The sequence below is a fragment of the Burkholderia sp. 22313 genome (genome assembly GCF_052045245.1).
In the GTDB taxonomy this organism is placed as follows: domain Bacteria; phylum Pseudomonadota; class Gammaproteobacteria; order Burkholderiales; family Burkholderiaceae; genus Burkholderia.
Genome location: NZ_JBQEON010000011.1, coordinates 1 through 56,961, shown reverse-complemented (window position 1 = coordinate 56,961; position 56,961 = coordinate 1). Strand labels below are relative to the sequence as shown.

General features: G+C 68.7%; 46 protein-coding genes and 3 pseudogenes (1 of these 49 only partly in view). 26 read left to right on the top strand and 23 right to left on the bottom strand.

Annotated features, from left to right (window positions below; genetic code table 11):
* The 8 genes and pseudogenes from glgB to ACTJKF_RS11455 form a co-directional block, all read right to left on the bottom strand.
* Nucleotides 1-772, bottom strand: the 5' portion of a protein-coding gene (gene glgB, locus ACTJKF_RS11490) for a 1,4-alpha-glucan branching protein GlgB (protein ID WP_440623659.1). It extends 1,430 nt beyond the left edge of the window; 772 of the gene's 2,202 nt are visible here — the first part of the coding sequence; it begins with the start codon at nucleotides 770-772; its stop codon lies off the left edge, out of view.
* Nucleotides 769-4,175: pseudogene (treS, locus tag ACTJKF_RS11485) on the bottom strand (maltose alpha-D-glucosyltransferase). The gene glgB and the pseudogene treS overlap by 4 nt, the downstream one beginning before the upstream one ends.
* Nucleotides 4,175-7,570, bottom strand: a complete 3,396-nt coding sequence (locus tag ACTJKF_RS11480; RefSeq protein WP_440623658.1) for a maltotransferase domain-containing protein — start codon at nucleotides 7,568-7,570, stop codon at nucleotides 4,175-4,177. Before ACTJKF_RS11480 ends, treS begins: the two are co-directional and overlap by 1 nt.
* Nucleotides 7,571-7,762: 192 nt before the next feature.
* A complete protein-coding gene (locus tag ACTJKF_RS11475; protein WP_440623657.1) occupies nucleotides 7,763-8,251 on the bottom strand; it encodes a phage protein NinX family protein in 489 nt (162 codons plus the stop codon).
* 41 nt (nucleotides 8,252-8,292) lie between these two features.
* Entirely contained in the window at nucleotides 8,293-9,093 is an 801-nt protein-coding gene (locus ACTJKF_RS11470) for an endonuclease/exonuclease/phosphatase family protein (RefSeq protein WP_440623656.1), read from the bottom strand.
* Entirely contained in the window at nucleotides 9,084-11,303 is a 2,220-nt protein-coding gene (locus tag ACTJKF_RS11465; RefSeq protein ID WP_440623655.1) for a VTT domain-containing protein, read from the bottom strand. The genes ACTJKF_RS11470 and ACTJKF_RS11465 overlap by 10 nt, the downstream gene beginning before the upstream one ends.
* Nucleotides 11,300-11,638 carry a hypothetical protein gene (locus ACTJKF_RS11460; RefSeq protein ID WP_440623654.1) on the bottom strand — a complete coding sequence of 113 codons (339 nt, stop codon included), beginning with the start codon at nucleotides 11,636-11,638 and terminating at the stop codon, nucleotides 11,300-11,302. Before ACTJKF_RS11460 ends, ACTJKF_RS11465 begins: the two co-directional genes overlap by 4 nt.
* Entirely contained in the window at nucleotides 11,635-12,330 is a 696-nt protein-coding gene (locus ACTJKF_RS11455) for an MgtC/SapB family protein (RefSeq protein ID WP_440623653.1), read from the bottom strand. The genes ACTJKF_RS11460 and ACTJKF_RS11455 overlap by 4 nt, the downstream gene beginning before the upstream one ends.
* A gap of 178 nt (nucleotides 12,331-12,508) precedes the next feature.
* On the opposite strand from ACTJKF_RS11455, the gene ACTJKF_RS11450 reads away from it, so the two are divergent.
* Nucleotides 12,509-12,751 (top strand): DUF6566 family protein, encoded by a 243-nt coding sequence (locus ACTJKF_RS11450; protein WP_440623652.1) that lies wholly within the window; start codon nucleotides 12,509-12,511, stop codon nucleotides 12,749-12,751.
* An 88-nt stretch (nucleotides 12,752-12,839) separates the two neighbouring features.
* On the opposite strand, the gene ACTJKF_RS11445 is transcribed toward ACTJKF_RS11450, so the two are convergent.
* Nucleotides 12,840-13,514, bottom strand: coding sequence for an HAD family hydrolase (locus ACTJKF_RS11445; protein ID WP_440623651.1), 675 nt, complete (start codon nucleotides 13,512-13,514; stop codon nucleotides 12,840-12,842).
* Between the two features lie 192 nt (nucleotides 13,515-13,706).
* On the opposite strand from ACTJKF_RS11445, the gene ACTJKF_RS11440 reads away from it, so the two are divergent.
* Complete coding sequence (locus tag ACTJKF_RS11440; RefSeq protein WP_440623650.1) at nucleotides 13,707-14,891, top strand: sugar transporter; 1,185 nt, start codon at nucleotides 13,707-13,709, stop codon at nucleotides 14,889-14,891.
* Between the two features lie 65 nt (nucleotides 14,892-14,956).
* Here the strand turns inward: ACTJKF_RS11440 and ACTJKF_RS11435 are convergent, their stop codons facing one another.
* Nucleotides 14,957-16,093 (bottom strand): AraC family transcriptional regulator, encoded by a 1,137-nt coding sequence (locus ACTJKF_RS11435; protein WP_440623649.1) that lies wholly within the window; start codon nucleotides 16,091-16,093, stop codon nucleotides 14,957-14,959.
* A 246-nt stretch (nucleotides 16,094-16,339) separates the two neighbouring features.
* On the opposite strand from ACTJKF_RS11435, the gene ACTJKF_RS11430 reads away from it, so the two are divergent.
* Nucleotides 16,340-17,062 (top strand): OmpW/AlkL family protein, encoded by a 723-nt coding sequence (locus ACTJKF_RS11430; protein ID WP_440623648.1) that lies wholly within the window; start codon nucleotides 16,340-16,342, stop codon nucleotides 17,060-17,062.
* 106 nt (nucleotides 17,063-17,168) lie between these two features.
* Here the strand turns inward: ACTJKF_RS11430 and ACTJKF_RS11425 are convergent, their stop codons facing one another.
* The 3 genes from ACTJKF_RS11425 to ACTJKF_RS11415 form a co-directional block, all read right to left on the bottom strand.
* Nucleotides 17,169-18,344, bottom strand: coding sequence for a helix-turn-helix domain-containing protein (locus ACTJKF_RS11425; RefSeq protein ID WP_440623647.1), 1,176 nt, complete (start codon nucleotides 18,342-18,344; stop codon nucleotides 17,169-17,171).
* 156 nt (nucleotides 18,345-18,500) lie between these two features.
* Nucleotides 18,501-19,628: an NAD(P)-dependent alcohol dehydrogenase gene (locus tag ACTJKF_RS11420; protein WP_440623646.1), complete on the bottom strand. Its 1,128-nt coding sequence runs from the start codon at nucleotides 19,626-19,628 to the stop codon at nucleotides 18,501-18,503.
* Nucleotides 19,629-19,642: 14 nt separating this feature from the next.
* Nucleotides 19,643-21,115, bottom strand: coding sequence for a benzaldehyde dehydrogenase (locus ACTJKF_RS11415; protein WP_440623645.1), 1,473 nt, complete (start codon nucleotides 21,113-21,115; stop codon nucleotides 19,643-19,645).
* 399 nt (nucleotides 21,116-21,514) lie between these two features.
* Between ACTJKF_RS11415 and ACTJKF_RS11410 the strand changes: the two genes are divergently transcribed.
* The 3 genes and pseudogenes from ACTJKF_RS11410 to ACTJKF_RS11400 form a co-directional block, all read left to right on the top strand.
* Nucleotides 21,515-22,495: a chromate resistance protein ChrB domain-containing protein gene (locus tag ACTJKF_RS11410; RefSeq protein WP_440623644.1), complete on the top strand. Its 981-nt coding sequence runs from the start codon at nucleotides 21,515-21,517 to the stop codon at nucleotides 22,493-22,495.
* The gene (locus ACTJKF_RS11405) at nucleotides 22,492-23,676 is read left to right on the top strand and encodes a chromate transporter (protein ID WP_440623643.1); all 1,185 of its coding nucleotides are present in this window, start codon (nucleotides 22,492-22,494) and stop codon (nucleotides 23,674-23,676) included. Before ACTJKF_RS11410 ends, ACTJKF_RS11405 begins: the two co-directional genes overlap by 4 nt.
* Nucleotides 23,677-23,696: 20 nt before the next feature.
* A pseudogene (locus ACTJKF_RS11400) lies at nucleotides 23,697-24,002 on the top strand (YncE family protein); the annotation flags it as partial.
* Between the two features lie 48 nt (nucleotides 24,003-24,050).
* On the opposite strand, the gene ACTJKF_RS11395 reads toward ACTJKF_RS11400, so the two are convergent.
* Nucleotides 24,051-24,629, bottom strand: coding sequence for a DUF4337 domain-containing protein (locus ACTJKF_RS11395; protein WP_440623642.1), 579 nt, complete (start codon nucleotides 24,627-24,629; stop codon nucleotides 24,051-24,053).
* A gap of 621 nt (nucleotides 24,630-25,250) precedes the next feature.
* Here ACTJKF_RS11395 and ACTJKF_RS11390 point away from each other — a divergent pair.
* The 9 genes from ACTJKF_RS11390 (at nucleotide 25,251) to ACTJKF_RS11350 (ending at nucleotide 33,318) form a co-directional block, all read left to right on the top strand.
* Nucleotides 25,251-26,387 (top strand): muconate/chloromuconate family cycloisomerase, encoded by a 1,137-nt coding sequence (locus tag ACTJKF_RS11390; protein WP_440623641.1) that lies wholly within the window; start codon nucleotides 25,251-25,253, stop codon nucleotides 26,385-26,387.
* Nucleotides 26,388-26,411: 24 nt separating this feature from the next.
* Entirely contained in the window at nucleotides 26,412-26,702 is a 291-nt protein-coding gene (catC, locus tag ACTJKF_RS11385; protein WP_440623640.1) for a muconolactone Delta-isomerase, read from the top strand.
* A gap of 74 nt (nucleotides 26,703-26,776) precedes the next feature.
* Nucleotides 26,777-27,712 (top strand): catechol 1,2-dioxygenase, encoded by a 936-nt coding sequence (gene catA, locus ACTJKF_RS11380; RefSeq protein WP_440623638.1) that lies wholly within the window; start codon nucleotides 26,777-26,779, stop codon nucleotides 27,710-27,712.
* A gap of 117 nt (nucleotides 27,713-27,829) precedes the next feature.
* Entirely contained in the window at nucleotides 27,830-29,188 is a 1,359-nt protein-coding gene (locus ACTJKF_RS11375) for a Rieske 2Fe-2S domain-containing protein (RefSeq protein ID WP_440623637.1), read from the top strand.
* A complete protein-coding gene (benB, locus tag ACTJKF_RS11370) occupies nucleotides 29,185-29,673 on the top strand; it encodes a benzoate 1,2-dioxygenase small subunit (RefSeq protein WP_440623636.1) in 489 nt (162 codons plus the stop codon). The genes ACTJKF_RS11375 and benB overlap by 4 nt, the downstream gene beginning before the upstream one ends.
* Before the next feature lie 39 nt (nucleotides 29,674-29,712).
* Nucleotides 29,713-30,735: a benzoate 1,2-dioxygenase electron transfer component BenC gene (gene benC, locus ACTJKF_RS11365; RefSeq protein ID WP_440623635.1), complete on the top strand. Its 1,023-nt coding sequence runs from the start codon at nucleotides 29,713-29,715 to the stop codon at nucleotides 30,733-30,735.
* The gene (gene benD, locus ACTJKF_RS11360) at nucleotides 30,732-31,508 is read left to right on the top strand and encodes a benzoate diol dehydrogenase BenD (RefSeq protein WP_440623634.1); all 777 of its coding nucleotides are present in this window, start codon (nucleotides 30,732-30,734) and stop codon (nucleotides 31,506-31,508) included. Before benC ends, benD begins: the two co-directional genes overlap by 4 nt.
* Before the next feature lie 122 nt (nucleotides 31,509-31,630).
* Nucleotides 31,631-32,029 (top strand): RidA family protein, encoded by a 399-nt coding sequence (locus ACTJKF_RS11355; RefSeq protein ID WP_440623633.1) that lies wholly within the window; start codon nucleotides 31,631-31,633, stop codon nucleotides 32,027-32,029.
* A 152-nt stretch (nucleotides 32,030-32,181) separates the two neighbouring features.
* On the top strand, nucleotides 32,182-33,318 hold the full coding sequence (locus tag ACTJKF_RS11350; protein WP_440623632.1) for a porin: 1,137 nt from the start codon (nucleotides 32,182-32,184) through the stop codon (nucleotides 33,316-33,318).
* A gap of 149 nt (nucleotides 33,319-33,467) precedes the next feature.
* On the opposite strand, the gene ACTJKF_RS11345 is transcribed toward ACTJKF_RS11350, so the two are convergent.
* From ACTJKF_RS11345 to ACTJKF_RS11335, 3 genes are all read right to left on the bottom strand, one after another.
* Complete coding sequence (locus ACTJKF_RS11345; protein ID WP_440623631.1) at nucleotides 33,468-34,031, bottom strand: Hsp20/alpha crystallin family protein; 564 nt, start codon at nucleotides 34,029-34,031, stop codon at nucleotides 33,468-33,470.
* Between the two features lie 253 nt (nucleotides 34,032-34,284).
* Nucleotides 34,285-34,692: an Hsp20/alpha crystallin family protein gene (locus ACTJKF_RS11340; protein WP_440623630.1), complete on the bottom strand. Its 408-nt coding sequence runs from the start codon at nucleotides 34,690-34,692 to the stop codon at nucleotides 34,285-34,287.
* Nucleotides 34,693-34,707: 15 nt separating this feature from the next.
* Complete coding sequence (locus ACTJKF_RS11335; RefSeq protein ID WP_440623629.1) at nucleotides 34,708-35,148, bottom strand: Hsp20/alpha crystallin family protein; 441 nt, start codon at nucleotides 35,146-35,148, stop codon at nucleotides 34,708-34,710.
* Nucleotides 35,149-35,399: 251 nt separating this feature from the next.
* Between ACTJKF_RS11335 and ACTJKF_RS11330 the strand changes: the two genes are divergently transcribed.
* From ACTJKF_RS11330 to ACTJKF_RS11320, 3 genes are all read left to right on the top strand, one after another.
* Entirely contained in the window at nucleotides 35,400-35,783 is a 384-nt protein-coding gene (locus tag ACTJKF_RS11330; RefSeq protein WP_440623628.1) for a hypothetical protein, read from the top strand.
* A gap of 645 nt (nucleotides 35,784-36,428) precedes the next feature.
* Complete coding sequence (locus ACTJKF_RS11325; RefSeq protein WP_440623767.1) at nucleotides 36,429-36,725, top strand: type II toxin-antitoxin system RelE/ParE family toxin; 297 nt, start codon at nucleotides 36,429-36,431, stop codon at nucleotides 36,723-36,725.
* A 2-nt stretch (nucleotides 36,726-36,727) separates the two neighbouring features.
* On the top strand, nucleotides 36,728-37,090 hold the full coding sequence (locus ACTJKF_RS11320; protein ID WP_440623627.1) for an addiction module antidote protein: 363 nt from the start codon (nucleotides 36,728-36,730) through the stop codon (nucleotides 37,088-37,090).
* 223 nt (nucleotides 37,091-37,313) lie between these two features.
* Here ACTJKF_RS11320 and ACTJKF_RS11315 read toward each other — a convergent pair whose 3' ends face one another.
* From ACTJKF_RS11315 to coxB, 4 genes are read right to left on the bottom strand one after another with little or no spacing between them, the layout of a single operon-like run.
* Entirely contained in the window at nucleotides 37,314-38,918 is a 1,605-nt protein-coding gene (locus ACTJKF_RS11315) for a c-type cytochrome (RefSeq protein WP_440623626.1), read from the bottom strand.
* Complete coding sequence (locus ACTJKF_RS11310) at nucleotides 38,909-39,310, bottom strand: cytochrome C oxidase subunit I (protein WP_440623625.1); 402 nt, start codon at nucleotides 39,308-39,310, stop codon at nucleotides 38,909-38,911. Before ACTJKF_RS11310 ends, ACTJKF_RS11315 begins: the two co-directional genes overlap by 10 nt.
* Complete coding sequence (gene ctaD, locus ACTJKF_RS11305) at nucleotides 39,310-41,946, bottom strand: cytochrome c oxidase subunit I (RefSeq protein ID WP_440623624.1); 2,637 nt, start codon at nucleotides 41,944-41,946, stop codon at nucleotides 39,310-39,312. The genes ACTJKF_RS11310 and ctaD overlap by 1 nt, the downstream gene beginning before the upstream one ends.
* Before the next feature lie 13 nt (nucleotides 41,947-41,959).
* Nucleotides 41,960-43,015: a cytochrome c oxidase subunit II gene (gene coxB / locus ACTJKF_RS11300; RefSeq protein WP_440623623.1), complete on the bottom strand. Its 1,056-nt coding sequence runs from the start codon at nucleotides 43,013-43,015 to the stop codon at nucleotides 41,960-41,962.
* Between the two features lie 317 nt (nucleotides 43,016-43,332).
* On the opposite strand from coxB, the gene ACTJKF_RS11295 reads away from it, so the two are divergent.
* Both ACTJKF_RS11295 and ACTJKF_RS11290 read left to right on the top strand, forming a co-directional pair.
* Complete coding sequence (locus tag ACTJKF_RS11295) at nucleotides 43,333-44,316, top strand: SDR family oxidoreductase (protein ID WP_440623622.1); 984 nt, start codon at nucleotides 43,333-43,335, stop codon at nucleotides 44,314-44,316.
* 5 nt (nucleotides 44,317-44,321) lie between these two features.
* Nucleotides 44,322-46,100 carry a glycoside hydrolase family 15 protein gene (locus ACTJKF_RS11290; RefSeq protein ID WP_440623621.1) on the top strand — a complete coding sequence of 593 codons (1,779 nt, stop codon included), beginning with the start codon at nucleotides 44,322-44,324 and terminating at the stop codon, nucleotides 46,098-46,100.
* Between the two features lie 84 nt (nucleotides 46,101-46,184).
* Here ACTJKF_RS11290 and ACTJKF_RS11285 read toward each other — a convergent pair whose 3' ends face one another.
* Nucleotides 46,185-48,011: a thiamine pyrophosphate-requiring protein gene (locus ACTJKF_RS11285; protein WP_440623620.1), complete on the bottom strand. Its 1,827-nt coding sequence runs from the start codon at nucleotides 48,009-48,011 to the stop codon at nucleotides 46,185-46,187.
* Between the two features lie 177 nt (nucleotides 48,012-48,188).
* Between ACTJKF_RS11285 and ACTJKF_RS11280 the strand changes: the two genes are divergently transcribed.
* The 6 genes and pseudogenes from ACTJKF_RS11280 to ACTJKF_RS11255 all read left to right on the top strand — a co-directional run bounded on the left by ACTJKF_RS11280 (nucleotide 48,189) and on the right by ACTJKF_RS11255 (nucleotide 55,586).
* Nucleotides 48,189-49,289 carry an enolase C-terminal domain-like protein gene (locus ACTJKF_RS11280; protein WP_440623619.1) on the top strand — a complete coding sequence of 367 codons (1,101 nt, stop codon included), beginning with the start codon at nucleotides 48,189-48,191 and terminating at the stop codon, nucleotides 49,287-49,289.
* A 62-nt stretch (nucleotides 49,290-49,351) separates the two neighbouring features.
* The gene (locus tag ACTJKF_RS11275) at nucleotides 49,352-50,203 is read left to right on the top strand and encodes a hypothetical protein (protein WP_440623618.1); all 852 of its coding nucleotides are present in this window, start codon (nucleotides 49,352-49,354) and stop codon (nucleotides 50,201-50,203) included.
* A complete protein-coding gene (locus ACTJKF_RS11270) occupies nucleotides 50,200-50,868 on the top strand; it encodes a gluconate 2-dehydrogenase subunit 3 family protein (protein WP_440623617.1) in 669 nt (222 codons plus the stop codon). Before ACTJKF_RS11275 ends, ACTJKF_RS11270 begins: the two co-directional genes overlap by 4 nt.
* Complete coding sequence (locus ACTJKF_RS11265; protein ID WP_440623616.1) at nucleotides 50,858-52,537, top strand: GMC family oxidoreductase; 1,680 nt, start codon at nucleotides 50,858-50,860, stop codon at nucleotides 52,535-52,537. The genes ACTJKF_RS11270 and ACTJKF_RS11265 overlap by 11 nt, the downstream gene beginning before the upstream one ends.
* Before the next feature lie 86 nt (nucleotides 52,538-52,623).
* A pseudogene (locus ACTJKF_RS11260) lies at nucleotides 52,624-52,756 on the top strand (FRG domain-containing protein); the annotation flags it as partial.
* Between the two features lie 421 nt (nucleotides 52,757-53,177).
* On the top strand, nucleotides 53,178-55,586 hold the full coding sequence (locus ACTJKF_RS11255; protein WP_440623615.1) for a type VI secretion system Vgr family protein: 2,409 nt from the start codon (nucleotides 53,178-53,180) through the stop codon (nucleotides 55,584-55,586).
* A gap of 38 nt (nucleotides 55,587-55,624) precedes the next feature.
* Here ACTJKF_RS11255 and ACTJKF_RS11250 read toward each other — a convergent pair.
* Nucleotides 55,625-56,904 (bottom strand): IS3 family transposase gene (locus ACTJKF_RS11250; RefSeq protein ID WP_440623614.1). Its coding sequence is split into 2 segments (ribosomal slippage): nucleotides 55,625-56,646 and nucleotides 56,646-56,904, totalling 1,281 coding nucleotides; the frame shifts between segments, so codons are not numbered across the junction.
* Between the last annotated feature and the right edge of the window lie 57 nt (nucleotides 56,905-56,961).

The window sequence follows — 56,961 nt, the reverse complement described above, 5'->3', positions numbered from 1 at the left end:
ACTCCGGATGCACTTCGTAGATCGACCACGGAATGCGGTAGCGGCGATCGGCATGGGGCCGCGCGTGGAGCCAGCCGGTGTCGTGCCACGCGAACGCGTCGAGCGCGGCGGTATCGGCGACGATCGACGCCGTGCGCGGCGGCGCCTCGGTCGCACGTGCGCACGGGTCGGCCTTGTGCGGCAGCACGCGCCCGTCGGCCGCGCGCAGCTCGTACTTGTAGGATTCGCCGGCGCCGATGCCGGGCACGAACAGCTCCCACACGCCCCACGGCCGGCGCAGCCGCATCGGGTGGCGGCGGCCGTCCCAGGTGTTGAAGTCGCCGACCACCGACACGCGCTGCGCGTTCGGCGCCCACACCGCGAAGCGCACGCCGTCGGTGCCGTCGATGCGGGCCGGGGCCGCGCCGAGGCAGTCGAGCACGGCGGCCGGGTCGCCGGCCGCGAACCGCGCGAGCGCCGCGTCGTCGAGCAGCGTGCCGAACGCATACGCGTCGTCGGTCACCTGGCGCGCATCGGGCCAGTCGATCGCGAGCTGGTAATGGCCGTCGTGCGCGAGGGTGCCGGCGAAGCAGCCGGCGTCATCGACGCACGCGAGCGTGCCGAGTTCGTCGCCATCGGGCGTGACCGCGCGCACGCGCCGCGCACCGGGCAGCAGCGCGCGCACGACGATCCGGCCGGCCTCGCCGTGAGGGCCGAGGCATGCGAACGGGTCGGGATGGCGGCCGGCGAGCAGCGCATCGATGTCGCCGCGGTCGAACAGCGTGTCGTTCATCGGGGCGCTCCGTGGTCGTCGATGCCTTGCGCTTGCGCATCGAGCAGGCGTTCGACGAGTGCCGCGAGGCCGCCCACCGGCACGCCGAGCCAGTCCGGGCGGTTCGACGCTTCGTAGCACAGCTCGTACGACGCCTTGTCGATCAGGAACAGCGCGAGCAGGCGGTCCGCGTAGTGCGGGTCGACGAACCGTTCGGGCGCCTGGTCGGCGGCCGCGCGATAGCATTCGACGAAGCGATCGGCGGCGGCCTGCCCGAAGCGGTCGAATAGCGCGCGCTTGCGGCGCTCCGCCTGCGGCGGCGCCTTCTCGATCCCGAATTGCGCGGTCGCGCTCACGTATGACAGCGAGCGCAGGAAGCCGGCCACGTCGCGCAGCGGATGCGACTTCGCGCGGCGCCGCTCGAGCGGCCTCGCCGGCTCGCCCTCGAAGTCGATCAGCAGCGCGTCGCCCTGCACGTCGAGCACCTGGCCGAGATGGAAGTCGCCGTGAATCCGGATGCATTGCGCATCGAGCGTGCGCGGCACCAGTTCGCGGAGCGCCTGCACCGCGGCGTCGCGCNGGCGGCGCGCGCGGCCGGGTCGAGCGCTTCGAGCGCATCGAGCCGCGTGCCGAGCACGTCGAGCGCGTGCTCGAACGACGCGATCGCATCGCCGCACCAGCCGTCGACGTATTCCGGGGTCGCGGGTTCCGGCGCGAACGCCGGATCGTCCGACGGCTGCGCGAGCGCGACGTGCAGCTGGCCGAGCCGCGTGCCGACGATCCCCGCGAACGCCGCGTAGCCGAGCAGCGCGTCCGGTTCGTCGTGCGTGTCCGCGGTTTCGCCGTCGTCGGAACCGGGCAGCGCCAGCTCGTCGACCGCGCGTTTCAGGAAGTCGGACGAACGCGTCCACGCGTCGCCCTGGTTGTCGACATAGCGCTGCAGGATCGCGACCGTATGCGGCGTGCCGTCCGGATCGACGTGCACGACCTCGCCCGCGAGCGTCGCGGTGTTCGCATAGCCGATGCGCGTCAGGTACCGGCTCATCTCGGCTTCCGGATGGATGCCGTGCGCGACCTTGCGCACCAGCTTCAGCACGATCGCGTCGCCGATCACGAGCGAGCTGTTGCTCTGCTCGGCCGCGAGCCAGCGCACGTCGGCGTCGTCGCCGGGATCGAGCCCGGCGAGCGCGTGCTCGGGCAGGAACGCGAGGCGGCCGCCGTCGGAAGTCGGCACCGTCGCGCCGTCGCGCAGCTTGCGCAGCATCCCGCGCGCGAACGCAGGCAGCGCGAACGCATCGGTCAGGTAGCCGACCGTATGGCCGCGCCGCACCCGCGCGAGCGCGAGCTGCGCGAACAGCGGCTGGGACGTCTCGCCGCCCCACGCGGCGGCCAGCGGCACCACGTAGCGTTCGACGCCGCCGCCGCTTGCGGACACCCACGCTTCCGCATACTGGAACGGCTCGTCCGGTATCGGCGTGACGACGTTCAGCCACGCGTCGCCGATCTTGCGGTCCTTCGACGCGAACCAGCGCCGCCGCGCGAGCCACGACGCGAGCGCATCGTGCGCGAGCGTGTGCAGTTGCCCGACGTCCGGCCGCGCCTCGCCGCGCCGCATCACGATCGTCACGTATTCGGGCAGCGGCTCCGCATGCGGCTGCCGCCACGACGGCTCGCGCCCGTGCTCCGACAGCACGAACCACAGGAACCCGTACGGCGGAAACGTGAGCAGGTACGTGAGCTGCCCGATCGGTGGAAACGCCGAGTCGGACGTCATCTCGATCGGCACGCGGCCCGCGAATTCGGACAGGTCGAGCTCGACCGCCTGCGACGCGCGCGACAGGTTCGCGACGCACAGCACCGTCTCGTGGCCTTCGAGCTCGCGCAGGTACGCGAGCACCTTGCGGTTCTCCGGCCGCAGGAAGCGGATCGTGCCGCGCCCGAACGACTGCGTCGCGCGGCGCGTCGCCAGGATGCGCCGGGTCCAGTTCAGCAGCGAGTGCGGGTCGCGCGTCTGCGCCTCGACGTTGATCGCGTCATAGCCGTACAGCGAGCCCATCACGGGCGGCAGCACCAGCAGTTCCGGGTCCGCGCGCGAGAAGCCGCCGTTGCGGTCGGACGACCATTGCATCGGCGTGCGCACGCCGTCGCGGTCGCCGAGGTGGATGTTGTCGCCCATCCCGAGCTCGTCGCCGTAGTAGATCACCGGCGTGCCGGGCATCGACAGCAGCAGCGAGTTGATCAGCTCGATGCGGCGCCGGTCGCGCTCCATCAGCGGCGCGAGGCGGCGCCGGATCCCGAGGTTGATCCGCGCCCGGCGGTCGCTCGCATAGGTCTGCCACAGCAGGTCGCGCTCCGAGTCGGTCACCATCTCGAGCGTCAGCTCGTCGTGATTGCGCAGGAACACCGCCCACTGGTTGCTCGGCGCGAGCGCCGGCGTCTGCCGCATGATGTCGACGATCGGGAAGCGGTCCTCGCTCGCGATCGACATGTAGATGCGCGGCATCAGCGGGAAGTGGAACGCCATGTGGCATTCGTCCTCGTCGCCGAAGTATTCCTGCACGTCTTCCGGCCACTGGTTCGCTTCGGCGAGCAGCATCCGGTTCGGATACTCGGCATCGATGGTCGCGCGGATCCGCTTCAGGATCGCGTGCGTCTCCGGCAGGTTCTCGTTGCTCGTGCCTTCGCGGGCGACGAGATACGGCACCGCGTCGAGCCGCAGCCCGTCGATGCCGAGGTCGAGCCAGAAGCGCATGACCTGCATCACCTCGCGCACCACGGCCGGGTTGTCGAAGTTCAGGTCCGGCTGGTGCGAGTAGAAGCGGTGCCAGTAGTACTGGCCGGCGACCGGGTCGTGCGCCCAGTTCGACGTTTCGGTATCGAGGAAGATGATCCGCGTGCCCGCGTATTTCGTGTCGGTGTCGGACCACACGTAATAGTCGCGATGCATCGAGCCGGGTTTCGCGCGCCGTGCGCGCTGGAACCACGGATGCTGGTCGGACGTGTGGTTGATCACCAGCTCGGTGATCACGCGAATGCCGCGCGCGTGCGCTTCGCGGATGAAGCGCCGCACGTCGGCAAGCGTGCCGTAGTCGGGATGCACGTCGCGGTAGTCGGCGATGTCGTAGCCGTCGTCGCGGCGCGGCGACGGGTAGAACGGCAGCAGCCAGATCGTGTCGACGCCGAGTTCGGCGATGTAGTCGAGCTTCATGATGAGGCCCGGGAAGTCGCCGATCCCGTCGTTGTTCGAGTCGTAGAACGACTTGACGTGCACCTGGTAGATGATCGCGTCCTTGTACCACAGCGGATCGTCCGCGCAGAGCGCGGGCGCGCGGCGCCGCGAACGGCGCCGGCGCGGCGTGCCGGCCGGGGCGAGCGACGGGAATTGCGCGCGGCGCACGTCGTCGAGGGAGTCTTCGCGTTTCATCATCCGTGTTGCCCTCCGGAAGCACCCCGGACCTCGCCCGGGTCGGACGCCGCCGCTCGCGCGGCGCCGGGAGACGGCGCGAGCCGCCAGATCGCATAGGGCCGCACGTGCGGGTCGAGCGATACGTACTGGCGATGCCCGCGCCAGGTTTCGGCATGCGCGGCGTCCTGTTCGAGCGCGTCGAGCGGCTCGCCGTCGACGAGCCCGAAGCCGCGCCACAGCGACGCGTCGAGCGTGAAATTCGCGGCCTGCGGATGCCACGGGTCGAGGCTGATCGCGACGGCGACGACGCTGTCGTGCGCGGGCGTCGCCTTCACGAACACGAGCACCTGGTCGTTGTCGGCGTCGACGAACATGAGGCCGAGATGGGTCTGCAGCGCCGGATGGTCGCGTCGCGCGCGGTTCAGCCGCGCGATTTCGGCGCCGATGTGCGCGGCCTTGCGCCAGTCGCGCGCCCGCAGCTCGTATTTCTCCGCGTCCGCGTATTCCTCGCTGTCGGGCAGCGGCGCCGATTCGCCGATCTCGAAGCCCGAATACATCCCCCACGAGCCGGCGAGCGTCGCCGCGAGTGCCGCGCGGATCACGAACTGCGAGCGCGGCGCGTTCTGCAGGTGGCGCGGATTGATGTCGGGCGTGTTGACGAAGAAGTTCGGCCGGAAGAACTCGCGCGGCGGGCCGGCCGTCAGCTCGGTCAGATAGTCGATGAAGTCGCGCTTCGACTCGCGCCACGTGAAGTACGTGTACGACTGCGAGAAGCCGACCTTCGCGAGCCGATACATCATCCCCGGCCGCGTGAAGGCCTCCGACAGGAACACCACGTCCGGATGCTTGCCGCGCACGTCCGCGATCATCCACGCCCAGAACGGCAGCGGCTTCGTGTGCGGATTGTCGACGCGGAAGATCCGCACGCCCGCGTCGACCCAGAACAGCACCGCGTCGCGCAGCGCGACCCACAGGCCGGGCAGCGCGTCGGGCGCGTAGAAGTCGGGGTTCACGATGTCCTGGTAGCGCTTCGGCGGGTTCTCCGCATAGCGCAGCGAACCGTCGGGCCGCCACGCGAACCAGCCCGGATGCGCGGCCAGCCACGGATGGTCGGGCGAGCACTGGATCGCGAAATCCAGCGCGATTTCGAGCCCCTGCGCATGCGCGGCATCGACCAGCGTGCGGAACGACGCGAGCGTGCCGAGCTGCGGATGCACGGCCGTATGGCCGCCCTCCGGCGAGCCGATCGCGTACGGGCTGCCGACGTCGTCGGGGCCGGCCGTCAGCGTGTTGTTGCGGCCCTTGCGCGCGGCCGTGCCGATCGGGTGGATCGGCGGGAAATACAGCACGTCGAAGCCCATGTCGCGGATGCGCGGCAGTTGCGCGATCACGTCGTCGAAGGTGCCGTGCCGGTGCGCATCGTTGCTCGCCGAGCGCGGGAACATCTCGTACCAGCTCGAGAAGCGCGCCGCGCGGCGTTCGACCTCGACCGGATAGACGGTGTCGTCGTGCGTGACGAACGGCCGGTAGCGCAGCGCCGCGTAGGTTTGCGCGATGACGGGCGAGCCGAGCAGGGCGAGGCGCTCGTCCGGCGGCGCGTCCTTGAAGTCGGCCGCCAGCCGTTCCATCTGCCCGATCGCGCGCGGATCGGCCGGCTTCGCGAGCTTCAGCGCGGTCGCGAGCAGCAGTTGCGCTTCGCGCACTTCCAGCGTCACGTCCTGGCCGGCCGTGCGCTTCTTCGCGATGTCGGTGACGAGCGATGCCCAGTCGTCGCGCCACGCGATCACGCGGAACGCGTGACGACCGAGCCGGTCGAGCGCGATGCGTGCGTGCCAGCGGTCGTTCGGCTCCTCGACGAACGGCACTTCGCGCCAGTCGTCTTCATCGTCCGCGCGCCATTGCAGCGCGGCCGCGAGATGCGCATGGCCGTCCGTGAAGATCGATGCGTGGACAACCAGTGTTTCGCCGATCGCGCGCTTGATCGCGAAGCGGCCGCCGTCCACGGCCGGCTCGACCCGTTCGATCGCGATCCGGTCGGCCGTGAGCGCGGCGGACAGCGCGGTGCGCTCGCTGGCGGCATCCGCGCGCGCGAGCGCGGGCGGTGCGCGCCACGCTTCGAGCAGCGCATGGCCGCCGGCCTCGAGCGTGAAGGTGCCCAGCGCGACGGGCGCGTGCTTGTGCGTGCCGTCCGGGGTCGCGACGTGCGTGAAGCCGCCCGGCACGCCGGGCAGGATCGTCGCGGGATCGACGCGCGCCGGCGTGTCGAGATCGGCATTCAGCGCGATCAGCAGCGCCGTGTCGTCGTATTCGAGCGACGGGCCCTGGCCGCGCAGCAACGCGGTCGCGGTCGCGCCCGGTGCGCTCAGTTGCGCGATTTCGCCACGTTCGGCCGCGAGCGGCGTCGCGCGGCGCCACGCGTTCGCGTCGGCGATCGCGCCGGACAGGTCGAAGCGGGCGCCGTCGAACGCGGCGCGGTAGCGGGCGGCGTCCGCGTCGCGCGCCATCAGCGGCAGCCCGACGCCGCGCTCGAAGCCCATCGGCACGAGCCAGCCGGTGCCGACCGCCGCGGCCGTCCACAACGCGCGGTGGTACGCGCGGGCGAGCGTGTCGTCCGGCGCGTCGTGCCAGTCGTCGGCGAGACGCGGGCCGTCGAAGGCGTCCGGAAACGCGATCGGCGAACCGATGCGGCGCAGCAGCCGGTGTTCGTCCGCGAACCACGGCGAGCGCAGGTCCCACCAGCGCGCCGACGAGAACACCGCATCGAAGCCGGCCGCCTCGAGCTGCGCGAGCGCGTCGCGCGCATGGCCCGGCACGCCGGCCAGCACCGCGACGTCAGGGCGCGCGCGCCGCAGCGCCGCGCGCCAGCCGGGCCACCATGCCGCCGGCAGATGGTGCGGCGCGTCGATCAGGAAGCCGGCCGCGCCGGCATCCGCGAAGGCGGCGAGGTGCGTGCACCACCACGCTGCCAGCGCGTCGTGGGTCGCGTCGTCGCCGACCTGTGCATGCGCGACATCCACTTCATGCGCGGCGGAGCGCGGATCGATCAGCGCGTCGTCGTGCGCGCGCTCGACGTACCAGTCCGGATGCGCCGCGCGCAGCGGATTGTCGCGGGCGATGCGGTCCGGCACGACTTCGAGCAGCACGCGCAGCCCGTGGCCGTGCGCGAGCTGCGCGAGCCGCGAGAAGGTTTCGAGCGCGCCGGCGCGCGTCGCGAACGTCGCGGCCGGCCGGTGGAAATCGGTGACGTGGCGCGGAAAGCCCGCGACGCTGGCGGCCCAGAAACCGCCGATCAGCACGTGGTCGAAACCCATGGCCGCGACGTGCGCGAACGTGTCGGGCCAAGCGTCGAGCGGGCCGACGAGGCGGGCGTCGCAGAAGTAGAGGTGCGGGGCGAAGGGCGGTGTGGCGTTCATGAGTTGACGTGCGGGCGGGCGACGGGCGATGACGGCGGTTCGTCGCAACCCGTGTGCCTGCTGCGTCGTGCCCGGCGTACCAATGCGCAGGTGGAATCCAGGATGCGCGACGCTGTCGTTTTTACATCGACGCGGTACGGTTCCTGCATCGCGTGCGTCGCGTGCATCTCGGGGCCGGTGTGTCCGGCGTCGTCACATCCGCGGAATCGACCGGATATCGGAACCGTCGCCGCTGGCCGGATCGTCGTCTGTTTCGGGAAGCGGCACGCCGGGGTCGTAGCGCACCGCGGCGCCACGTTCGATCCGGTGCGCGAACGACGGCGGCGGTTCGACGTCGTCGCCGCAGCGCGCCCGCACGAACGCACGCAGCAACGCGGTACGCACGTCCGGCGCGCGCGCCGCGCAGGTCGACGGGCCGTCGATGAAGCACGCATCGCATTCGACGCTGTCGCCGTGCCGTGCGATCCGCAGGTCGCCGACGCGCTCGAGCACCGCGCCCGCGTCGGCCCACGACGCCGACGGCGCGAAATGCGCGTCGAGGCGCCGCAACGCGTCGCATGCGGCGGTCAGGATCACCTTCGGCTCGACGGCCGTGAAGCACAGCGTGTCTTCGTCGTCCGCGCACAACGCAGGTGCGCACCAGTAATCGAGGGTCGTTCCGTCGAGTGCGTCGGTTCGCATGGGCCAGGCTCCGTCGGTTTCGTCAGCGGCAAGCGGGGCGCTCACTGCGCAAGCGGCGTGCCCGATGCGCCCGATGCGGCCGTCGGGCGCATCCGCGCCACGAGCGGATAGTGGTCCGACGCGTGCCGGGCCAGCATGCTGCGATGCACCGCCACGTCGATCAGCAGTTCGCCCGGATGGATCCAGATCCGGTCGAGCGAGAACACGGGGCACAGCGTCGGGAACGTGGGCGGCGCCGGCGCGCGGCGGAAGTGCGTGACCAGCGCCTGCAGCGCGCGGCCGCGCACGAACCATTCGTTGATGTCGCCCATCAGGATCACCGGCATCGCGCCCGTGTCGAACGCGGCGAGGAGCCGCCGCACTTGCGCGCCGCGCTCGTTCGCCGACAGCCCGAGATGGGTGGCGACCACGCGGATCGGGCCCGCGCCGCAGTCGATGTCCGCGTCGAGCGCGCCGCGCGGCTCGCGCGGGTGGAACGACAGGTCGAGCGTGCGCGCCGCGCGGATCGGGCAGCGCGACAGCACCGCGTTGCCGTAGCGGCGTTCCGGCGTGTCGATGGTCGGGCCGGCCACCGCGTGCATCCCGGTCGCGTCGCGCAGGTGCGCGAGCACGTCCGGCGCGCGCGTGCCGCCGAGCGGCACTTCCTGCAGCGCGATCACGTCCGCGTCGAGTTCGTGGATCACCGCCGCGATGCGGTCGGCCGCGCGCGCCGGCCACGCACCGTAGCCGCCGTGGATGTTGTACGTCGCGATCCGCAGGTCGCGGCCGCCCCGCGCGGCGGCGGGCGGGGCGGCCGACGTGACGATGTCCGGCGGCGGGGCCGGCTGCCGGCTCAGCGCCATCGGCGCAGCACCCTGACGAGCAGCACCGACACGCCGACCAGCGCGATGCCGATCGCCGCGAGCCACGCGAACGCGCCGGGCCCCGGATGGCTGAACGCGGCGGACAGCTGGTGCGCGAATGTGACCGTCAGCACGATGCCGGGCAGCATCCCGATCGCGGTGCCGACCAGGAAATCGCGCAGGCCGATGTGCGATGCGCCGGCGACCAGGTTCACGATCGTAAACGGCGCGATCGGCAGCAGCCGCAGCACCGCCATCGCAACCACGCCGCGCCGGCCGAGGTGTTCGCTGAGCCGGTTCGCGCGCGCGCCGGCGAGCCGGCGCACCGCGTCGCGCCCGAGCCAGCGCCCGATTCCGTAGGTCGCGGCGGCGGCCGCCATCGTGCCGAGCGCCGCGTACGCGAAGCCCGGCCACGCGCCGAACACGAGCCCGGTCACCGTGATCAGCAGCGTGATCGGCACCGCCAGCGTCGCCGCGACCACGTAGCCGGCCAGCAGCAAAGCGGGCGCGGCCGGCATGTGCGCGGCGTGTGCGGCCGCCTGTGCGAGCGACGCGACGTTCAGTGCCTTGCCGAGCGGCGAGAAGCGCCACGCGAGCGCAAGCGCCGCGACCAGCAGCACGGCCGCGCCGAGCATGAAGAAGCGCGCGGTCAACGGGCGGTGCTGTTCCCGCGGCACGAATTCGCGCACGAAGCGGTCCGGCTCGATCGGCTGCTCGGGGTCGAGCCGCGCGCTGACCGGCACCAGTGCGTCGAGCTGCGGCGTGACGGCCGGATCCAGCGTGCGCAACGTGCGGCCGGGCTTGTCGCGCAGCCGGTCCAGCGTGGCGTTCGGCCGTTCGTCATGGGCCAACGCCGCGGCGACCACGGCCGGCGTCGTGCCGAGATGTTCGGCCAGCAGCCGATCGCGCAGGCCGGCGATCGCCGCGCGGATGCGCGGTGCGCCGGCCGCGACGAGCGCGATGCAGCATTCGGTGTCGAGCACCATCGAGCGGTTGTTCAGGTTCGCGCTGCCGATCACGACGCATTCGTCGTCGACGATCGCGACCTTGCTGTGCACGTTGACGCACGCGTCGCCGAGGCCGTCGACATGCGGATACAGCAGCCGGTAGCGATCGAAGCGGTCGGCCGACTGGAGCGTGCCGTGCAGCCGCGCGCGCAGCACGCCCATCGTCGCTTCCTGCAGCCAGCCGCTCTGCACGCGCGGTGCGACGACCGTCACGTCCGGCCCGGCCGGATCGGCCAGTCGCGCGGACAGCGTCTCGCGCACCACCGCCGCGGTGAAATACTGGTTCTCGATGTACAGGTGCCGGCGCGCGGCGCGGAGCGTGTCCTCGACCAGCGCGCGCACCTGTCGCACCGGCTCGTGATCGTGGTGACGCGGCGCCGTATACGCGATGCCGAGCCGCACGTCGCGCACGTCGACCCGCGCGTCGGGCGGCCACGGATCGACGTCTTCGTCGCGATCGAGATGCCGCTGCGCGCGGATCGCGATCGGACGCCCGCATGCATTGAACCAGCGCATCCGCGCCTGCTCGCCGATCGCGGCGGCCGCGTCGCCGTCGAACATCGCCTGCACGTCGTGAAACGGCCCGTACGGCATGCCGTGCGCGTCGCGGCGGCGCGGATCGTCGGCCGCATGCGCGGGCGTGTCCCAGCGCGCGCTCGTCAGGTCGAGCCCGCCGACGAACGCGAGCCGGTCGTCGATCGCGAGGAGCTTCTGATGATGCGACGCGCCGCGCGGATGCGTGTCGTCGAGCCGGAACCGGATGCCGCGATGCGCACGCCAGGCGGCGCGATAGACCGGCGGCCAGTCGCGCTCCAGCGCGTAGATCATCGCGAAGTCCCACGCGAGCACGTAGATGCGCAGGTTGTGCCGCGCGGCCGCGAGTGCGTGCAGGAACGCGGCGAGCGTGTCGGGCAGGCCGTCGTCGGCGCCGGTGGGCGACAGGTGCATCCGGCTGTCGACGTCCCAGCCGACGATGAACACCGTATGGCGTGCCCGGCGCAATGCCGCGCGCAGCGTCGCGAAATACGCGTCGCCGTCCACCAGCATCGCGAAGCGGTCCGCGTGCCGGATCGTGTCGCAATTGCGGCCGCGTTCGAGCAGCCCGTGGCGCGCCGGTTCGTCCGGGTGCGACGGCGCGGCTGCCGCGCCGCCGGGGCCTGCCGTCGCACGGGCGTCGCGCGTCATGCGGTCCGGCACGATCATCGGGCGTCGCCGTCCCGGTCGCCGTCGATGCGTTGCAGCAGCACGTCGCAACGCGCGCGCAGCGCCTGCAGTTCCGGCGAATCCGCGTCGATCCGGACGCGTTCGCCGCTGTCCGGATCGCCATACGCGCGCGCGATCTCGTAGATGCCTTGCGCAATCGTCGCGGACGCGTGCGCGATCCTGATCCGCTCGAGCCAGCCGCATTCGGCGTGATGGCACGCGAGCCACGCGCGCAGCGCGCCGACGGCCTGGCTGGTCGTGAGCCATGCGCCGCCGCGCATGCGCGCGGCCAGCTGGCTCGTCACGAGATAGGAGAGCAGGTCGGTCTGGGTCACGCGAAGCTCCTTGACGAGGTGTCGGGACAACAGGTCCGCACACCGGCGATGCTTTGCAGCGCTTCGCAGATCGCCACAAATTCCGCGCCGCTCGTGCGCGAGAACGACACCGAGATATCGTCGGTGTCCGGATCGTCGTCCGACTGCTGGACGATGAACCGTTTCACGCGCACGCGGCCGGTGCCGAGCGTGTCGTGCAGCGTGCCGAGCGTCAGGCCGCCGCGCTCGACCACCAGCCGCAGCGTGCGCTGCTGCCGTTGCGCGATGAAGCGGCGCTCGAGCGGCTTCACGCCCGCAAGGATCGCGAGCACGATCGCCGTCGCGCCGAGCGATGCGACGTACATGCCGCCGCCGACTGCAAGGCCCACGCCGGCCACTGCCCACAGGCTCGCGGCCGTCGTCAGCCCGCGCACGACTTCGCCGCGCAGCAGGATCGAGCCGGCGCCGAGAAACCCGATGCCGGAGACCACCTGCGCGGCGACGCGTGACGGATCGAGCACGACGCCGCTCTGCCCGTGGACGTCTTCGAAGCCGAACGTGGACACGAGCATCACGAGGGCCGAGCCGACGCATACCAGCATGTGCGTGCGCAAGCCGGCGGCCCAGTTGAGCCGTTCGCGTTCGAGCCCGATCACGCTGCCGAGCAGCGCGGCGAGCAGCAGGCGTCCGAGGAGTTCGATATGGCCGATCATCGTGGCCTCCCTTTTATCTGACGTACCGGAGCGGTTCGATGCGTAAAAGGGACGCAAGGTGCGTGCCGGGCGGGCCGCTACCGGGCACGGCGCGTGCGCGCGGGGCCGACGGCGCGCGCGGCGATCATGCGGCGCGCATTTTTTGCATCGCCATCGCAGATAAGCACAGGGGGTCAGGATGCAACATCAACCGGATGCACAGGTTCGCGACCCGTATCGCGGCCACGAGATTCGCGTATGGGCGCGGCGCAACGAGCGTGGCGCATGGGCCGATGAGGTGCAGGTGTATGTCGATGGCGCACGCATCGAGCTCCTCGTACCGGAATCGACCCATCCCGAATGGGTGAGCGAGGACGAAGCGCTGCGCGCGGGGGTGGAGCGCGGGCGCTATCTGGTCGACAAGCGCGTGGACGACGATTGATGCGGCGGCGCTTGCGCACGGTGGCGCCATGTCGTGACCCGAGGCCGGCGCCGCGCGGACGATGCGGGTCAGGCCGACGGTTCAGACCTTACGGTCGCGCCGCGATCTCATCGAGATGCCACAGCAGATCCGCCGGATCGTCATACACGCGCAGCGCCCCCGCGCGTTCCAGCTCGTCGCTGCCGTAGCCGCCCGACAGCAGCCCGACGCCGAGCGCACGGCAGCGGCTCGCGGCGAGCATGTCCCAGATGCTGTCGCCGACCACCACCGTATGTTCGATCGGCACGTTCAGCTGCGCCGCCGCGGTCAGGAACAGGTCGGGGTCCGGCTTCGCATACTTCACCTGGTCGCGCGTGACGACCACGTTCTTCGCCGGATCGACGCCGAGCGCTTCCAGATTGATCGCCGCGGTTTCCATCCGCCCGCTGGTCGCGATCGCCCAGCGAATGCCGGCGTTCGTCAGCGCGGCGAGCAGCTCGCGTGCGCCCGGCAGCGGCCGGACCTGCGCGCGCAGCCGCTGGTACGCGGCCGCATGCAGCCGCGCGAGCCGTTCGACGCGTTCGGCGTCGATGTCGCCGGCCGTCTCGCGCAGCAGCTGGTTCAGGAACAGGCCGCCGCTCATCCCGATCTTGCGGTGGATGCGCCACACCGACAGCTCGATGCCTTCGGCGTCGAGCGCTTCTTTCCACGCCAGCACGTGCTGATACACGCTGTCGACGAGCGTGCCGTCGAGATCGAACAGAAATGACGTTTCAATGCGCATGTTATTCTCCCGGCCCGACTGGAATCGGGCGTATCGTCCGCAAAACCCGAGGCGTCACATTATCGGCGCTTGGCCGTGTCATCGCCATGTCCGCGCGCGGCGACCGGCAGCGGCGTGTCAAACACCGCTGGTACAATCGCGCCGATGCGTCGGGCCGGCTGCCCGCGCCGCCAACCTTCGTCGACTTCCCGTATGGCAACCCCGGACGCCGTCAGTTCCGAACAGTCGTGGTGGGGCGTTCTGGCCCTGGCACTCACTGCCTTCATCTTCAATACCACCGAATTCGTGCCCGTCGCGCTGCTGAGCGCGATCGGCGACAGCCTGCAAATGCAGCCGACCGCCGTCGGCCTGATGCTGACGATCTACGCGTGGGCCGTGGCCGTCGTGTCGCTGCCGCTGACCTTCGTCACGCGGCACGTCGAGCGCCGCAAGCTGCTGAGCGTCGCGCTGCTGGTGTTCATCGGCAGCCATGTCGTGACCGGCATCGCGTGGAATTTCACGGTGCTGATGATCGGCCGGCTCGGCATCGCGTGCGCGCATGCGGTGTTCTGGTCGATTTCCGTGCCGTTGGCCGTGCGGCTTGCGCCGAGCGACCGCAAAAGCCGCGCGCTGAGCCTGCTCGCGATGGGCACGGCGATCGCGATGGTCGCCGGCATTCCGCTCGGACGCGTGATCGGCGAGGCGCTCGGCTGGCGCACCACGTTCCTCGTGATCGGCGGCGCGGCCGCCGTCGCGTTGCTGCTGCTGCGCATGACGCTGCCGATGCTGCCGAGCCAGGGCGCGGGGTCCCTGGCCAGTATCGGCACGTTCCTGCGCAAGCCGGCGCTGGTGTCGCTGTACGCGATCACCGTGCTGGTGATCTCCGCGCACTTCACGTCGTACACCTACATCGAGCCGTTCGTGCAGAGCGTCAATCATGCGAGCAGCAGCCGGATTACCTACGTGCTGATCCTGTTCGGCGTCGCCGGCATGCCCGCCGCGCTCTGCTTCAACCGCGTGTTCCCGGAGCGGCCGGCCGATTTCCTGCTCGCGTCGATCGTCGCGCTGTCGGCGTGCCTGCTGATCCTGTTCCCGAGCGCGCTCAACATCGTCGCGCTGTCGGTTCATACGCTGGTGTGGGGCGGCGCGATCGTCTGCTTCGGTCTCGCGATGCAGGCGTGGGTGCTCAAGCTCGCGCCCGACGCGACGGATCTCGCGGTGTCGATCTTCTCCGGGCTGTACAACGTCGGCATCGGCGCCGGCGCGCTGCTCGGCAACCATATCGCCGGGGATTACGGGCTGCCGTGGATCGGCACGTTCGGCGGCGTGGTCGGGATCTTCTCGGCGGGAATCGCATGGGCCGCGTTGCGGCTGCATGAGCGGCGGGCGGTGGCGTAGCGCGCCGCTTCACGCGCCGCTTCACCGTCGCGCCGACACTCGACGCGCACGCCGCAACGGCAGCGTCAACCGGCCATGCTCGACGATCGCGGCGCCGGATCCGCGTTGCCGCGCACCTCGTTCGGCGTCATGCCGGTCCAGCGCTTGAACGCATGCCGGAAACTCGCGGCATCGCTGAATCCCAATACCAGCGCGATGTCTTCGGTGCGCAACGCGGTCGTGCCGAGATAGTCGATCGCCAGCGCCCGGCGCACGCCCGTCAGCAGTGCGTTGTAAGACGTGCCCGCGGCGTCGAGCTTGCGGCGCAACGTCCTTGACGTCATGTGCAGCGTCCCGGCGATCGCGTCGATGTCCGGAAATTTGCCGGGGCTGCGCGTCAGTTCGTCGTAGACGCGCAGCGTGACGCCGGAGCGATCCCGGCGCTCGTCGAGCAGCTGCGCGCAGTGCCGCGAGACCTGGGCCGCCGTGATCGGGTGGGCAAGCCGGGGCGCGCGCGACAGCCATGCGGCCGGAAAGCTCAATGCATGGCAATCCTGATCGAATTCGACCGGGCAATCGAGCGCTTCGACCAGCTGCGCCGCATGGGCCGGTTGCCCGCAGGCAAAGCGTGCGCGGACCGGCACGCACCATGGTCCCATCGCGTCCTTGACGAAGGTCGCGTGGAGCACGAACTGCATGTCGAGCAGGAAGCCATACAACCGTGCGTCGAGCTCGGGCAGCGCGACGTCTTCCCGGGCGGGAAAACACCAGGACGCCAGATCGTCTTCCATGACCCAGCGAATGCCGAGCAAGCCGTTCGCGAGCCGGTGGAACCGGACCGCCGCATCGAACGCCTGCTCCAGCGTTTCGGCGCAGAGCGTCGCGTACCCGTACATCCCGTAGCTCGACGCATGCAGCAACCTGCCGACCCGCAGGCCCAGATCGGCGCCCGGATAGTGCCGGAGCGCGTTGCGCACGGCCGTCAGGAATTGTTGCGCCGACGTCAGCGTGAACGGGTTCGATACGTCGTTCGGGCCGAGATCGGTTCCGGCGAGCACCGTGGACGTTTCAAGTTCCAGATGCGCTGCGACTTCCAGCAGCGCCGCGAGCTTCGACGGGGACGCGCGCTTTTCGGACAGGGTCGCCAGATCGACCGGCAACGACGGCAGGCCGGCGCCAGGGCCGGCTTGCGTCGGGTTCAATCGCATGGTGCTGCTGCTCATTTCTGAATCGGGTCGTCGGTTCTCGTCGCGGCCCGGAAGCGGGGCATCCGTTGCATCGATGCGCCGTGGGCTGGGGCCGCAGTGACCACGTTACGTCAATCCGCGGGTTCCGTGTGGTAGCGAACCCGGACAATTTTCGCGTCCGTTTCAAACATTTCCAAAGCCCCGGCCGCCGGCCATAGTGGCGGCACGCCACGGCCGACCTGCGCGCTCGTGTCGGGAAAATAAACAGGGAGATACCGTCTGATGAAGTCGATGAAACTGGCGGCGGCTGCCGCCATGCTGGTCGCGAGCGCCGCAGCGCACGCGCAGTCCGCGGGAAACAACGTGGTCGGAATGGGCTGGTTGAGAATCGCCCCGCAAACCTCGAGCGATCCGCTCGAAATCGGCGGACATGCCGTGCCCGACACGGGCGCGAGCGTCGATAACGCCGACACGCTCGGCATCACCTTCACGCACTTCCTGACCGACAACATCGCGGTGGAGACGGTCGCCGGCATTCCGCCGACATTCAAGTTCTCGGGCACCGGCGTGCTGTCTTCCGCGGCGATCAATCCGCTCGGGGACGTCCGCCAGTGGAGCCCGGCGTTGCTGCTGAAATACTATTTCGGCCGCGCGGATGCCCGATGGAGACCCTATCTCGGCATCGGCGTCAGCTATATCTGGTTTACGAATGCGCATGTCGGCCCCGCGTTCCAGCAGGCGTTGAGCGCGCAATTGACGCGCGGCGCGACGACGGGCCTGTCGACCAGCGCGGACGTCGACAGCGCATGGTCGCCGGTGTTCAATGCCGGGTTGAATTACCAGTTCGACAAGCACTGGTCGGCCGGGCTTTCCGTGTCCTACCTGCCGTTCGGGACGAAGGCCAATCTGAGCACCCGGCTGCCGAACGGTGCCGTGGTCAAGAGCGTCGCGAAGATCACGCTGGATCCGCTCGTCACGCTGGTGTCGGTCAATTACGCTTTCTGAGCGGGGGCGGCGATCGGGTTCGCAAGGACTCGGGCAGGGCGATGGCGTGGCCGCCGTCGTGTCATGTCGATCGCCGCGCGGAGCACGTAGCGCACCGCTCACCGCGTCAATGCGGCCTGCCGATCCCGATCCCCGCGGCATCGAGCCGCCTGAGCTTCGCGTACAGCGTCGTGCGTGAAATGCCGAGTTGCCGCGCGGCCGCCGACACGTTGCCGTCGTGTTCGTCGAGCGCGCGGCGGATCGCTTCGAGCGACTGTTCGTGCAGGCTGGCCTGCGGATGCGAACTGGCGGCCGGCGCCGCCGTGCACGCATCGGCGGCGTCTTCGAGCACATCGGCGTGGCGCGCCATCGTCGCCCGATCGAGCGGCGCGCGCACGGTGCGCACCCAGACGTGGCTACCATCGTCGCGCGCGATCCGCTGGGGCGTGCGCGACGGTGTCAGCAAACGACGCTGTTGGGCGGGCGTCGCGCCGGGAAACAGTCGCCGGAGGTCGTGCGGCGCGACCGGCCCTTCGAGCGCGAGATCGAGCATCCGCCGTGCAAGCCGGCTCACCGCGCGCACGCGGCCCGCGCCGTCGAGCGCAATGACGCCGGCGAGCGGCGTGCCGAGCCAGCGCGGATCGTGCTGGACCTGCAGCAGATGGCAGTCGCGCAACATCGCATACAGCCGCTGCTCGGCGGACAGCGCCGCGTGCCGGAACTGCTCGCGCAGCTGCACGACGTTGCGCCGGCCGATGCCGGTAATGTCGAGCGCGCCGATCACTTCGCCGTCGAAGCCGACCAGCGGCACCGCCAGGCAGAATACCCGCGACAACGCGTCGAGATAGTGCTGCGCGCCCGCGACGACGGCCTCGGCGCCGTCGTGAATCACGCAGCTCGGCGCGGTCGTGCCGATGTTCGGCTCGACGATCCGGCGGCCGGCGACGATCGGCGTCAGCAGCGCGTCGTCGCATTGCGGGCTGCGCCGCGCATGCACGATCGTGCCGCGCGGATTGACGCACATGATGGTCCAGTCGCTGCCGCCGAACGCGGCCCACAGCGGCTCGATCTCCTGCGCGACGCAACGGTAGAGCCGCCGGTCCGCGCGCGATTCGTCGCGCTCGGGCTGCATTTCATAGTGGGCGTTTTGCCAGGGCCGCAGCCCGGCGTCGCGCGAACGCAGCCACGAGCGCGCGACGCTGGCCGGCAACGCCGTTTCCGGCAGCGGCTCGCCCGCCGCAAAGCGGGCGCGGAGCCGGTCGAGGTCGACCGGTGGTGCAGGGGATTCAGGGGCCGTGTTCACGCTGCGCTCCAGGTGGGGTCGAACGTCCGGGCCGGTCATGCCGGCCCGCGTGTCGCGCGAATGCGTAATATAGCCCGGTGCCCGAAGCGGGGTATTTTCGTTGCGCGCAAGGGCGCACGCTGCGTGCCGCCGATTGGCGTCGGCGGGCCCCCGCGCTCAGTGCGGCAACCGCAGGATCGGTTTGAGCGTGATGCCCTTGCTGCTGTCTTCCGCCGCCTGGTTGATCTGCTCGAGCGGATAGAACTTCACCAGCCGGTCGAACGGAAACCGTCCTTGCAGATGCAACTGCACGAGTTGCGGAATGAACGTCTGCGGCACGCTGTCGCCTTCGACGATCCCGCGGATCGTGTGGCCGCCGAGCAGCAGGCTGTTCACGTCGAATTCGGCCTTCGTGCCGAGCTTCGGCGCGCCGACCACGCCCATCGTGCCGCGCGAGCCGAGCGCGCCGATCCCTTGCGCCAGCACGGCCGGCCGCCCGGTCGATTCGAGCGCGTAGTCGACGCCGCCGCCGGTGATCTCGCGGATCGCGTCGACGACGTCGACTTCCTGGCTGTTGATCGCGTGCGTCGCGCCGAGCGCCAGCGCCAGCGCGAGCCGCGACGGCACGATGTCGACGGCGATGATGGTCGTCGCGCCGGCGATGCGCGCGGCCATCACGGCGCTCATGCCGACCGCGCCCGCGCCGAAGCTCGCGAAGCTGCTGCCCGTGCGGACCGCGAGCGAATTGATCACCGCGCCCGCACCGGTCTGGATGCCGCAGCCGAGCGGGCCGAGCAGTTCGAGCGGCGCGTCTTTCGGCACCTTGATCGCGTTGTTCTCGCGGGCGAGCGCGTAGCTTGCGAACGACGACTGCGCGAAGAAATGATCGTGCAGCGGCTGGCCGGCGGCGTCGCGGATGGCCGTCTGTCCGTCGGCATCGGCACCGCCGAAGTTCAGCGCGAAGAACTGCCGGCAATATGCGCCGTGACCGCCGACGCACGACGCGCAGTGGCCGCACGCGCCGTAGGTGAGCACGACGTGATCGCCGGCGGCGAGTGTCGTCACGTTCGGGCCGACGGCCTCGACCACGCCGGCGCCTTCATGACCGAGCACGGCCGGCAGCGGCACCGGATAGTACTGGTCGCGCACGATCAGGTCGGTGTGGCACAGGCCCGTCGCGACGACGCGCACCAGCACCTCGTCGCCGCGCGGCGCGCGGATCCGGGCCGGCTCGATCGAGAAGGGCGCGCCGGCGGCGCGGACGACGGCCGCGGTGACGGCGCGCGTATCGTTTTCCGTGTACATGGTCGGTCTCCTTGTCAAATCGGATACAGCGGCGCTTCGCCCTTGATCGTCAGCCACTGCCACTGCGTGAATTCTTCCCAGTTTGCCGCGCCGCCGATGCTCGAGCCGTTGCCCGATGCACCGACGCCGCCGAACGGGTTGATCGCTTCGTCGTTGACCGTCTGGTCGTTGATGTGCAGCAGCCCGGTGTTCAGCCGCTCGCCGATCCGCAGCGCTCGGCCGACATCGGCGGACAGGATCGCCATCGACAGCCCGTATTCGGTCCGGTTCGCGAGCGCGATCGCGTCTTCGTCGGTATCGAACGGTACGACGATCGCGACCGGCCCGAAGATTTCCTCGTCGAATGCCGGATTGCCCGGCGCGACGCCGCTCAGCACGGTCGGCTCGAAGAACAGGTCGCGATGGCCGCCGCCCGTCTCGACGCGTGCGCCGGCGCGCCGCGCCGCGTCGACCACGCTCGCCGCATGGTCGCGTTGCGCGGCGTTGATCAGCGGGCCGAGGCCGACGTCGTCACGTGCCGGGTCGCCGACGCGCAGGCTTTGCGCCTTCTCGACGAGCTTCGCGACGAAGCGGTCGTGAATCGCGCGCTGCACGAGCACGCGGCCGGTCGCCATGCAGATCTGGCCTTGATGCAGATACGCGCCCCATGCGGTGTTCGCGACCGCGCGGTCGAGATCGGCATCGTCGAGCACGATCAGCGAATTCTTGCCGCCGAGTTCGAGCGACACCTTCTTCAGATGGCGGCCCGCTGCTTCGCCGACCTTGCGCCCGGCCGCGGTGGAGCCGGTGAACTGGATCATCGCGACATGCGGATCGGCGACCAGCGCGGCACCGGCCGCCCCGTCGCCGGGCAGCACGTGCAGCACGCCTGCCGGCAAGCCGGCGAGTTCGAACACGCGGGCGATCGCGATGCCGCCGCACACGGCGGTGCGCGGATCGGGCTTCAGCACGACCGCGTTGCCGAGCGCGAGCGCCGGCGCGACCGCGCGCATCGCGAGGTACAGCGGGAAGTTGAACGGCGAGATCACGCCGACCACGCCGCGCGGGCGGCGGCGCGCCAGCGACAGCCGGCCGGCCGCCGACGGCAGCACTTCGCCGGCCGCGCGCGACGGCAGCCCGGCGGCTTCGTGCAGGGCCTTGATCGTGACCGAGGTTTCGAATGACGCCTTCGCGCGCGTCGAGCCGCTTTCTCGCACGAGCCAGTCGACGATCGCGTCGAAGTGCGTTTCGGCGACGGCCGCCGCGCGACGCAGGACCGCCGCGCGCTCGTCGTACGACAGGCCGAACCAGACGGGCTGCGCGCGATGCGCGGCGGCGGCTGCTGCGGCGATGGCCGCGCCGTCGGCGAGGCCGATGCGGCCGAGTGTGGTGCCGGTCGCCGGTTCGATCACGTCGGCGGCGTGCGCGCTCGCTTGCCAGTGTCCGGAGAAGGTCTTGCCGCGCCAGACGTCGGCGTCGAACAGTGCGGTGTGGGTGTTGCTATCCATTTACGCTCCTGGGGAAATTCGGATCGGCCGGATCGGGTGTTTGCTTGGCGCCTGGGTGTCGACCGGCATGCGAGCGAGGGTAGGCGGGGGCGGCGAAGCGGGGGTATCCGGGTTTGTTCCCAGCCGCGGGGGGCGCGTGGATTGGGGGGCGTTTGCGATCTTGTGTGCGGAAACTGAACAGTCGTCGCAGGGATTGCTGCCGCACGCCGGCTGATGACACCGCGGGGATTGCTGGTGCAGCGGTGCCCGCGGCGTGGCTGACAAGGCGCAACGCGTCAACCTATGAACCGGCACGGAAATCGGGCAGCGGTCACGCCGGAAGTGCTTCTCGGCAGCCGGTACCGAACAATGCACAAATAGAATTTGTAGAAATCGCGACACGAGTGTAGTTTACTCTACATGAACACCATGACTACCTGGTCGCTGCTTGTCCTCACCCTTCCAACCGAAAACGCCACTGCCCGTATGCGCTTCTGGCGTGCGCTGAAAGCGAAGGGGTGCGCGGTGCTGCGCGACGGCATCTATCTGCTGCCTCATACGGACGAGCGCGAGCAGATGTTGCGCGAACTGGCCGGCGCGATCGCCGAAAGCGGAGGTGCCGCGCATCTGCTGCGCGCAGCGAGCGTCGATGCTGCCCAGGAAGCAGAATTCCGGGCGCTTTTCGACCGCAGTGATGAGCATGCGGAGTTCATGCGCGCGCTGAAGGACGCTCGCAAAACGGTTTCCGGCCAGTCGGCGGCCGATCTGACGAAGCTTGTTCGGAAACTGCGCAAAGACTACGAAACCACGGTCGCGGTCGACTACTTTCCGGGCGATGCCGCAACACGCGCCAAGGCTGCGTGGCAGGACTTCGTCGGTCTGGTTGACACCGTGCTGTCGCCCGGCGAACCCCATTCGGCCGAACGGCCCATCCGTAGCCTGTCCGTCGGCGATTATCAGGGGCGCACCTGGGCCACGCGGCAACACATGTGGGTCGATCGCGTTGCGAGCGCCTGGTTGATCTGGCGCTTCATCGATCGTGATGCGCGCTTCATCTGGCTCACATCGCCCGGCGCCTGCCCGGCCGATGCGCTCGGTTTCGACTTCGACGGCGCCGCGTTCACCCACGTCGGCGAGCGCGTGACGTTCGAAGTGCTGGTCGCCAGCTTCGGTCTCGACAAGGATCCCGCGCTGCTCCGGCTCGGCGAGATGGTCCATGCGCTCGACGTGGGTGGCGCCCCGGTTCCCGAGGCTATCGGCTTTGAAGCCGTGATGGCAGGGGCGAGGGAGCGGGCCGCGGATGACGATCAGTTGCTCGACGAAATGGGACGGGTGCTGGATTCGCTCTATACGCACTTTAAGTCGGCCACGAAAAGCCGCGACGCCGGAGGACGATCATGAGCGCCACGACGGCGACATCGCCGGGCTACACGCTTGGCCAGCTTGTTCTCTACATGCTGCGCCTCGGCACGTTCGGGTTCGGCGGACCGGTGGCGCTCGTCGGCTATATGCATCGCGATCTCGTCGAGCAGCGCAAATGGATCGGCGAGGCCGATTACCGCGAAGGACTGGCGCTCGCGCAGATGATGCCGGGGCCGCTCGCGGCACAGCTCGGCATCTATATGGGCCACGTGCACTATCGGGTTGTCGGTGCAACGCTCGCCGGCATCGCCTTCGTGCTGCCGTCATTCCTGATGGTGGTGGGCCTTGGCTGGGCCTACGCCCACTTTGGCGGGCTGTCATGGATGCAGGCGGCCTTCTATGGCGTGGGGGCCGCAGTCGTCGGGATCATCGCGATGAGCGCGTACAAGCTCACCACGAAGACGATCGGCAAAAACAGGCACCTGTGGGCGATTTACCTGACACTCGCGGCGGTGACGGTCGTCACCGAATCGGAGATCGCGTGGCTGTTCATTGCGGGCGGCCTCATCAACTGGTTCGTCGTTGCTCCGCCGAAATGGTTGCGCAAGGGCGGACTGAATGCAGCGCTAGCCGTCCAGTTGCCGGCCGCCAGCGGCGTGCTCAGTGGCCTCGACTGGCCCGTGCTCGGTCAGATCGGCCTGTTCTTCGCGAAGGCAGGCGCTTTCGTATTCGGCTCCGGGCTCGCAATCGTCCCGTTCCTTTACGGCGGCGTGGTCACCGAGCACCACTGGCTCAACGACAAGCAGTTCGTCGATGCCGTGGCCGTCGCGATGATTACGCCCGGGCCCGTCGTGATCACGGTCGGCTTCATCGGCTATCTGGTGGCGGGGTTCACGGGCGCCTGCGCGGCGGCGCTCGGCACCTTCCTGCCTTGCTATCTCTTCACGGTGCTGCCGGCGCCGTACTTCAAGAAGTACGGCAAGCTGCCCGCCGTCAAGGCGTTCGTCGACGGTATCACTGCGGCAGCGGTCGGAGCGATTACCGGTTCGGTGATCGTGATCGCGCGGCGCTCGATCATCGACGGGCCCACGGTTCTGCTCGCGCTCGCGACCCTCCTTCTCCTGTGGCGCTTCAAGAAGCTGCAGGAGCCGGTCATCGTCATCGCCGCTGCCCTGATCGGACTTGCTGTGTACCCGCTCATCCACTCGCACGCAATTTGACGCACGCGCGTGCTCGCACCTGCGAAGACAACGCCCGCCTTCTGGAGTTGAACCTGCTCACGAGACGGGTCGTCCAGTCGTTTGACGTCGGTGACGATCCCGACGTACTCGCATTCGATCCCGCTCCGGGAACGCTTTATGTTGCTGGAGAAGCCGGCGTCGTGTCGATGTTTTCCGTTCGCTCCTCAACGGTGTCGAAGATCGGCGAAGGGCTGATTGGATCCAATGCGCATGTGGTTGGAGTCGACCCGGCAACGCATCGCGCCTATTTCCCGCTGAAGGACGTCGAGGGACATCCGGTGCTGCGCGTGATGGCACCCCGGTGACCGACTGAACGACCGGAACTGGCCGGCAAGCGCCCGCTCGCCGGGCCGCTACACACCGAAGAACGCCAGCCCTGTCAGCACGACGCCGATCGCGGCGGCGCCCATCGACAGGTGTTGCATCCATTTGCGCCGCGTGAGAATCGTGATCGCAGCAAGCGCGATCGAGATCTGGATGATGGTCGTGGCCTGCGCCCAACGATGGTGCCGGTGTAGCCGCGCCTCGCTTGCAGCATTGCTCTTCACGACTTCTTGCTCGAGCGCTTCGGCGCGCTTGCGGATCGGCTCCTTCTCTTCGCGATACCGCGCCGCGTCTGCTTCGAAGCGCTTTCTTCGCGGCGACGCGTCCTGGCTCAACGCCGCACCGAGCTCGGCTAGATTCTGCTTCTCGCCCTTTGCCTGGTAATAGGCCCACAGGTTAGCTGCCTCGGTTTTCTGGATCGCGGCCTCGTTCTTGTGCAGCAACGCGAAATTCTCGTCCGCACCGCTCTGGTAGGCGGAAATCGCGCCGACGCAGGCGAGGACAGCAGTCATCACGGCGATGCGCGCCGCTCCGTGGTCTTCTTCATGCGCCGCAGGGTGCTCCACCGCATGATCGTGCGGGCCGTGAACTTCGAAATCGTCTGGCATAACAAGAACGTTCGCGTGAGTTGAAGGGCTGATACGCGGTTCCCACGCACGTGAGGAGCGGGCGGCAAAAGCGGTCGCACTGTCGCTGGGTCGCAGCCCGGTTGGGGCAGTCCGTTCGTGCGAAAGCATGAACGAACGGCCTTGGTCCGCGGAACCTCACGCCGTTTGAATGCCGACTTCCGCCCAAAGGGCGACGGTTCGACATTGTGCATGAATTGCCGCTTCCCAAGTGCGTATCGACAGCAGTCGACCCCGAGACGACGCTGGGGTTCTGGCGGTTCGAACGACCGGTTCCGAAGAGGAACTGCCGCCCGAATTGCCCTCAGGAAAACCCTGATCCCCCCTCGGCAGACCGCCGGCTTCAGCCGGATTCCCCGCGACCGAAGGCAGCCGCATCGCACCCCCTCCCAAGCGATACCCGACCACCCGCAACCGCGCTCCAGCAAGCCTCCCAGCCCATACACCTAACCAAAATAGGTATGGCGCAGCGCAATATTCCGGGCCACGAGCCCGATTTCGATACCCGCCAGGTATCAAAAACCGCGCCCAAAAGTATTGGACGCCCCATTTCCCCGCCGCGTATAAATCCGTTCCATGAACTCCCCACACGCAGCGTGCCCCATGTCCCCGATCACCATCGAACGCATTGAAACCCGCCTCGTCGACCTGCCGACGATCCGTCCGCACAAGCTGTCGGTCGCCACGATGCACGGCCAGACGCTGATGCTGGTGAAGGTGACTTGCAGCGACGGCGTGACGGGCCTCGGCGAAGGCACGACGATCGCCGGGATGGCCTACGGCCCGGAAAGCCCCGAAGCGATGAAGCTCGCGATCGACGCGTATCTCGCCCCGGCGATCATCGGCCACGACGCGACGCGCATCCAGGCGCTGATGGCGTTCCTCGGCAAGCTCGCGAAGGTCAATCACTTCGCGAAGAGCGCACTCGAAACCGCGCTGCTCGACGCGCACGGCAAGCGTCTCGGCGTGCCGGTCAGCGAACTGCTCGGCGGCCGCCGGCGCGATCGCCTGCCGGTCGCGTGGACGCTCGCCTCGGGCAACACCGCGACCGATATCGCCGAAGCCGAGCGCATGCTCGACCTGCGCCGCCACAACGTGTTCAAGCTGAAGATCGGCGCGAAGGCGCTCGACGCGGACATCAAGCATGTGGCCGAGATCAAGCGGGCGGTGGGCGAGCGCGCGTCGGTGCGCGTCGACGTGAACATGGCGTGGAGCGAAACGCAGGCCGCGCGCGCGATTCCGGCGCTGGCCGATGCCGGTTGCGAACTGGTTGAGCAGCCGGTTGCGTCGGCCGCGGCGCTCGCGCGGCTGATGCGCCGCTTCCCGGTCGCGCTGATGGCCGACGAAATCCTGCAGGGCCCGGACAGCGCGTTCGAGATCGCGAAGCAGCACGGCGCGGATGTGTTCGCGATCAAGATCGAGCAGAGCGGCGGCCTCTTTGCCGCGCAGCGCGTCGCGGCGATCGCGGATGCGGCCGGCATCGAGCTGTACGGCGGCACGATGCTCGAAGGCGCGTTCAGCACGGTGGCGTCCGCGCATCTGTTCGCAAGCTTCGCGAACCTGCAGTGGGGCACCGAACTGTTCGGACCGCTCCTGATCACCGAGGAAATCCTCGCGACCCCGCTCGACTACAGCGATTTCGAACTGACCGTGCCGAGCGGCCCGGGCCTCGGCATCGAACTCGACGAAGCGAAGATCGCGCGCTTCACCCGCGACGGGCTGACGAAAGTCTCCCGCTAACCGAATACGTATCAGGACATCACGATGCTTTTCCACGTACGCATGGACGTCAACATCCCGGCCGACCTGCCGGCCGCGGTGGCCGACGAAATCAAGGCCCGCGAGAAGGCGTATTCGCAGGACCTGCAGCGCAGCGGCAAGTGGCGCCACATCTGGCGCATCGCCGGCGAATACGCGAACTACAGCGTGTTCGACGTAGCGGGCAATGCCGAGCTGCACGAGATCCTGACCGGCCTGCCGCTGTTCCCGTACATGAAGATTTCGGTGACGCCGTTGTGTCGCCACCCGTCGTCGATTCACGACGGCGACGTTTGAGCCACGGAGTCGCCGCTGCTCCGGCAGCGCGCACCCCGGGTCACCATTCCCCCAATACACGTGGAGACACCATCATGAGCGTCAAAGTTTTCGATACGAAGGAAGTGCAGGACCTGCTGAAGGCCGCGTCGAACGCGGGCGCGAACGTCGGCAACGCACGCACGCAGCAGATCGTCCAGCGGTTGCTCGGCGACCTGTTCAAGGCGATCGACGATCTCGACATCACGCCCGACGAAGTGTGGGCCGGCGTGAACTACCTGAACAAGCTCGGCCAGGACGGCGAAGCCGCGCTGCTCGCGGCCGGCCTCGGCCTCGAGAAGTATCTCGACATCCGGATGGACGCCGAGGACGAGGCGCTCGGCCTCGACGGCGGCACGCCGCGCACGATCGAAGGCCCGCTGTACGTCGCCGGCGCGCCGGTGCGCGACGGCGTCGCGAAGATCGACCTCGACGCGGACGAAGGCGCGGGCCCGCTCGTGATCCACGGCACGGTCAAGGGGCTCGACGGCAAGCCGGTGGCCGGCGCGCTGGTCGAATGCTGGCACGCGAACTCGCACGGCTTCTATTCGCACTTCGACCCGACCGGCAAGCAGAGCGATTTCAACCTGCGCGGCGCGGTGAAGACGCGCGCGGACGGCTCGTACGAATTCCGCACGCTGATGCCGGTCGGCTACGGTTGCCCGCCGCAGGGCGCGACGCAGCAACTGCTCGACCGCCTCGGCCGTCACGGCAACCGCCCGGCACACGTGCACTTCTTCGTGACGAGCGACGGCCACCGCAAGCTGACGACGCAGTTCAACATCGACGGCGATCCGCTGATCTGGGACGACTTCGCGTATGCGACGCGCGAGGCGCTGATTCCGCCCGTCACCGCCAAAACCGGCGGCACCGCGCTCGGCATGAAGGCCGACGCGTACCAGGACATCGAGTTCAACTTCGTCCTGACGCCGCGCGTCGAGGGCAAGGACAACCAGATCGTCGAACGCCTGCGCGCTTCCGCCACGGCATAACCGGCCCGACGGCACGGCGGCGCGCAGGCGCCGCCGCCGGCCGGGTCTCCGCGAGATTCAATCGACACCGATGCGAGCGTGCTTGCAGGACCCGGCACGCGCACAGGAGGAACCAACATGTCCGCCACGATCGACCCCACCACCGAACTGGACCATCTGCTCGCCACCGCCGTGCAGGATGACAAGGAGGCCGGCATCTTCCGCTGCCGCCGCGACATCTTCACGAACGAGGCGCTGTACGAGCTCGAGATGAAGCACATCTTCGAGCGCAACTGGGTGTACCTCGCGCACGAGAGCCAGATCCCGAACAACAACGATTACTACACGACGTGGATCGGCCGCCAGCCGGTCGTCATCACGCGCGACAAGACCGGCGAGCTGCACGCGGTGATCAACGCCTGCGCGCACAAGGGCGCGATGCTGTGCCGCCGCAAGCACGGCAACAAGGGCAGCTTCACGTGCCCGTTCCACGGCTGGACCTTCTCGAACACCGGCAAGCTGCTGAAGGTCAAGGACGAGAAGACCACCGAGTATCCGGTGCAGTTCAACACGCACGGCTCGCACGACCTGAAGAAGGTCGCGCGCTTCCAGAGCTATCGCGGCTTCCTGTTCGGCAGCCTGAGCGACGACGTGCTGCCGCTCGAGGACTACCTCGGCGAGGCGCGCGTGATCATCGACCAGATCGTCGACCAGGCGCCGAACGGTCTCGAAGTGCTGCGCGGCAACTCCTCCTACATCTACGAAGGCAACTGGAAGATGCAGATGGAGAACGGTTGCGACGGCTATCACGTGAGCACCGTGCACTGGAACTACGCGGCGACGATGGGCCGCCGCAAGGAAGACGGCACCAAGGCCGTCGATGCGAACAGCTGGAGCAAGTCGGTCGCGGGCGTGTACGGCTTCGACAACGGCCACATCCTGCTGTGGACGAAGACGATGAACCCCGAAGTGCGGCCCGTGTACCAGCACCGTGACGAGATCAAGGCGCGCGTGGGCGAAGTGCAGGCCGACTTCATCGTGAACCAGACGCGCAACCTGTGCGTGTACCCGAACGTGTTCCTGATGGACCAGTTCAGCACGCAGATCCGCGTGGTGCGTCCGCTCGGCGTCGACAAGACCGAAGTCAGCATCTTCTGCTTCGCGCCGAAGGGCGAGAGCGAAGCCGACCGCACGACGCGGATTCGCCAGTACGAGGATTTCTTCAACGTGACCGGGATGGGCACGGCCGACGATCTCGAGGAGTTCCGCGCGTGCCAGGCCGGCTACGCGGGCATCACGGCGATGTGGAACGACCTGTCGCGCGGCGCGCCGCTGTGGGTGCACGGGCCGGACGAGAACGCGAGGAAGATGGGGCTGAACCCGCGCATTTCGGGCGAGCGCAGCGAGGACGAAGGGCTGTTCGTGTGCCAGCACGAACACTGGGTGAACGTGATGCGCGATGCGCTGAAGCAGGAACGCGGGGAGGTGGCAGCATGAACATCGATTACCGGACCATCTGCGCGGCGCTGTATCGCGAAGCGCGCCTGCTCGACGATCGCGAGTGGGACGCGTGGCTGACCTGCTACACCGAGGACGTCACGTACTGGATGCCCGCGTGGGACGACGATGACCGGCCGACCGACGATCCGCAAAGCCAGATCTCGCTGATGTACTACGCGGATCGCGGCGGCCTCGAGGATCGCGTGTTCCGGATCAAGACCGAGCGCAGCGGCGCGTCGACGCCCGAGCCGCGCACCAGCCACAACGTGACGAACGTCGAGGTGCTGGCCGAGCGCGACGGCGAGGTGGACGTGCGCTACAACTTCGACACGCTGGCCCACCGCTACCGCGTGACCGATCACCACTTCGGCACGATGTTCGTCACGCTGCGCCAGGTGGGCGATGCGCTGCTGATCTCGCACAAGAAGATCGTGCTGAAGAACGACTACATCCGGCAGGTGCTCGACGTCTATCACGTCTGACGCCGCTTGTTTCGACACGTAACACAGGGAGACGAGGTCATGTCCACCTACAAGATTGCACTGAACTTCGAGGACGGGGTCACCCGCTTCATCGACTGCAAGGCCGGCGAGAAGGTGCTCGACGCCGCGTTCCGCGCAAAGATCAACCTGCCGATGGACTGCTCCGACGGCGTGTGCGGCACTTGCAAGTGCCGCGCGGAAAGCGGCAGCTACGATCTCGGCGACGACTACATCGACGATGCGCTGACCGAGGATGAGAAGGAAGGCGGCCTCGTGCTGACGTGCCAGATGGTGCCGGAGAGCGACTGCGTGATCGCGGTGCCGACGTCGTCGGTCGCGTGCAAGACCGGTCACGCCGCGTTTGCCGCGACCGTGACGAAGGTCGAGCCGCACAACGACGCGGCGATCGTGCTCGAGCTCGACGTCGGCGCGGCCGCACCGGTGTTCCTGCCGGGCCAGTACGTGAACATCGGCGTGCCGGGCAGCGGCCAGCACCGGTCGTATTCGTTCTCGTCCGCGCCGGGCGACACGAAGGTCGGCTTCCTGATCAAGAAAATTCCGGGCGGCGTGATGAGCACGTGGCTCGAATCGGCGAAAGCCGGCGACACGCTCGAACTGAACGGGCCGCTGGGCAGCTTCTACCTGCGCGACGTCGCGCGGCCGCTGCTGTTTCTCGCGGGCGGCACGGGCCTCGCGCCGTTTTTGTCGATGCTCGAGGTGCTGGCGCGCAGCGGCTCGCAGCAGAAGGTGCACCTCATCTATGGCGTCACGCGCGATCTCGACCTGGTGCTGGTCGACGCGATCGACGCGTATGCCGCGAAGCTGCCGAATTTCAGCTACGCGACCGTCGTCGCCGATGCGGCGTCGAGCCACGCACGCAAGGGCTGGGTCACGCAGCACATTCCGGCCGACGCGCTGAACGACGGCGACGTGGATGTGTATCTGTGCGGCCCGCCGCCGATGGTCGACGCGGTACGCCAGTACTTCGACGACGAGGGCGTGAAGCCCAACAGCTTCCACTACGAGAAGTTCACGCCGAACGTGACGGCAAAGGCGGCATGACCATGCAACGATTCTCCGGAAAGGTCGTCGTCGTCACCGGCGCGGCGCAGGGCATCGGTCGCGGCGTCGCGCTGCGCGCGGCGGCCGAGGGCGGCAAGGTGCTGTTCGTCGATCGCGCGGCGTTCGTGGCCGAGGTGGCCGCCGAAGCGCCGGGCGGCAACACGGCGGGCTTCGTCGCCGATCTCGAGACCTACGACGGCGCGCGCGCGGCGATGGCGTGCGCGGTCGCGACGTTCGGCCGGATCGACGTGCTGATCAACGGCGTCGGCGGCGCGATCCGCATGCGGCCGTTCGCCGAGTTCGAACCCGAGCAGATCGACGCGGAAATCCGCCGCTCGCTGATGCCGACGCTCTACAGCTGTCACGCGGTGCTGCCGCACCTGCTGGCCGCGGGCGGCGGCACGATCGTCAACGTGTCGTCGAACGCGACGCGCGGGATTCGCCGCGTGCCGTATTCGGCGGCGAAAGGCGGCGTCAATGCGCTGACGGCGGCGCTCGCGATGGAGTACGCGGCGCACAACATCCGCGTGGTCGCGACCGCGCCGGGCGGCACCACGGCGCCGCCGCGCCGCGTGCCGCGCAATGCGGCCGGCGACAACGCGCAGGAACAGGCGTGGATGGCCGAGGCGGTGCGGCAAGTGACCGACTCGACGTACTTCAAGCGCTACGGCAGCCTCGACGAACAGATCGCGCCGATCCTGTTCCTCGCGTCGGATGAAGCGAGTTACATCACCGGCACGGTGCTGCCGGTCGCGGGGGGCGATACGGGTTGAGCGGCGCGCCTGCCGACTTGCTTGCCTCACCCGTGCACGCGCCGCAGCCGCGCGTGCACGCGACGACGATCACGACATTGACATAACAGGCCGGCGCGGCAAGCGCGGCCACGGAGACACTCATGCACAAACGCGAAGCGATCATCCCGGCCGGCATGGAAGCCGTGTACGAAAAAATCGGCTATGCGCCGGCGATCAAGGTCGGCGATACCGTCTACGTGTCCGGGCAGATCGGCCGCGACGCTGACATGCGGCTGGTCGAGGGCCGCGAAGCGCAGATCGTGCAGGCGTTCGAGAACCTGAAATGCGTGCTGGCGGCCGGCGGCGCGTCGCTCGACGACGTGGTCGACCTGACGACCTTCCATACCGACATGCGCGATCTGCCGCTGTTCATGCAGGTGCGCGACCGCTATTTCCATGCGCATCCGCGGCCCGCTTGGACCGCGGTCGGTGCGCACATGCTGGGCGGCTCGCCCGGCTATATCGTCGAAATCAAGGCCGTGGCGGTGTTGCAGGCGTAGTCGCGGCGGCGCGCGGCCCCGTCCGGTTGGCAGGTCGGGCGGTTCCGCGGGGCGCGTCGCAGGCCATCGTCGTGCAACATCGAGACGGGTGCGATGTAGTTAATCAGTTATACATATAAACAGAATCATCCCTCAACAGGTTTGGAGACAGCATGAGATTTCAGCCTCTCGTCGGCGGAGCGTTGCTCGGATTCGCGACGGCCGGTTTTGCACAAAGCAGCGTGACGTTGTACGGCGTGATCGATACGGGCGTCGAATACGTGTCGCACGCGAACGCCCAGGGCAAGGGCATCGTCCGGATGCCGTCGATTACCGGCGAGCTGCCGTCGCGCTGGGGGCTGCGCGGCGCGGAGGATCTCGGCGGCGGCTACAAGGCGGTGTTCGCGCTCGAGAGCGGCTTCAACGCCGGCAACGGCACGATGGGGCAGGGCGGCCGCCTGTTCGGCCGGCAAAGCTGGGTGGGGATCGAAAGCCCGTACGGCACGCTGTCGTTCGGCCGCCAGTACACGATGACGTACTACGCGGTGCTCGACTCGGACCTGCTCGGGCCGAACATCTACGGGCTGCCGTCGCTCGACGCGTACATCCCGAACGGCCGTGCGGACAACGCCGTCGCGTGGCGCGGCAAGTTCGGCGGCCTGACGGCCGGCGCGTTGTATTCGTTCGGCCGCGATTCGGCCGGCACCGGCAATTCACCGGGGCAAGGCACCTGTGCGGGGCAGACGCCCGGCGACATGACCGCCTGCCGCCTGTGGTCGGCGATGCTCAAGTACGACGCGACGGCGTTCGGGGTGGCCGCCTCGTACGAGGAACAACGCGGCGGCAGCGCGACCGCGGCCGGGAATTTCTTCGACGGCGTGAAACCGGTGCCGCTCGCATCGAACGGCGACCGGGACGACCGCGCGCAGGTCAACGGCTACGTCAACGCGTTCGGGATGAGGTTCGGCGGCGGCTGGATCGGCCGCTGGGTCGACACGGGCGCATCGGGCGGCCCGAACCTGCACTCGAACATCTACTACCTCACCGCGAACTACTACGTGAGCCCGGCCTTCATCGTCGATGGCGGCGTCTATCACGTGAACGTGTCCGGCCAGGATGCGCGCGCGACGCTGGGCGTGCTGCGCGGTACGTACCTGCTGTCGAAGCAGACGGCCGTGTATGTGCAGAGCGCGTATCTCGCGAACAGCGCGCATGCGGCATTCACGATCAGCGCCGGCGGGGGCGGCACGACGCCGGCGCCGGGGCAGAACCAGGTCGGCGTGATGGCCGGGATCCGGCACATGTTCTGAGCAGGCGGTGGCGGGTCGCGCATGACGCGGCCCGTCCGATGGCGCAGCGTGGTCCACCGTTGTGATTTGCCGCTACGTCATCCTCACGAATTTCAGACGACATGCATCCGAAACCCGAAACCCGAGACTGATTGGCGCGGGGAATCCTGTCAGCCGATATCGATCGTGCGACTCGTGGACTTGGCCGGTTCCGATTTCGGCACGGTCAACGTGAGGACCCCGTTGTCAAACTTTGCCAAGGTGTGGTCGGGGTCGGCGTTCCCCGGCATCGGGATCGTGCGCATGAAGCTTCCATGGGCGCGCTCCAGGCGGTAGCAACCGTCTTCCTCACTGCGCACGTCCTGCTTTTTCTCGCCGCGCAGCACGATTGCCCCATCCTCGACGCTCACCTTCAGATCTTCGCGCGCCATTCCGGGCAGTTCGGCGGTCACGCGCAGCACGGGCCCTTCATCAACGACGTCAATGCGCGGCTGGAAACGCGCTGAACTGAAGTCGCCAAACCACCGTTCGAGCGCGCCACGGCCGGCAAACGGGTCGTGAAAGAATTCCTCCATGGCACGCCACGGTTCGCGTGAGAACAGTCGCGGGATGTCAGGCCACGAGGCCCGCCACGGTTCGCTTGTCGGCGGGCTTTCCGGGCCTTCCGCATCAGGCTTGCGGGCAGCTCCGCGAAGGAACTTGAAGGGGTTCCACTTTTTCTGATCGGTACTCATGGCATCCTCCGATTCAGCTTCAATCTGTCGTGAGCCTGGCGGCCAGGGCATCAGGTCGCGCGCGCGCCCCGAGCTTCGGCTGAGCCAGGCCCGCCGCAATCGAGCAGTTGCACCGCGTACTCGATCGCGTCGCGCCGCGCTTCGTGCCCTTCCAGCGCTGCAGCGTCATATCAGGCATCGGGCTCCCTGCTCCCGTTGCGCGGCAACGGGGCAACTGGGGCGCTCGCGCTGCCGACCGGCCGGTGCTGACGCGTCAGCCGGTCTTGATTTCGATGCGCCGTGGGCGCGCCTCGTCGCGGCGTGGGATGGTCAGCTTCAGCACCCCGTCCTGGAGGTTCGCCTCGATCCTTGACGTATCGAAGTCCGGTGACAGCGTGAACGTTCGGGCGAAGTGCGGTTGGCGGACCTCGGCATGCTGCAGCCGCAGATTTGCCGGCGTTGGCACCACCGCCTCGGCCTCGATCGAGAGGCTGCTGTCGTGAACCTTGACGTCCAGCTTGTCCTTCGTCACGCCGGGCAAATCGGCCCACAGCGTGACGCCCTGGGTGTCCTCGTATATGTCGACGGCCGGGGTGAGCGTGATCCGGCGCGTGGCCTGTTCCGTGTCGCGACGCGCGACGGCGGATGGGTCGCGCTCGGCCAGTTGGGTCGTGTCAGTCATGATCGGCTCCTCAGGTTACTGGACGGTGATGGCGCGCGGCTTGGACGATTCGCGTTTGCCGACGCTGATCGACAGGCAGCCATTTTCGTAGCGCGCCTGGACCTTGTCGGGATCAGCGGTGTCGGGCAGTTCGATGACGCGCCGAAAGGCGCCGGCAAAGCGCTCCTGCGCATAGGTGCGCGTCTCGCCGCCAGCCTCGGGTTGTGTCGATTTGCGTTCGCCGCTGATGGTCAGCAGGCCCTTGTCGATCGATACGTCGAGTTCGGTGGCGTTGATGCCCGGGGCGAATGCGATGATCTCGATCGACTCGTTGGTCGCACCGATGTTGATCTGAGGAAAGGCGCCGAACCGGCTCGCGCGGATGCTGGACGGGAAACCACCGAAGAGTTGCGCCATCTGCTGCTGCAGACGGTCGAACTCGCTGAAGAGGTCGGTTCCGAAGTAGAGATCGCTCATGATTACATCCTCCTCGATTGCAGCATGGAGGCGAACGGGCCTACGCGCTCCAGTTCGCCCGCCAGACTGTTGGCAAACAAATCGAAACACGCAGCGCGCGGAATGAAGCGACCCGCGCGTCTGCCTGAGCGAAACTTAAGATAGGAATTCTGCGGAAAATTTCAAGGGCCGGCGGCCGCTTTTTTGCACTTGAAATTTTTGCGCCGGCACCTATTATCGCGGCGAATCACGACTGCGTTATGGAGGACGCCATGGAATTCGACACGGACTGGCTCACCCTTGGCAGGCATCGGATCCGGCTGCGCTCGACGAGGGGTTTTCCGACCGAGACGATGCGCACCGTCGCGGAGGTTGTCCGGCTTGCGATCGACAACAACATGAGCGCACGCGCCCGACTCGTCGAAATCGTGTGCCGGCAGGAAAAGACCTATGACGTGCTGGTCGGCACGACGATGGCGGAGGACAAGGTTTGTGCACTGCAACTTGAATCCGCGGTGGCGGTTGTGCTGGGCCTGTTGCCTGACCAGATCAACATCACGGTCACCGCTGTCACGCAAAAGGAGGTCGATCTGCATTTTGGCGTGTACGAGCGGATGCTGTCGGAGAAGCTGGGCACGACACCGCCGATCCAATGATCGACCGGTCCGGCGCGCAGTCGTGCGGCCGGTACGGGTCCCTGCCTCTTGCCATGCGGACACGGGTAGGCACGGCGGCGCCGGTCGCGGAATGGGAGCACCGTCATGAAAGTACGTTCATACGGATGACTCGCCGCGGCCGCCTTACCTGCAGCGGTGTGACGGCAGCGCGCAGGGAGCGGGGCGTGGCACGCCGCTATCGATGGATCGCTGCCCGCAACCATCACAGCGCAAAAAAAGTGTGCGGAGAAGCGCGCGGAAATACCGCAGCGTGAAATGGCGGCAGGCCCGCGCCACGCGGTCCGAGGGGGCCGTGCCCTGATAAATGAAGCGGGCAGGCGGGGAGGGGACTGCGCAGCGCCGGTGTGCCGATATCCCCCCGCCTTCCCCTGGAATGCCTGATCGGCACGCTGTCAGGCCCTATAGCGGCGTCGCAGAAAGCGTCCGACTTTGCGGGCCAGTCGTGGGTCAACTGTGTGTAGACCTTCTGAGCGCCCCTGCGCATCACGCGGAAAATCATGCGGAAATGATGCGCGCGCGGTGGCGGGTTCGGCGTCACGCACCGCGTCCGGCTTCCGCGCGCGCCGATCCGGCGAGCCGCACAAAGCCGTAGTCACGGTGTCCCCCATGAGTTACAATCGATTCATGTTCAAAGTCCTGACTACCCCACAATTTGATCGATGGCTCGATGGGCTTCGCGATCCGGTCGGTAGCGCGGCAATCAGCCTGCGCATCGAGCGGGCGAAGCTCGGCAACCTCGGCCAATGGCGAGCAGTGGGTGACGGCGTCAACGAAATGAAGATCGACGTAGGGCCGGGATACCGGGCCTACTTCGTGAGGCGCGGAAAAATCATCGTCGTGGTGTTGTGCGGCGGGGACAAGTCGACGCAAAAGAAGGACATCAAGACGGCGAAGCAAATCGCCGGTGAACTGGAGGATTGAGTATGAAAATCAGCGAACTGGCCGAATTCGACGGCTCGAAGTACCTGAAGGACGAGGAAGCGATTCGTCACTACCTGGCGCAAGCGTTCGAAGATGGCGATCCACGCCTGATCCAGGCCGCGCTCGGGAACGTCGCGAAAGCGCGCGGCATGACCGCGCTGGCGCGCGAATCCGGCGTGAAGCGCGAAGCGCTCTACCGTGCGCTGTCGGAAGGTGGGAACGCGGAGTTTGCAACGATCATGAAGGTTGTCGGCGCCTTGGGATTGCACCTGACCGTTGCGCCGACCGTGCAGGCCGCCGAAGCGGCGCCTGCACCGACACCAACGCGCGCGCGCTCGCGCGCACGTGCGGCAGCACACGCATAACGTCGTCAGAGGCCGGCCGCGAATATCGCGCCGGCCTGCATGTGCTTATCCGGCCGGCGTCGCCGGCAAAATGGTGTGCGGATCGCGATCGCGGCGTTCGAGACCCTTGGCGGCTGATGACAGGCACCGGAAGCCGAGGCCATCGCGAGCTGGTAGCCGCATCGTCGGAACGTGGCAGGCAGCTGGCGACGGCAGCGCGCAGTGAGCCTGGCGCAGCACGCCGCTATCGATGGATCGCCGCCCGCAACCTTCTCACGTCCTGCTCCGACACCGGTGCGGCACGATTTCCCCATGCGCCGCGCACGTAGCTGACGACCGCCGCGATCTCGCTGCTCGTGAGCGCGCCGCGCATCGCGGGCATCCGCCGCACGGGGCCGTGCGTGCCGGGCGCCGGCCGCGCACCTTCGACGACGATCCGGATCGCACTCGTCGGATCGGCCGCAAGCACCGCCGAATTGCCCGCGAGCGGCGGCCCGTGATCCGGCACGCCCGCACCTTCGGCGCCGTGGCAGCGCGCGCAGAAACCTGCATACACGCCGGCGCCCGGGGCCTGCTGTCCGCCTTCCGGACGCGGCCCGGCTGCCGTCAGCCGCGGAACGCCGACACCGAGCGGATTCGTCGCGGCAGTCGGTTGCGCGGGCAACGACTTCAGGTACACGGCGATCGCCCGACGATCGGCATCCGTCAGCAGCGCGGTGCTTTCCCCGACGACCGGCGCCATCGCGCCGAACACCGCGCCGCGCACCGCGTGGCCGCTGCGCAGGAATGCGGCGATATCGTCGGCCGACCAGCGGCCGAGGCCGTCCGCATCCGCACCGGTCAGGTTCGGCGCGAACCAGTGATCGTTGATGCCGCCGGTCAGGAACGCGGGGCTGCGTTCGTCATAGCCGCGCTCGTTATAGGCCGGCCCGCGCGGCGTATGGCATGCGCCACAATGGCCGAGCCCTTGCACGAGATACGCGCCGCGATTCCATTCCGACGATTGCGACGGCTGTGGCACGAAGCGGTCGCGATTCGCGAACGCCAGGCTCCACAGCCCGAGCGCCCAGCGCTGGTTGAACGGAAACGGCAGTTGCGTGAGTTTCGCCGCGTTCGCGGATGGCGCGACGCCGCGCATGAAATACGCATACAGTGCGCGCACGTCGTCGTCGGTCAGATGCGCAAGCGACGGGTAGGGCATCGCCGGATACAGCCGGCTGCCGTCCGCGCGCACGCCGCGGCGCAATGCGTCGTCGAATTGTCGCAGCGTGTAACTGCCGATTCCGTGCGCGGGGTCCGGCGTGATGTTCGGCGCATAGATCGGCCCGAACGGCGAATTCACCGGCTGGCCGCCTGCGTACGGCGTGTGGTCGGCCGCGTCGTGGCAGGCCGCGCAATCGCCGGCGAGCGCGAGGTAGCGGCCGCGCGCGATGGTCGCGGCGTCGGCGCTCGCGGCGGCCGCGGCAATGACCGGCCGGCGGGCCGGGGAAACGGCCGAAGCAGCCGATGAAGCGTCCGGCGGCGTGGCCGAAGCCGGAGCCGGAGCCGGGGCCGGGGCCGGGGCCGGAGCCCCGCCACGCCGCTGCCCCAGCCGTGGATCGTCGTTCACGCGCGCCGACATCGACGCCCCGGCATCGGCTGCCGACGCGCGAATCCGCACGAAACGCCAGCCCGACTCCGACTCCGGCTCGGGCGCTCGCGCCGCCGACGCGGCTTCGGCCCTGCCGCCGTCGGACGTCGGCTGGTCGTCCTGCCGCATGTCGCACGCGCCGAGCGCGACGCACACGGCGAGCACGACGCCGGCCCGGCGCCCCGGAAAGCGGAACGACGCGAACGAGATCAGCGCCATGGGCTGCACGGCCCCACGAAAGCGGTGACGATCCCCGTGAACACGAGACCGATCACGAACCCGAGCGCCGCGAGCATCCCGCAGCGCGCGAGGAACCGCGTGCTGTCGTCGCGCGTCGCGGCCTGCACGTTCGCGTCGTGCCGGCGTTGCCACGTGCGCACGAGCCACGTGGCGAAGACGGCCGCCAGCGCGAACGCGCACGCGGCGATCAGCGCAAGCCATGCGCCGACGTGGGCCCAGCGCGGCGCGGCTTGCGCGACGCCGAGCGGATAGCACGCGGTCGACGCGAGCGTCTCGGACGCGAGCATCTGCGCGAACCACAGCGCGGGCGCGCCGACCAGGCCGGCCGCGATCGCGAGCAACGGGGTCCACGCGCGTCGGGCGCCGTTCATCAGGCTCTCCTCAGCCAGTAAGGCGACACGTACAGCGCAGTGAAGATGAACAGCCACACGATGTCGACGAAGTGCCAGTAGAGCCCGCCGACGGTCAGCGCGACGCGCCGCTCGCGGCCGAAGAAGCCGGCCGCCGTCCAGCCGGCGAGCAGCGCGAGGATCACGAGGCCGGCCACCACGTGCGCGAGGTGGAAACCGGTGATCGTGAAATACAGGCTGCCGTACAGGTGTGCGGTCGGGCCGTACGGATGGCTGCGCCACTCGTGCAACTGGACGAGCGCGAAGGCGGCACCCAGCAGCAGCGCGACGGCGAGCGCGGCCACCGCGTGCGGCCGCTTGCCGGCGCGCACCGAACGTTCCGCGAGCCACACGAACACGCTGCTCGACAGCAGCACGACGGTGTTGCCCGCCGCGAGGCCGATCTTCGGCATCCCTTCGGGCGGCCACGGCGCGGCCGATTGCGATTGCAGGTAGAAGTAGCAGAACAGCAGGTAGCCGAACAACCCGGCCTCGGTCACGATCAGCGTGATGACCCCCCACCAGCCGCCCGCGCGCTCGCCGCAGCTGCCGACCGGCAGCGGTTCGACGCACGCGATCGGCGCGTCCGCCGGCACCTTCGCCGAGCGCGGCTCGTCCGCATGCGGCCCGGCGGCGTCAGCCGGCGCCTGCGTGTCGTCGCGGGCCGGCAGCCGCGCACGCTGGCCGAGCGTGCGGCGCGGCCACAGCCACACGGCGGTCCCGATCGCGCAGCCGGCCACGGCCGCGCAGACGAGCGTCGGCGAGCGCGCCAGCATCGCCGCGAACACGGCGGTGGCGAGCAGCGCGAGCACGAACGGCACGCAGCTGTCCTCGGGCATCTTCAGGATCGCGCTCGGCGTCGCCGCGAGCGGCGTGACCGCGAGCGCCTCGCGGCCGTCCGCGAGCCGGTAGCCGACCCGCATGCTGGTGCGCCGGTCGTCGTCGCGCGTTTCCCACAGCGGGTGCCGCGACGCGACCAGCGGCAGCACCGCGAAGTTGTACACGGGCGTCGGCGACGCGACCGACCATTCGAGGCCGGGCGCGCCCCACGGATTGTTGCCGACGCGGGCGCCGCGCCGCGCGCTGACGAGCGCGTTGACGACGAACATCACGATACCGATGCCGAAGACGAACGAGCCGATCGTGGTCAGCAGGTTCGACGTGTCCCAGCCCATCCCGGACGGGTAGGTATAGATCCGGCGCGGCATCCCGAGCAGCCCGGAAACGTGCATCGGGAAGAAGCCGAGGTTGAAGCCGATCAGCACGACCCAGAACGTCAGCTTGCCGAACCGCTCGTTCATCATCCGCCCGGTGAACTTCGGGAACCAGTACGTGACGCCGCCGAGCACCGGGAACACGTTGATGCCGAGCAGCACGTAGTGCAGGTGCGCGACGACGAAGTACGTGTCGGTGAGCTGCCAGTCGAGCGGCACCGCGGCCGTCATCACGCCCGATACGCCGCCGATCACGAACATCAGCACGAAGCCCGCGAAATACAGGAACGGCGTGCGGAACACCGGACGGCCGGTCCAGATCGTCGCGAGCCACGCGAACACCGCGACCGCGCTCGGGATCGAGATCAGCATGCTCGCCGCGCCGAAGAACGCGAGCGCGAGCGGCGCGATGCCGGTCGCGAACATGTGGTGGACCCACACCTCGAAGCCGATCAGCATCGTCGCCACCGTCGACACCGCGACGGCCTCGTACGCGACGAGCGGCCGCCGGCAGAAGGTCGGCAGCGCATCCGACACGATCCCCATCGCCGGCAGCACGACCACGTACACCCAGGGATGCGCGAACATCCAGAACAGGTGCTGCCACAACAGCGGCCGCCCGCCGTTCGCGACATCGAAGAAGTGCGTGCCGGCATTGCGATCGAGCCACAGCAGCAGGAACGCAAGGCTCACGGACGGCACCGCGACGAGGTTTGCGACCGATGCGGTCAGCGTGCCCCACACGATGATCGGCAGCCGGTCGATCGACATCCCGTGCGCGCGCATCCGCAGCAGCGTGACGACGAAATTCGCGGCGCCGCCGGTCGTCGAGATGCCGAGCAGGATCATCCCGAGCGCATAGATGTCGATGTTCGCGCCGGCGCTGTAGTCGAGCGACGTGAGCGGCACGTAGTTGAACCAGCCGCCGTCCGGCACCGCGCCGAGCGGAAAGCTCGCATATAGGAACAGCCCGGCGAACAGGAAGGCCCAGTAGGAGAACGCGTTCAGCCGCGGGAACGCCATGTCGCGCGAGCCGAGCATCAGCGGCCACAGATAGTTCGCGAAGCCGGACAGCACGGGCAGCGCGTACAGGAAGATCATCGTGACGCCGTGCATCGTGAACAGTGCGTCGTATTGCGCGGGCGTGAGCACCGTCGCGTTCGGCCGCGCGAGCTGGATCCGCATCACGAGCGCTTCGACGCCGCCGAGCAGCAGGAACGCGAACGCGGTGACGATGTAGCGCAACCCGATGCGCTTGTGGTCGACCGTGCCGAGCCAGCCGCGCCAGCCGGGTTCGGACTCCCACAGCGCCGCCAGTTCCCGTTCGTGCGCGGAACCCGGCGGCGCGTCGCCGAGGTCGGGCACGCGGCTGAGCGGGGTGGGCGTGTCGCGGGCAATGGCCATCGTCATCCTCCGGTCAGCGCAGCGTCGCGAGATACGTGGCGAGATCGTCGGCATCGCGCGGCGCGAGCGCGAACGACGGCATCAGCGTCTGCGGCTTGATCTGCTGCGCATGCGCGATCCAGCGGCGCAGGTTGTCGGGCGTGTTGTCGAGCGTGCCGGCAGCGAGCAGCCGGCGCGAGCCGAGATGCGACAGGTCCGGGCCCGCGTCGCCGGCCGCGTCGGTGCCGCGCACCGCGTGGCAGCCGGCGCAGCGCGCGGCGAACACGTGCCGGCCGCGTTGCGCGGCGCCGGCCGCCGGGGCGGGCGCCGGTTGCCGCTGCGCGCCGAGCCACGCGCGAAACGCGTCGGGCGGCTCGGCGACGACCTCGAGCGCCATGTGCGCATGCTGCGCGCCGCAGTATTGCGAGCACTGCCCGCGATAGATGCCCGGCCGGTCGGCCTGCAGCCACTGGCGATTCGTCTGGCCGGGGATCGTCTGCGTCTTGCCGGCCAGTTGCGGGACCCAGAACGCGTGGATCACGTCCGCGCTTTTCAGTTCGACGGCGACGGGTTCGCCGGCCGGGATGTGGATTTCGTTCGCGGTCACGAACGCGGTGCCGCCTGCGTCGTCCGGATAGCGGACGGCCCACCACCAGTCGTGCGCGGTCACCTCGATCGTGAGCGCGGGCGGGCGCGGCGGCGACGCCACCGCGCCGAGCACGCGCAGCATGTACACGAGCGCGCCGAACAGCAGCACGATCGAGATCGCCGAGCCGACCGTCACGATCGCAAGCCCGCTGCCGTCAGCGCCGCCAGCCTGCGCGCGGCGGCGAAACATCGCGATCAGCAGCATCGCCGCGATCGCGACGCACACGAACGTGCACAGCGCGAGCAGCGCCCAACCGAGCACGAACACCGGCTGCGCGGCCGGGCCGGCCGCATGCGCGAGATACGCGAGCGGCAAGGGTCCGGCTGATTCCACGGACATCGCGGGCATCGCGGCAGCGCGTGCGACCGCCGGCGCGACGGTGCACGCGACGCACGCGACGCACGCGGTGGCGGCGACGCAAAGGTTACGACGTGCTTGCATGAACGGCGGGACGAGCAACGCGACTCCTTGCCGGATTCGGCGGCATGACGACAAGCCGTTCGCGGCGGAGCAATTCGCGTGCGCGCCGGCAGCGATGACGCATGGCTCCAGCGTTGCGTGCGCAACGGCCGGCGCGTTACAGCCGGCTTGTAAATTTGGCGCCGGTTCACGGTGCGGGTCCGGATCGCGTGGCTTTGCATCGCGGCGGCACGCCGTTTGCTTCGACGAACGCGTTCCGGCACGCCGCTCGGGGCACGACCCGGCCGCGTGCCGGCCGCCGGACTGCCGGCCCCCTGAACAAAACGGAGGAATCGACCGTGAAGACCGTCGCGATCACCGGTGCGAGCGCCGGCGTCGGCCGCGCGACCGCCCATGCATTCGCGCGACGCGGCGCGAACGTCGCACTGCTGGCGCGCGATCCGCGTGCACTGCACGACACCGCGTGCGAAGTGCGCGCGTATGGGGTCGAAGCGCTGCCGATCGTCGTCGACGTCAGCGACGCCGCCGCGCTCGACGCCGCCGCCGAACGCATCGAGAACGAACTCGGCCCGCTCGACGTGTGGGTCAACAACGCGATGGTCACGGTGTTCGCGCCGTTCGACGAGATTGCGCCGGAAGACTATGCGCGCGTGACCGAGGTCACCTATCTGGGCTGCGTGTACGGCACCCGCGCGGCGCTTGCGCGGATGGCGCCGCGCAATCGCGGCACGATCGTGCAGGTGGGCTCCGCGCTCGCCTACCGGTCGATCCCGCTGCAGGCGCCGTACTGCGGCGCGAAACACGCGATTCGCGGCTTCACCGACGCACTGCGCTGCGAGTTGCTGCACACGCGCAGCCGCGTGCGCGTGACGATGGTGCAGTTGCCCGCGATCGATACGCCGCAGTTCGACTGGGCCGAATCCGTGTTGCCGCATGCACCGCGCCCCGTCGCACCGGTGTATGCGCCGGAGGTGGCGGCCGACGCGATCGTGCAGGCCGCACGCCATCCGTGCCGCGAGCGCTGGGTCGGCTGGTCGTCGCTGGCGGCGATCGTCGCGAACGGGCTCGCGCCCGGCTGTTTCGACCGCTATCTCGCGCATACCGCCGTGCGCGGCCAGCAGCGCAAGGCGCCCGCCGGCCCGCGCGCATCGAACCTGTGGCATACCGTGCCGGGTGGGCATGCGACGCGCGGCGCGTTCGGTGCCGAAGCACGCCGCACCGGCACCGAAGCCGGCCTCGGCGCGTCGCGCGCGCTCGCGTACGGCGCGGTGTGCGCGATGCTCGCGGTGGCCTTCGTCGCCGCGCGCAAGATCGATCGGTGAGCGCGATGCGCATCGAAGACTACGCGCTGATCGGCGACGGCCGCAGTGCCGCGCTCGTCGGGCTCGACGGCAGCATCGACTGGCTGTGCTGGCCGGACTTCGACTCGCCGCCGTGCTTCGCCGCACTCGTCGGCACACCCGGGAACGGCCGCTTCCGCATCGCGCCGCGTGAGCCGGGCGCGCGGGCGACGCGCCGCTACCTGCCCGGTACCGCGGTGCTCGAAACGACGTTCGAGACGCCGTCGGGCTGCGTCGTGGTGATCGACTGGATGAGCTGGGACGCACCGGACCCGTGCCTGATCCGCAGCGTGCGCGGCGAGCGCGGCACGGTCGAGCTCGACGTCGATCTGGGCGTGCGCTTCGACTACGGCCATGCGCTGCCGTGGTGCCGCCGTTTCGGCCGGCGCTGGCGGATGATGACGGGCGGCGATGCGATGTGGCTCGATACCGACACGCACGTCGACGTGCGGGACGACCGGCTCGTCGGCACGCAGCCGGTCGCGGCGGGCGAGCGGGCGGATTTCGCCATCAGCTACGCGCGCTCGTACGACCGGCCGCCGGCCGTGCCCGATGCGTACGCGTCGCTGCGCGACACGCAGGCATTCTGGTGCGTCTGGTCGAAGTGCAACGCGGCGGAGGGCCCGTATCGCGACGCGATCGAGCGCGCGCTGATCACGGTGAAGCTCCTGTCGAGCGTGCGCACCGGCGGCATCGTCGCGGCGCCGACCAGTTCGCTGCCCGAGCGCTTCGGCGGCGCGCGCAACTGGGATTACCGGTTCTGCTGGCTGCGCGACGCGAGCTTCACGCTGCGCGCGCTGGTGCGCTGCGGCTACCGCGAGGAGGCCGCGCGCTGGCGCGACTGGCTGGTGCGCGCGATCGCGGATCATCCGGCGCAATTGCAGGTGCTGTACGCAGCCGACGGCGGCCGGCGCGCGGACGAGTGGGAAGCCGCGCACCTGGCCGGCTACGAAGGTGCGAAGCCGGTGCGCTTCGGCAACGCGGCCGCCGAGCAGCTGCAGCTCGACGTGTACGGCGAGGTGCTTGCCGCGCTGTACCAGGCCCGCCGGCACGGGCTGCCGCCCGATGACGACGCGTGGACGCTCGAGCGGCGGCTGCTCGAGCATCTCGCGACGATCTGGCGCGAGCCGGACGAGGGGATCTGGGAAGTGCGCAGCGGCCGGCATCAGTTCACGTCGTCGAAGGTGATGGTGTGGGCGGCCGTCGAAAGCGCGTACCGCTCCGCGCGCGCGTTCGGCCATCACGCGCCGCTCGACGAATGGCGGCGCTGGTCCGACATCGTGCATGCGGACGTGCTCGAACACGGCTATCACGCGACACTCGGCCGCTTCGTCGACCGCTACGACGGCGACGGGCTCGACGTGAGCCTGCTGCTGATTCCGCTGACGGGGATGCTCGATGCGTCCGATCCGCGCGTCGCGGCGACGGTTGCCGCGCTCGAGCGCGAGCTGGTCGAGGACGGCTTGCCGTTCCGGTATCGGCCGCCGCGCTTCGCCGATGGTTGCGAGGGCAACGAGGGCGCGTTCGTCGCGGCCGGCTTCTGGCTCGCCCAGGTGTACCGGATGCAGGGACGCGACGACGACGCGCACGCGTTGTTCCAGCGGCTGCTGAGCCTGCGCAACGACGTCGGGCTGCTGGCCGAGGAATACGATCTGAAGGCGCGACGCATGTGCGGCAATTTCCCGTTCACGCTTGCGCAGGTCGGGCTCATCAACGCGGCGCTCGCGCTGCAGCGCGACGGGCGCGACGACGTCGATATCGGCTGACGTACCGCGCCGCATTGCCCGCGCCGACGGCGGGCGACACGACGAGGCGATCGCGCCGTACCGTCCCGCCCCGCGCATCATCGGCTACGACTCGCGCCTGCCTCCCTTGCCGCCGTGCTCGCCATTGCCCGGCAGCACGGCCGACAGCACCTGCCGCGCGGTTTCGACGATCACGTTCGCTTCGCGCGTGTCGCCCTTCATCAGCGTTTCGGCGAAATGCTTCGCCTGCTGCAGCGTCACGTGCGGCGGCAGCGGCGGCACTTCCGGGTCGCTCTTGACCTCGAGCACGACCGGGCGGTCGGACGCGAGCGCTTCGTCCCACGCGGCGCCGAGCTGTTTCGGATCGTCGACGTAGATGCCCTTCAGGCCGAGCAGCGTCGCGAACCGGTAGTACGGCACGTTCGGAATCCGCTGCGACGCGTCGAACTTCGGGTCGCCTTCCATCACGCGCTGCTCCCACGTGACCTGGTTCAGGTCCTCGTTGTTCAGCACCATGCAGATCCAGCGCGGATCGGGCCAGTTTCGCCAGTACTTCGCGACGGTGATCAGCTCGGCCATGTTGTTCATCTGCATCGCGCCGTCGCCGACCATCGCGATCACGGGGCGCACCGGGTACGCGAATTTCGCGGCGATCGCATACGGCACGGCCGCCCCCATCGACGCGAGCCCGCCCGAGAGCGATCCCATCATCCCGCGCCGCATCATCAGGTCGCGTGCATACCAGTTGGCGCAGGAGCCGGAATCGCTGGTCAGGATCACGTCGTCGGGCAGGCGCGGCGACAGTTCGGTGAACGCGCGCTGCGGATTGACGCCGCGTCCGGGGCTGGCCTTCGCGGCCGCGCGTTCGGCCAGCGTGTCACGCCAGTCCGCGTTCCATTGCGCGATCCGGTCGCGCCATGCGGTGTCCTCGCGCGCCTTCAACAGCGGCAGCAGCGCGCGCAGCGTCTCGGCACTGTCGCCGACGAGGTTCACCTCCATCGGATAGCGCAGGCTCAGCATGTCGGCCTTCAGGTCGATCTGCACGCCGCGCGCCTGGCCTTCCTTCGGCAGGAATTCCGAATACGGGAAGCCGGAGCCGACCATCAGCAGCGTGTCGCATTCGGTCATCAGCGCGTAGCTCGGCTTCGTGCCGAGCAACCCGATCGAGCCGGTCACCCACGGCAGGTCGTCGGGCAGCGCGGCCTTGCCGAGCAGCGCCTTCGCGGCGCCCGCGCCGAGCCGGTCGGCCACCGCGATCACGTCGTCGGTCGCGCGCAGCGCGCCCGCGCCGACCAGCATCGCGACCTTCCTGCCGGCATTCAGCACGTCGGCCGCACGCTGCAGGTCGTCGGCGTAGGGCACGACCTTCGGCGGCGTATAGCCGATACCGGAATGCACGGTGCCGTGCGCGCGCTTCGGCGGCGCGTAGTCGAGTTCCTGCAGGTCGTTCGGCAGGATCAGCGCGGTGACGGTGCGCGCACCGAGCGCGATGCGCACCGCGCGGTCGACCAGGTGACGCACCTGGCCGGGCACGACGGCCAGCTGCACGAAGGCACCGGCCACGTCCTTGTAAAGCGCCGCCAGATCGACTTCCTGCTGATAGTGGCCGCCGAGCGCCGCACGCGCCTGCTGGCCGACGATCGCGAGCACCGGCATGTGGTCGAGCCGCGCGTCGTACAGGCCGGTCACGAGGTGCGCGGCGCCGGGGCCCGAAGTCGCGACGCAGACGCCGAGCTCGCCTGTAAATTTTGCATGCGCGGACGCCATGAAGGCCGCCATCTCCTCGTGGCGCGCCTGGATGAACTCGATCTTGCCGTCGGCCCGGTTGAGGGCACCGAAAAAGCCGTTGATGCCGTCGCCCGGGTAACCGTACAGGCGACGCACGCCCCAGTCGTACAGCCGTTCGACGATGAAATCCGCCACTGTCGCCATGCCGTTTCTCCTTGGTTCGGGATGAGCCGATGGGCCGCGCGCAGGCCATCGCCCTGCGCGGCGCTGCCGGGCGTCGCGCAAGGTGCGTGCCGTGCAGGGCCGGCCTGCCGGCCGCGTCGGGCACGTGCGTTGCATGCTGGCGTGGCAAGCAAAAAGCAAGCAATCAGGAGCGCAACGATGGCACTTTCCGCCGCACCGGCGATCGACGACGTGCGCGTTCGCGCGTATCGCGTGCCGACCGATCGGCCCGAGGCCGACGGCACCTACGCATGGGACGCGACCACGATCGTCCTCGTCGAGATCGACGCGGGGCCCGTGACGGGGCTCGGCTACACGTATACCGACGCGAGCGCGGCGTCGCTGGCGATGGCGTTGCTGGCCGACGTGTTGCGCAACCGGCCGCTCGTCGACATTCCCGCCGCCACCGCCGCGCTGTGGCGCGCGGTGCGCAACGTCGGACGCGCGGGCGTCGCCGCGACCGCGATCTCGGCGCTGGACGTCGCGCTGTGGGACGCGAAGGCGAAGCTCGCCGGCTTGCCGCTCGCGCTGCTGCTCGGCCGCCTGCGCGAACGCGTGCCCGTGTACGGCAGCGGCGGTTTCACGACCTACGACGACGCGACGCTCGCCGCGCAGCTCGACGGCTGGCGCGGCGAACACATTCGCGCGTGCAAGATCAAGATCGGCGTGCAGGACGCACGCGATCCGTCGCGCGTGCGCGTGGCGCGCGATGCGCTGGGCCCCGACGTCGACCTGTTCGTCGACGCGAACGGCGCGTATGCGCCGCGCACCGCGCTCGCGTTCGCCGAGGCGGTGGGCGAATGCGCGATCCGCTGGTTCGAGGAACCGGTCAGCGGCGACGACGTCGCCGGTTTGCGGTTCGTGCGCGAGCACGTCGGCGCGCGCGTCGACGTCGCGGCCGGCGAGTACGCGTATACGCCCGACGATTTCCGGCGCCTGCTCGAAGGCCGCGCGGTCGACGTGCTGCAGGCCGACGCGACGCGTTGCGGCGGCGTCAGCGGCTTTCTCGCGGCGGCCGCGCTTGCCGATGCGCATCACGTCGATCTGTCCGCGCATTGCGCGCCGGCGCTGCACCGGCACGTCGGCTGCGTCGCACCGCGCATGCGCCACGTCGAGTGGTTCCACGATCACGTGCGGATCGAGCGAATGATGTTCGACGGCGCGCCGACGCTCGTCGACGGCGCACTCGAGATCGACGCGACGCGCCCGGGGCTCGGCCTCGAATTGCGCGCGGCCGACGTCGAGGCTTTCGCGATCTGAATGAATCCGGCGCCCGCGACCGACCACGGACCACGGACCCCCATCACGAGCAAGGAGGCACGATGCGACACCTTCGACACCGCGCGGCCGAGCACGACCGGTTGCTGGCCGATGCCGCGCGCCTGCTGAACCGCAGCGCGCTGCTGCTCGCCGGGTCGGTGCTCGCCGACAGCGGCGTCGAGCACTATCGCGGCACGTTCCACAATCGCGCGATGATCGCGCCGCTGGTGGCGTCGACGCTGTCGGTGCTCGCGAGCGTGCACGGCCACGCGGACGACACGCCCGAGCGTCACCGGCTGCGCGATGCGGTGCACGTGGCGTCGGCCGCCGTCGGCCTCGCCGGGTCCGCGTTCCATGTATACAACGTGACGAAGCGGCCGGGCGGCTTGAGCTGGCACAACCTGTTCTATGGTGCGCCGCTCGGGGCGCCGTTCGCGTTGCTGCTGTCGGGGATGCTCGGCGCGGCCGGCGAGCGGCTGCGTGCGGCGCCGGCCGACGCGCCGCGCGTCGCCGGGCTGCCGGCCGGCCGCGCGCTGGCCGCGCTGGTCGCGGCGGGGCTCGTCGGCACGCTCGGCGAAGTCGGGTTGCTGCATTTTCGCGGCGCGTTCCAGCATCGCGCGATGTTCGTGCCGCTCGTCGTGCCGCCGGTGGCAGCGCTCGCGGCCGCGCAAGTCGCGCTGTCGCGGCCGTCCGCCGACCGGCGCTTCTGCCGCTGGTGGATGCGCGCGACGGCCGTGCTCGGTTTCGTCGGCGTCGCGTTTCATGCGCGCGGCGTCGCACGGCAGATGGGCGGCTGGCGCAACGCGTCGCAGAACGTGTTGTCGGGGCCGCCGCTGCCGGCGCCGCCAAGTTTCACCGCACTCGCGATCGCCGGCCTCGCCGCGACCGCGCTCGCCGAACGGGAGGCGCGATGAAGCATTCAAACGATCCGGACGGCAACGCGGTCGCACTGCCGAGCTATACCGGCTACGACGTGCTGGCCAAGCGCGACACGCCATCCTGGAACGACGCGACGCGCCGTGCGATCGACGCGCGACTGCGCGTCGCGGCGACCGCGCCGCGCCATTTCGATGCGGGGCAGTTTGCGACGCTCGACGCGCTATGCGCGCGCATCGTGCCGCAGCGGCACGGCGGCGCCGGTACGGTGCCGACGGCCGCGCTGCTCGACGCGCGGCTCGCGAGCGACGACGGCGACGGCTTTCGCGACGCGCGGCTGCCGCCGATGCGCGCCGCGTGGCACACGGGCCTTGCCGCGCTCGACGCGATGGCGCGCCGTGCGCACGACCGTCCGTTCGCAGCGCTCGACGGCAAGGATGCCGATGCGCTGCTGCATGCGGTCCAGGAAGGCCGGATCGATCGCCTGGTCGAAGCCGCATGGGCCGGCATGGACCCGCGCACGTTCTTCGCGAAGCGCGTGCTGATGGATCTGTGCGGCGCGTACTACAGCCATCCGTTCGCATGGAACGAGATCGGCTTCGGCGGTCCGGCGAGCCCGCGCGGCTATGTGCGGATGGATTTCAACCGGCGCGATCCGTGGGAAGCGCGGGTGGACGGGGAGGGCGATCGCGATGGCCGCTGACGATTCGCTGCTTGCGCTGTCCGCCGGCACGCCGCGCGGTTGCGACGGCCGCGCGCCCGATCCGTTGCGTGTTGGCGGCTGGTCGCCGATGCGGATGTTCCGCGACGACGAGCCGGTCGACTTCGTGATCGTCGGCACCGGCGCGGGCGGCGGCACGCTCGCCTGCCGGCTCGCCGAGCACGGCTTCTCGGTCGTCGCGCTCGATGCGGGGGCATGGTGGCGGCCGCTCGAGGAATTCGCGTCCGACGAATCGCACCAGCACAAGCTGTTCTGGACCGACGAGCGGCTCTGCGACGGCGCGAATCCGCTGACGCTCGGCAGCAACAACAGCGGCCGCGCGATCGGCGGCAGCACCGTGCATTTCGCGATGGTGTCGCTGCGCTTTCGGCCCGAGTGGTTCCGCTCGCGCATGGCGCTCGGCTACGGCGTCGACTGGCCGCTCGACTGGCGCGAGATGTGGCGCTACTACCGCGAGGTCGAACAGGCGCTGAAGATCAGCGGGCCGGTGCGCTACCCGTGGGGCCCGCCGCGCCCGCGCTATCCGTATCGCGCCCATGAACTGAATGCGGCCGCGCTCGTGCTCGCCCGCGGCGCCGAGGCAACCGGCATCGACTGGACGCCCACGCCGCTCGCGACGTTATCCGCGCCGCGCGGCCGCGCGCATCCGTGCGTGTATCGCGGCTTCTGCATCGCCGGTTGCGCGACCAACGCGAAGCAGAGCGCGCTCGTCACGTGGATTCCGCGCGCGGTCGCGGCCGGCGCCGAAGTGCGCGATCTCGCGATGGCGCTGCGGATCGAGGCCGAAGGCGATCGCGTGACCGGCGTGCATTACCGGCGCGACGGCCGCACGCATTTCCAGCGCGCGCGCAACGTCGTCGTCGCCGGCTACGCGATCGAGACGCCGCGGCTCCTGCTGCTGTCCGCGAACGGCCGCCATCCGCAAGGGCTCGCGAACAGCTCGGGCCTCGTCGGCCGCTACATGATGGCGCAGCTGAACCAGGCGTCGTGGGGGACGATGGACGACGAAGTGCGCTGGTACAAGGGGCCGCCGTCGCTGTCGATCACCGAGCACTGGAATTACGCGGACGAAGGCAAGGATTTCTTCGGCGGCTACTGCTGGATGAGCCAGGGGCCGCTGCCGATCGAATGGGCGCGCAAGGTGGCCGCGCGCGGGCTATGGGGCGACGCGCTGAAGCGCGAAATGGCGCGCTACAACTTCCAGGCCGGGCTGAAGATCGTCGGCGAGACGCTGCCGCGCGCGGAGAACCGCGTGACGCTCGCCGACGAGCGCGACGCGTTCGGGCTGCCGGTCGCGCGCGTCACCTATTCGTACGACGACAACGACCGCCGGATGATCCGCCATGCGTTCGCGCAGATGGATCGCTCGCTCGCGGCAGCCGGCGCGCATGACATCTGGCACGAAGAAGACGACACCTGCCACCTCGCGGGCACCGCGCGGATGGGCGACGACCCGGCGACGAGCGTGGTCGACGCCGACTGCCGCAGCTGGGACATCCCGAACCTGTGGGTCTGCGACGGCTCGGTGTTTCCGACCGTCGGCGGCGTGAACCCGTCGCTGACGATCCAGGCGATCGCGTGCCGCACCGCCGATCGCATCCGCGCGCTCGTCGCGCGCGGCGACGCGCAGGCGCGTGCGCGGTGGCGGTGAGCGACACCCCGCCGCCGCGTGGTGTGTGCCGCGCCGGCCTAGCCATCTTCGAGGCGTCACGGCATGCACGCTTTCATCCGCCGTCCGGTGCGCGCTTTGCCGCAATCCGCCGCGAGCTCGCCGGCGTTGGCGTGAATCGGCACGATCTTTCCGGACCTGGACGGCATTGCGCAACTAACGGTCATCCTGTTTTTTCCCGACGACGAGGACACGCATGCCCGCGATGAGTGCAGCGGCATGGCCTGGCGAGCCGGCAAGGGGGGCGTTGGGGGCGTTCGCCTTGCGGCGTCCGGAGCGTCTGGTTCCGACGCGCGACGAGCATAAGCTGACACCGTCGACGGGTTCGAATAGCGGATCCCGACATCGACCAGTACGAGGGCGTGGTCCCGCTGCTCCTGCGCTTCTGCGTTGTGCGTTGTGCGTCGCTCGAGAGCGGGCTGCCGAACCCAAGCCGGCGGCGCCAGTACAGCCTACTGTTTCGTCACTGCCGCAGTTGCATTGAGGATCATCGTTGAAGTGGCGAGCCGCAAGTGTTGACAGAAAAAAGCATTCTCGACGAATTCGAACTCGTCTAATTGTTGTCTTGCCTCTGGCCGATTAATGTCCAGCGGGGTATCCGCCGACATTTTGGGAGGGGCTATTGGCAGCGAGCACGGCAATTTACGACGCACCTGCGCGCGCGGGCATCAACATCCATCAGTTCTACAGCCTCGACATCAAGGGCAATCCCGCGGCCACGCTTGCGGACATCTACGAGTTTGAAGGCACGCGCGGGATGGGTGAACCGACAAAGTACACGATCCAGTTCACTCATCCCCGGCATGACCTGTCGCGCAGCGAATTTCTGAACAGAATCGGCACGTTTGTGATCCAGCCTCCGCCGCGCGACCGTTGGAGTCAGCCGGAAGACGCGCGGCGCGTGCAAGGTGTCGTGACGGGATTCGCGTTGAAGGATGTCAATCGCGACCAGTCCCTCTACGAGATTGTGCTGGAGTCTCGGCTGGCGTTGCTGCGTCAGGTGCCCAAATGCCGGTTCTTCCTCGACATGACCGTACCCGAGATCATCGAACAGATACTCCGGGAACACGCGTTCAACAAGATTTTTGCCGGCTTTGAATTCACGCTGCACCGTACCTACCGCAAACGTAGCTTCGTGATGCAGTGGGGTGAGGACGACCTCGCATTCATCACAAGACTGTGCCGCCGCTCGGGCATCTGGTTCGTATGCGAGGCGGGCGAGCGTTGCGAACGGGTGCGCTTTGGCGATGACTATGCGCACTACCGACGCGATCCTGGGCGCCTGACGGCCGCCTACCGGCCGCGCAGCGGGCTGGAATCCAGCGGCATCGAAACCGTCAACGAACTGCAAATGACCGCAAGGACGCTGCCGGAGACTTATACCGTGCGCACGTTCAGTACGGAGGCGCAGCTTTCCGAACCGATCGAGGCAAGCAGCCCGATCCGTGAGGATCGCACAACGTATGGTGACGCATATACGTGGGGGACGCCCGACCAGAGCCAGGACGAAGCGAAGGAGGAAGCGCAACTACGGCGCGAAGCCGCGCTGGCCGAACAGATCGAGTATCGCGGCGAGTGCGACATGCTGGATCTCACCCCCGGTTCCGTATTGAAACTGTCGAACAGGGAATTGCCCGATGCGAAGCACGGGTTGCTGGTGGTCCGGATGGCATGTCGCGCGTCGCGCAGGCAGACGTATCACGTGAAGTTCGACGCGATTCCGTCCGACCGTCAATACCGGCTGCCGTTGAAGACGGAGACGTGGCCGAAGATTCACGGCGTGATCACCGGGACCATCGCGTCGTCGGATGGCTGGAAAGACCCATACCTGGACGGGCAGGGCGAATATATCGTTCACCTTCATTTGGACCGCGACACGCGGATGCCGGGTCTGCGAAGCTGCCCGATGCGTCTTGCCAAGCCATTCGCGGGGCCGAATCAAACAGGCTTTCACTTTGGATTGGTCGAGGGCACGGTCGTTGGTGTCAGCTTCCTGTGGGGCTGCGTCGATTTGCCGTTCATCAGCCACGTGCTCCATACCGCGCAGCACACGGACCCGATCATCTCGGGCGTTCCGTGGGGCACGCGCAATACCCTGCGGACCCGTTCGAACAACACGCTGGAGATGGACGACCGCGACGGTCGCGAACACATCAAGCTGGCGACAGAGCATGGCAAGACGCAACTGAATCTGGGTCACACGGTGGACCGTGACCAACAGCCGCGTGGCGAAGGCTTCGAACTGCGTACGGACAATCGCGGACACGTGCGAGCGGGTGGCGGCATGTTGGTATCGGCAGACCGGCAGGAGAGGGCGCGGGGCGAACAGACCGACATGCGTTCCGCGACCAACCAGTTCCAGCTTACGCAAGCGCATGCGCAAGGGTTGGCAGAGGCTGCGGCGGTGGCAAAAGCCGAGATCGCGGACTTGCGGGCAGAAAATGCGTGGCTCAAAAACGAACTGGCAGGCCTGAAAAAGTCCGTAATCGCGCTGTCCGCGCCAGCCGGCATTGGCCTGGCGACACCCGACCGCGTGATGGTGTCGGCAGGCAAGGACGTGAGCGTCGCCACGTCGTCGCGATTCAACGTGAATGCGATTCGAAATGTCGCCATCGCCGCCGGCGACGTGTTGTCGCTGTTCGCGAACAGAATGGGCATTCGCCTGTTCGCCGCGCGCGGCAAGGTCCAGATTCAGGCGCAGTCGGACGCGATGGAGCTGGTGGCGCAGCAGAACATGCAATTGAGCAGCGCGGCGGGCACGCTGACCGCGAACGCGGCCAACGGCGTTGTGCTCAGTGGCGGCGGCACGGCTTACGTCAAGGTTCAGGGCGATAACGTCGAGATTGGCGGGGCGGGGCGCCTGATTCTGAAGATCATCGAGATTCAGAAGGAAGGTCCGGGCGTGCTGTCGCTGCCATTGCCGAAGTTCGATCAAACCACGGTCTCGAATGACGAGCGGTTCATCCTGAGCGATGACGTGACCGGGCGGCCCATGAAGAACAAGCCGTACAAGATCCAACTGGCGGACTGAGGCTGACCCGTTTCCGTGAACGGTTGGGCAGTTAAATTTTAAGCAGGTGGAGTTCCTCCGTTTGGCGTGGTGCTGTGAGTTGTCCACGGCCGGCCGGCGGGTCGCCTATCACGAGCATGACGCTGGCCGGCGGTGGGCAACTCACTCGGCGAGCACGGTCGGTTTTGTTCGCGGTGGATCTGCTCGTAGATGATCGGCGAGCGATAGCCAAGGCTGCTGTGGCGGCGATGCGGGTTATACCAACCTTCGATGAATGAGAAGATCGCGCGGCTGGCTTGCTCGTGGGTTTCGAATCGCGTGCGAGCGAGCAATTCACATTCGAGCGTGGCGAAGAACGACTCGCACATGGCGTTATCAAAGCAGTCGCCCACGGAGCCCATGGATGGGTGCACGCCGGCCTCGCGGCAGCGCCGCCCAAACGCCAGTGAGGTGTATTGGCAACCTTGATCGGAATGGTGAATGACACCCTTGGCGTGGCGTTGCGCCAGCGCCATATCCAAGGCCTTGAGCATCAGCTCCGTGCGCAGGTGGCGACCCATCGCCCAGCCGACGATGCGGCGACTGAATACGTCCAGCACCACGGCCAGATAGAGAAAGCCTGCGCGGGTCGGCACGAAGGTCGCGTCGGCGACCCACAGCCGATTCGGCGCATCGGCGTTGAAGTGCCGTTGCACCAAGTCTGGTGCGGCGCGTGCTCCGGCTTGTCGTTGTGTCGTGGTGATCCATTTGCGTCGGCTCACGCCACGCAGACCCGCGATGCGCATCAGTCGCGCGACCCGTTTGCGGGCGACGTGGATGCCTTGCTCGGCAAGTTCCGCATGAACGCGGGGCATGCCGTAGGTGCCGCGTGAGCCGGCGTAGATAGCACGGATGCGGGCCGACAGATCTGCATCACTGCGAGCATGCGACGATGGTGCTCGTTGGCGCCAGACGTAGAAGCCGCTGGCAGAGACCCCCAGCAGCCGTGCCATCGTCGCAATAGGCCAGGTGGCCTGATTCGCTTTCATGAACTCGAACCCTTGTCGGGCAGCGTTCCGGTCTCCCTCGCGAACCAGGCCGCGGCTTTTGCCAGAATCTCGCGCTCAAGCTTGAGCTGGCGGTTCTCGCGGCGCAGGCGCGAGAGTTCTTCGCGTTCGGTCGAGGTCAATCCGTCGGGCCGTATGCCGGCGTCACGATCGGCCTGGGCAACCCAGCCGTAGATGGTCGGTATGCTCGGACCGAACTCCTTGGCTAGTTCCTCGGGGCGACGCCCGGCATGTACCAGGTCCACGATCTGTTGCCGAAATTCCGGTGCATAGGGCGCTCGGTATTTGGACATGATCCGTACCTCCTCCTTGACAGGATAGATCGTGTCCACGAAAGCGGGTCATCTCCA

What these genes read in the sequence shown, in the direction of transcription:
- ACTJKF_RS11430 (WP_440623648.1), top strand. Translation starts at nt 16,340, where the DNA reads ATGAAGTCGATGAAACTGGCGGCGGCTGCCGCCATGCTGGTCGCGAGC.
- catA (WP_440623638.1), top strand. Translation starts at nt 26,777, where the DNA reads ATGAGCGTCAAAGTTTTCGATACGAAGGAAGTGCAGGACCTGCTGAAG.
- catC (WP_440623640.1), top strand. Translation starts at nt 26,412, where the DNA reads ATGCTTTTCCACGTACGCATGGACGTCAACATCCCGGCCGACCTGCCG.
- ACTJKF_RS11290 (WP_440623621.1), top strand. Translation starts at nt 44,322, where the DNA reads ATGCGCATCGAAGACTACGCGCTGATCGGCGACGGCCGCAGTGCCGCG.
- ACTJKF_RS11465 (WP_440623655.1), bottom strand. Translation starts at nt 11,303, where the DNA reads ATGATCGTGCCGGACCGCATGACGCGCGACGCCCGTGCGACGGCAGGC.
- ACTJKF_RS11320 (WP_440623627.1), top strand. Translation starts at nt 36,728, where the DNA reads ATGAAAATCAGCGAACTGGCCGAATTCGACGGCTCGAAGTACCTGAAG.
- ACTJKF_RS11265 (WP_440623616.1), top strand. Translation starts at nt 50,858, where the DNA reads ATGGCCGCTGACGATTCGCTGCTTGCGCTGTCCGCCGGCACGCCGCGC.
- ACTJKF_RS11280 (WP_440623619.1), top strand. Translation starts at nt 48,189, where the DNA reads ATGGCACTTTCCGCCGCACCGGCGATCGACGACGTGCGCGTTCGCGCG.
- ACTJKF_RS11395 (WP_440623642.1), bottom strand. Translation starts at nt 24,629, where the DNA reads ATGCCAGACGATTTCGAAGTTCACGGCCCGCACGATCATGCGGTGGAG.
- ACTJKF_RS11310 (WP_440623625.1), bottom strand. Translation starts at nt 39,310, where the DNA reads ATGAACGGCGCCCGACGCGCGTGGACCCCGTTGCTCGCGATCGCGGCC.
- ACTJKF_RS11455 (WP_440623653.1), bottom strand. Translation starts at nt 12,330, where the DNA reads ATGATCGGCCATATCGAACTCCTCGGACGCCTGCTGCTCGCCGCGCTG.
- benC (WP_440623635.1), top strand. Translation starts at nt 29,713, where the DNA reads ATGTCCACCTACAAGATTGCACTGAACTTCGAGGACGGGGTCACCCGC.
- ACTJKF_RS11355 (WP_440623633.1), top strand. Translation starts at nt 31,631, where the DNA reads ATGCACAAACGCGAAGCGATCATCCCGGCCGGCATGGAAGCCGTGTAC.
- ACTJKF_RS11350 (WP_440623632.1), top strand. Translation starts at nt 32,182, where the DNA reads ATGAGATTTCAGCCTCTCGTCGGCGGAGCGTTGCTCGGATTCGCGACG.
- ACTJKF_RS11420 (WP_440623646.1), bottom strand. Translation starts at nt 19,628, where the DNA reads ATGTACACGGAAAACGATACGCGCGCCGTCACCGCGGCCGTCGTCCGC.
- ACTJKF_RS11325 (WP_440623767.1), top strand. Translation starts at nt 36,429, where the DNA reads ATGTTCAAAGTCCTGACTACCCCACAATTTGATCGATGGCTCGATGGG.
- ACTJKF_RS11345 (WP_440623631.1), bottom strand. Translation starts at nt 34,031, where the DNA reads ATGAGTACCGATCAGAAAAAGTGGAACCCCTTCAAGTTCCTTCGCGGA.
- ACTJKF_RS11270 (WP_440623617.1), top strand. Translation starts at nt 50,200, where the DNA reads ATGAAGCATTCAAACGATCCGGACGGCAACGCGGTCGCACTGCCGAGC.
- ACTJKF_RS11410 (WP_440623644.1), top strand. Translation starts at nt 21,515, where the DNA reads ATGAACACCATGACTACCTGGTCGCTGCTTGTCCTCACCCTTCCAACC.
- ACTJKF_RS11440 (WP_440623650.1), top strand. Translation starts at nt 13,707, where the DNA reads ATGGCAACCCCGGACGCCGTCAGTTCCGAACAGTCGTGGTGGGGCGTT.
- ACTJKF_RS11480 (WP_440623658.1), bottom strand. Translation starts at nt 7,570, where the DNA reads ATGAACGCCACACCGCCCTTCGCCCCGCACCTCTACTTCTGCGACGCC.
- ACTJKF_RS11315 (WP_440623626.1), bottom strand. Translation starts at nt 38,918, where the DNA reads ATGGCGCTGATCTCGTTCGCGTCGTTCCGCTTTCCGGGGCGCCGGGCC.
- ACTJKF_RS11375 (WP_440623637.1), top strand. Translation starts at nt 27,830, where the DNA reads ATGTCCGCCACGATCGACCCCACCACCGAACTGGACCATCTGCTCGCC.
- ACTJKF_RS11405 (WP_440623643.1), top strand. Translation starts at nt 22,492, where the DNA reads ATGAGCGCCACGACGGCGACATCGCCGGGCTACACGCTTGGCCAGCTT.
- ACTJKF_RS11285 (WP_440623620.1), bottom strand. Translation starts at nt 48,011, where the DNA reads ATGGCGACAGTGGCGGATTTCATCGTCGAACGGCTGTACGACTGGGGC.
- ctaD (WP_440623624.1), bottom strand. Translation starts at nt 41,946, where the DNA reads ATGGCCATTGCCCGCGACACGCCCACCCCGCTCAGCCGCGTGCCCGAC.
- ACTJKF_RS11435 (WP_440623649.1), bottom strand. Translation starts at nt 16,093, where the DNA reads ATGAGCAGCAGCACCATGCGATTGAACCCGACGCAAGCCGGCCCTGGC.
- coxB (WP_440623623.1), bottom strand. Translation starts at nt 43,015, where the DNA reads ATGCAAGCACGTCGTAACCTTTGCGTCGCCGCCACCGCGTGCGTCGCG.
- benB (WP_440623636.1), top strand. Translation starts at nt 29,185, where the DNA reads ATGAACATCGATTACCGGACCATCTGCGCGGCGCTGTATCGCGAAGCG.
- ACTJKF_RS11450 (WP_440623652.1), top strand. Translation starts at nt 12,509, where the DNA reads ATGCAACATCAACCGGATGCACAGGTTCGCGACCCGTATCGCGGCCAC.
- ACTJKF_RS11415 (WP_440623645.1), bottom strand. Translation starts at nt 21,115, where the DNA reads ATGGATAGCAACACCCACACCGCACTGTTCGACGCCGACGTCTGGCGC.
- benD (WP_440623634.1), top strand. Translation starts at nt 30,732, where the DNA reads ATGACCATGCAACGATTCTCCGGAAAGGTCGTCGTCGTCACCGGCGCG.
- ACTJKF_RS11475 (WP_440623657.1), bottom strand. Translation starts at nt 8,251, where the DNA reads ATGCGAACCGACGCACTCGACGGAACGACCCTCGATTACTGGTGCGCA.
- ACTJKF_RS11335 (WP_440623629.1), bottom strand. Translation starts at nt 35,148, where the DNA reads ATGAGCGATCTCTACTTCGGAACCGACCTCTTCAGCGAGTTCGACCGT.
- ACTJKF_RS11445 (WP_440623651.1), bottom strand. Translation starts at nt 13,514, where the DNA reads ATGCGCATTGAAACGTCATTTCTGTTCGATCTCGACGGCACGCTCGTC.
- ACTJKF_RS11330 (WP_440623628.1), top strand. Translation starts at nt 35,400, where the DNA reads ATGGAATTCGACACGGACTGGCTCACCCTTGGCAGGCATCGGATCCGG.
- ACTJKF_RS11340 (WP_440623630.1), bottom strand. Translation starts at nt 34,692, where the DNA reads ATGACTGACACGACCCAACTGGCCGAGCGCGACCCATCCGCCGTCGCG.
- ACTJKF_RS11275 (WP_440623618.1), top strand. Translation starts at nt 49,352, where the DNA reads ATGCGACACCTTCGACACCGCGCGGCCGAGCACGACCGGTTGCTGGCC.
- ACTJKF_RS11470 (WP_440623656.1), bottom strand. Translation starts at nt 9,093, where the DNA reads ATGGCGCTGAGCCGGCAGCCGGCCCCGCCGCCGGACATCGTCACGTCG.
- ACTJKF_RS11390 (WP_440623641.1), top strand. Translation starts at nt 25,251, where the DNA reads ATGTCCCCGATCACCATCGAACGCATTGAAACCCGCCTCGTCGACCTG.